The following is a 56,919-nucleotide window of genomic DNA, read 5'->3' on the forward strand; positions in this document are numbered from 1 at the left end:
CTCGCGTTGCCGGTCAACGCATCTGCCATCGGCCACTACCGGGTCACTCAGCCGCTGATCGAACTGGAAGCCGCCGGCAGGGCGCACGGGCGCATTCATTACAACCTGCCGACCATCATCGAAGTCGAGCGTCATTCGCCTGACGTGATCATCCTGCAGGGGCGCTATTCCGAAGGTCCGATCAACGAAATCCCGAGCCTGCAAAAATACTCCAGCGCGCGCCGCATCTATGAGCTGGATGACTTCGTGATCAACGTCCCGCACCGCAATGCGCATATCCGCAATATGCCGGGCAAGGATGAAATGGAAAAACTGGTGCGGCGCGCCATCGGCATGTGCGATCGCGTGGTGGTCTCCACCGAGCCGCTGGGTAATGCGCTGTCGGAAATGCATCACGACATTCGCGTGGTGCCCAACATGTTGGCCTCGCACTTGTGGACTGATCTGCGCAGCCAGCGCCGCACCTCGAAAAAGCCTCGGGTGGGTTGGGGCGGCGGCACCAGCCACCACGGTGACCTGGCGGTGATCGCCGATGTGGTCCGCGAGCTGGCCAATGAAGTCGACTGGGTGTTCTTCGGTATGTGCCCGGACGAATTGCGCCCGTACATGCATGAGTTTCACGGGGTGATCGGGCTGGATGTCTACCCGGCCAAACTGGCCAGCCTGAACCTGGATCTGGCATTGGCGCCATTGGAGTTCCACATCTTCAACGACTGCAAGAGCAACCTGCGTCTGCTGGAGTATGGCGCTTGCGGTTACCCGGTGATCTGCACCGAAACCCAAGCCTATCGCGGCTACCTGCCGTGCACCCGGATCAAGACCAACTCCACGGATGAATGGCTGCAAGCGATCCGCATGCACCTGGCCGAGCCGGACGCCAGCTATCGCATGGGCGATGAGTTGCGCGAGATCGTGCTGCGTGACTACGTGCTGCGCGGCGACAACCTGCGCTACTGGGAAAATGGCTGGCTGGCGGACTGATCCTTCAGGCTGTTCTGCGCAAAGGCAGGCGACGTCAAGTCGCCTGCCTTTTTTTTGGTTCTTCACCCAATCCCGGGAAACACCGTTAACGCATTCCCTGTAGGAGCCGGCTTGCCGGCGATGGTCGTTAACGATAACGCGTGTAAACCGGATAAACGCGGCGCACTTGAGTCCATCGCCGGCAAGCCGGCTCCTACAGTTGCCCGGTAGTGGATTGAAAGAGCTGGCGCGTTTCCTGCAAGTCCCCCTCATATCGCCATAAAACGAGCACTTCCGGTGAGCCCGGTCGTGCCCTGAACGGCGGCAGGTTTAACCCGGATGGCCCGCAAAAGCTTGATACAGCTTGGCTGAGCCCTGTGACGAACAAGAGGGGAAGGGATGAAGGCAGTTATTTTGGCGGGTGGCCTGGGTACGCGGATCAGCGAAGAGTCGCACCTCAAGCCCAAGCCAATGATCGAGGTCGGCGGCAAGCCAATTCTCTGGCACATCATGAAACAGTACTCCGCTCACGGGATCCACGATTTCGTGATCTGCCTTGGCTACAAGGGCTATGCGATCAAGGACTTTTTCGCCAACTACTTTCTGCACACCTCCGACGTCACGTTCGACATGTGCAACAACCGCATGGATGTTCACCAGAACTACAGTGAGCCATGGCGCGTCACGCTGATCGACACCGGGGAAGAGACCATGACCGGCGGCCGTTTGCGCCGCGCCCGACGCTACCTCGAAGACGAACAGGCGTTCTGCTTTACCTACGGCGACGGCGTGTCGGACCTCAACATTGGCGCGTTGGTGGATTTCCATCTCCAGCACGGAAAACTGGCGACCGTCACCGCGGTACAGCCACCCGGCCGCTACGGCGCGCTCAATCGCGATGGCGACAAGGTCCTGGGTTTCACCGAAAAGCCTCGCGGTGATGGTGGCTGGATCAATGGCGGGTTCTTTGTCCTGTCGCCCAAGGTGCTGCCGTTGATCGACGGCGACGACACCTCGTGGGAGTCCGGTCCGCTGGATGGCCTGGCCGAGCGCGGCGAGCTCATGGCGTTCCAGCACGACGGTTTCTGGCAACCGATGGACACCCTGCGTGACAAGAACCACCTCGAGGCGTTGTGGCAGAGCGGGGAGGCCCCATGGAAGCAATGGGACTGAGCCCGCAATTCTGGCGCGGCAAGCGGGTGCTGGTCACCGGCCACACCGGTTTCAAGGGCAGTTGGCTGACGTTGTGGCTGCAAAGCCTGGGTGCCGAAGTCAGCGGGTTTTCCCTCGACCCGTCCACCGAGCCGAGTCTGTTCGAACTGGCGCGGGTGCATGAAGGCATCAACGATCAGCGCGGCGACTTGCGTGACCTGGGCGCTTTACTGGAACTGATCGCCGAGACCCGGCCGGAAATCGTCCTGCACCTGGCGGCACAGCCGCTGGTGCGCGAAGGTTATCGCGACCCGTTGGGCACGTACTCCAGCAACGTCATGGGCACGCTCAACCTGCTCGAAGCGATCCGTCAGGTCGGTGGCGTGCGTGCCTGCGTGCTGGTGACCACCGACAAGGTCTACGCCAACCAGGAATGGCTGTGGCCGTACCGCGAAAACGAAGCGTTGGGCGGTCACGATCCCTACAGCAGCAGCAAGGCTTGCTGCGAGTTGTTGGCGCAATCCTATGCCGCCTCATTCTTTGCGCCTGAAAAGCATGCCGAGCATGGTTTGGCGTTGGCCACGGCCCGTGCCGGCAACGTACTCGGTGGTGGCGATTTTGCCCCGGAGCGGTTGATTCCCGACGTGCTGCGGGCATGGTCGGCGGATGAGCCGGTGACCTTGCGCTATCCGCAGGCGGTACGCCCATGGCAACACGCGCTGGAACCGCTGGCCGGCTATCTGCAACTGGCTGCCGGCCTGTATGAGCAAGGTCCGCAATTCGCCGGGGCGTGGAATTTCGGTCCCGGCGAAGCGGACATGTGCAGCGTCGGCGAGGTGGTCGAACTGCTCGCCAGCCGCTGGCCGCAAGCACGCGGGCTGCGCATCGAACCGAGCGATTTGCATGAGGCCGGCCTGCTGCGCCTGGACAGCAGCCGTGCCCGTCAACTGCTCGGCTGGCAACCGCGCTGGTCGTTGCAGCAATGCCTGACCCAAACCCTGGATTGGCATCTGGCGTGGCAGAACGGCGATGACATGCGCGCCATCAGCCTGGCGCAATTGAACCTGTACCGAGGCGCGCTGTGAGTGAATTTCTGCTGAAGGCGTTGCCGCTGAGCGGTTTGTTCAGCGTGCAGCACAAACGCTTCGAAGACGAGCGCGGGCACTTTTCCCGGTTGTTTTGCGAGGGCAGCCTCGGTGCGTTTGGCCAGGCGTTTCATATCCGCCAGATCAATCACTCCTGCACCCGCGAATGCGGCAGCGTGCGTGGCCTGCATTACCAGAATGCCCGCACGCCGGAAGCCAAGTTGATCACCTGCCTGCGCGGTGAAGTCTGGGATGTCGCGGTGGATCTGCGTCCCGACTCCGAGACCTTCCTGCACTGGCACGCCGAACACCTGCGTGCCGGTGATGGCCGCAGCCTGTTGATTCCGGCCGGGTTCGCCCACGGCTTCCAGACCCTGAGCGGCGACGCCGAGCTGCTTTACCTGCACAGCAACGACTACATGCCGGAACACGAAGGCGGTTTGTCGGTGCTCGATCCACGGCTGGCGATTGCCTGGCCGTTGCCTGTCAATAATCTGTCGGTGCGCGATGCAAGTCATCCGGCGCTCGATGAACACTTCGCCGGAGTGCGTCTATGAACTGCCGTGGTTGCGCCACTGCGCTGACCCTGCCGCTGATCGACCTGGGCACCTCCCCACCGTCCAATGCCTACGTGCGTGTCGACCAGCTGGAGCAGGCCGAACAATGGGTGCCGCTGAAGGTTGCCGTGTGCCAGCAATGCTGGCTGGTGCAAACCGAGGATTACACCAGCGCCGACAGCCTGTTCGATGCCGAGTACGCCTATTTCAGTTCGTTCTCCAGCACCTGGCTGGCCCATACCGAGCGTTATGTGGCCGAGATGGTCGAGCGCTTCGGCCTGAGCGCCGACAGCCGCGTGGTGGAAGTCGCCGCCAACGACGGTTACCTGTTGCAGTACGTGGCCGGGCGCGGCATCCCTTGCCTGGGCGTCGAGCCAACCCGCAGCACCGCGCAAGCGGCGCGGGAAAAAGGCCTGGAGATTCGTGAACTGTTTTTCGGTCGCGACACCGCCGCGCAGCTGAAAAGCGAAGGCTGGGGCGCCGACCTGATGGCCGCCAACAACGTGCTGGCGCATGTGCCGGACATCAACGATTTCCTCGGAGGTTTCGCGACCCTGCTCAAACCGACCGGCGTGGCGACTTTCGAATTCCCGCAGCTGCTGACCCTGATGGCCGGCCAGCAGTTCGACACGCTGTACCACGAGCATTATTCCTACCTGTCGCTGACCGCTGTGCAGACCTTGTGCGAGCGCAATGGCCTGCAAGTGTTCGACGTCAGCCAGCTCCCGACCCATGGCGGTTCGTTGCGGGTGTTCGTGCAGCGACTGGACGGCAAACGTCGCGAAGTACAACCGGCGGTCCGGCAACAGCTGCAGGACGAACTCGCCGCCGGGGTGAAAACCCCTGAGTTCTACTCCACCCTGGCGCCCGCCGCCGAGCGCATCAAGCATGACCTGCTGCGCTTCCTGTTACAGGCCAAGGCTGACGGCAAGCGTGTGGTCGGCTACGGCGCCGCCGCCAAGGGCAACACCCTGCTCAACTACGCCGGGGTCAAGCCGGACCTGCTGGCCTGGGTGGCCGATGCCAATCCGCACAAGCAAGGCAAGTACCTGCCCGGCAGCCGCATTCCGATCGTGTCGCCGGCGCGGATCGACATCGAGAAGCCGGACTACGTGCTGGTACTGCCGTGGAACCTGCTGGATGAGATCACCCAGGCCTTTGCCGGCATTCGTGCATGGGACGGTCGTTTTGTCATTGCCATTCCCGAGTTGATCATTCGATGAGCCGAATTCATTACACCAAACCCAGTGTCGGTGAGCTGGAAGCTGACTACGTACTCGATGCCGTCCGCCATGGTTGGGGAGAGCGCTGCTACGAGTACCTGACGCGCTTCGAAAAGTCCTTTGCCGAGCACGTGGGTGCGACGTACGCGATTGCCACGTCCAGTTGCACCGGTGCGCTGCACATGGGCATGGCGGCGCTGGGCATCGGTGCCGGCGATGAGGTGATCCTGGCCGATACCAACTGGATCGCCTCGGCCGCGCCCATCACCTATCTGGGCGCGACGCCGGTGTTCGTCGACGTGTTGGCCGACAGTTGGTGCCTCGACCCGCAGCAGGTTCGCCGGGCGATCACCCCACGAACCAAAGCGATTCTGGCGGTGCACCTCTACGGCAATCTCTGCGACATGGACGCGTTGCTGGCCATCGGTCGCGAGTTTGGCCTGCCGGTCATCGAAGACGCCGCCGAGGCGATTGGCTCGCAATGGCGCGGCCAGGCCGCCGGTTCGCTGGGCGCGTTCGGCGCGTTTTCCTTTCATGGCACCAAGACCATGACCACCGGCGAAGGCGGCATCTTCGTGACGTCGGACAAGGCTCTGTATGACCGTGTGCTGACCCTGTCCAACCATGGCCGCGTGGCCGGCAGCAGCAAACAGTTCTGGCCGGATTTCCTCGGTTTCAAATACAAGATGAGCAACCTGCAAGCCGCCGTCGGTTGCGCGCAGGTTGAGCGGATCGACGAGTTGATCGAACGCAAGCGAGCGATCTTCGCCCACTACGCCGAGGCGCTGGCGTCGTTGCCGGGCTTGTCCATGAACCCTGAACCGGAACATGCGCGCAACGGTTACTGGATGCCTACCGTGGTCTTTGACCGCGAGCTGGGGATCACGCGGGACATGTTGATCGCCGCCTTCCAGGCCGCCGATATCGATGCGCGGGTGTTCTTCTGGCCGCTGTCGTCCTTGCCGATGTTCAGCGAACTGACGGCTGACTCGCCCGTGGCGCATGCACTGCCGGAGCGCGCGATCAATCTGCCGAGTTACCACGACATGACCAATGACGATCAGCATCGGGTCATCGAGGTGCTGCGCGCGCTGGTACTCAAAAGGGCGCGGCTATGAAGGTTTACCTGTTGGGGGCGGCCAATCCTGAAGCGGTACGGATGATCCTCACCCTGCAACGCAGCCAGCCGGACGTGCAGTTCGCCTTTCTCGATAACGACCCGGCCAAGCAAGGCACGCTGTTTCATGGCGTGCCGGTGGTGGGTGGCACCGACAAGGTGGCCGAGCTGAAAGGCCCCGACACACGCTTTGTCAATTTGATCACTGGCAGCACGGCGCTGCGTTACCGGACCACCTGCGAGATCGTCGAGGCCGGCGGCACCCTGGGCAACTTCATCCACCCGGGCATCGATCTGACGATGATCACGGTGGGTGTCGGCACCTATCTGCAAGAGGGCGTGATCATGCAGGCGCAAGTCAGCCTGGGTGACAACACCAGTATCAGCGCCGGCAGCGTCGTCGGGCATGAAGGGCAGGTCGGCCATTCGGTGTTCATGGCGCCGGGGGTCTGCATTGCCGGTTGTGTCGAGATCGGTGACGGCACCTTTATCGGCACCAACGCCACGATACTGCCGCGATTGCGCATCGGTCGTTGGGTCACCATCGGTGCGGGTGCCGTGGTGACCAGAGACGTTCCAGACTATGCGGTTGTGGTGGGCAGCCCCGCCAGGACCATCAAGACCAATCCAGCTTCCTTTCAAGACGGTCGGGTTTTCAAGTAACCACCGCGACTAATTTCCGGAGAGTCTGTAATGAATCCTCATGAGCAGTTTCGTGAAGAAGTAAAAGAGAACATCGAAGGCCTGCAACAGGACAAAGCCTTGCAAGCCACGTCGCTGGATTGGGTTGGCACGACCGCCAGACATAAGTACACCTACAACTTCAGCTGGATGGGCCGCCCGATCATTCAGTTCCCCCAGGACATGGTCGCCATGCAGGAGATCATCTGGGCGCTGCGGCCGGACATCATCGTCGAGACCGGTATCGCCCACGGCGGCTCGCTGGTGTTTTACGCCTCGATGCTGGAGCTGATCGGCCACGGCGAAGTGCTGGGTGTCGACATCGATATCCGCCAGCACAACCGTGAGGCAATCGAAGCGCACCCGATGAGCAAGCGGATCCGGATGATCCAGGGTTCGAGTATCGATCCGGCGATCGTCGAGCAGGTCCGCCAGCGCGTCGAAGGCAAGACAGTGCTGGTGGTCTTGGATTCCAACCACACCCACGAGCACGTACTGGAAGAACTGCGGGCCTATGCACCGATGACCTCGGTGGGCAGCTACTGCGTGGTGATGGACACCGTGGTGGAAGACATGCCCGAAGACGCCTTCCCGGACCGCCCGTGGGGCAAGGGCGACAACCCGAAAACCGCGGTATGGGCCTACCTGGAAGAAAACCGCGATTTTGAAATCGACCCGGCCATTCACAGCAAGCTGCTGATCACCGTCGCGCCGGACGGCTATTTGCGTCGCGTGCGGTAATCGACAAGACATCGTTGGTTTTTTTCGGCGATACGCCGTTGTGGGGAAAGGTATGCAAGGCAAGAACAATTCTGGACACGGGTTGGCACTCAACGAACAGTTGACCGTGGTGCTGATGTCTCACGAGCGGCCGGCATTTTTGCGCCGGGCGGCACGTTTCTACAGCGGCTTGCCTTGCAGGATTCTGGTGCTGGACTCTTCGGCCGAAGGCCAGCCAAGCCTGGCCGGTCAGTATGAAAATGTGGATTACCAGCATGTCCCGCAGTTTGGCTACTGGGGCGTTCGCGCCAAGCTGGCCTTTGGCGTGGAGCAAGTGACCACGCCGTTCATGGTGTTCGCCGCCGACGATGACTTCCATGTGCACGACGCCCTGCGCGCAGCCGTGGCGTTCATGGAGGTCAATCCCGACTACGGCCTGTGCCACGGTTACAGCATGATGTACCTGACACAACCCAACAGCGTCAGCTACTTCCGGCGTGACAAGAAGGTCTGCGAAGACTATTCGTCCGAGCACGCCGAGGAGCGTGTGCTCGATTACATGCACCAGTACCTGCCGCCTTTTTATGCCGTACAGCGCACCGACCTGGTCCGTGACTGGTATCAGGTGATGGCGCAGGATACGTCCTTCCAATGGCAGGAAATCGGTCACACCTATTACATGCTGGCGCGGGGCAAGGCGCGGATTCTGCCGATCCCGTATGTCGTGCGGGAGATGAACTACGGGTACTCGGACCACAACACCGAGATCTTCCACACCCTGGCTCATGCCGATGCCAAGTCGGTGGCCGAACGCGAGGCCTTTGCCGCGTTCCTCTTCGGGCTGCCGACTCAAGTTCAAGGCGAGAACCCGGAGCAGGGCCAGCAGTTCGCGCTGCAAAGCTTTGAAGCCCTGGCCGATAGCTTGCGCACCGGTCGCGCACTGACCACCGAGCTGATTTTCGAGTCCGCCTGGACGAGCGTCGAGAAAGGCCCGGAGCGCCGTTTCGGCCCCAGGCAATACGTCGAAATGCCGTTCTACAATCAGCCGTTTTTCGATCAGCTGAGCCAGTTCGAATTCCTGTTGCATGCCATGCCGGCCGGTCGCGTTCAATTGGCTGGCCTGGAGGGTATCTGGACCCGTCAGCAGAGCCTGATGCTGGCGCGTAACAATGACACGCCGGAAAGTGTGGTCGACCGTTTGTGGCAGGCCCACGACAGCAACGTCTTCAACCGCACAGTGGTCAAGCGCCTGGTGGCTCAGCTGGAGCTGCTGGGCGAAGACGAAGAGGCGCAGACCCTGCGCGACTGGGCTGCGCGTCTCGAGGCCGTGTCGGTCGAGGGCAATGGTGCGACGTTCGACAAGATGCTCTCCGGTCGTTTGCTCAAGTGGCTTGCGCCCCGTCAGCCCGATGCCCATGAGGCCGAGTCGATCGCCCAACACCTGGCGGCCAACGACGGTGGCCCACAGTTCGGGATTTTCCTGCTGGACCTGGATAACGATATCGACAAGCTGCAGGTCAGCCTCGACAGCCTGCTCGAAGGTCACAGCAAGGCGTTCAAGATCGTGGTCTTCACCACCGGTGAAGCACCGGCGGCGACCACGGCGCAGAACACCCTGCACTTTGTCCGGGTGACCCAAAGCAATTACGTCGACAAGCTGAACCAGAGCGCGCGTCAGTCGACCTGCGATTGGTTGCTGCTGGCCGAGGCCGGCGATGAGTTCACCGCCGGTGGCCTGTTGCGCGCCAGCCTGGAACTGCTGTCTGCCGCGCAGTGCCGTGCCGTCGCCACCGACGAAATCCAGCGCACTGCAGAAGGCGCGCTGGTGGATGTGTTCCGTCCGGGCTTCAACCTTGATTTGCTGCAAAGCCTGCCGGCCTTGATGGCGCGTCACTGGTTGATCCGGCGGGAAGTGTTCATTGAAGTCGGCGGCTACCAGCCTGACTTCAGCAAGGCCCTGGAGTTCGACTTGCTGCTGCGCATCATCGAGCAAGGTGGCCTCAACGGGCTGGCCCACCTGGACGAACCGTTGCTGATCAGCCGGGCACCGGTGCTGGAAGAAAACGCCGATGAGCGCCTGGCGTTGCTGCGCCACTTGGGCAACCGTGGCTACAAGGCCAAGATCACGTCGGCAGTACCGGGCACCTGGCAGGTCGATTACCGCCACACCGAGCGCCCGCTGGTGTCGATCATATTGCCGGCCGGGGACGACCTGGCAGCGCTGCAACAGTGCCTGCAAGCTGTGTTGCTGCGTACCCGCTACATCCAGTACGAAGTGCTGATCGCACTCAACCCGAATCAGTCGGCCGAGGTCAATGACTGGCTGGGTACTTACCAGCATCCAAAAGTCAGCGTGCTGCGTGCCGACCAGACCCTGAGCGACGCGGCGTTGTACAACGCCGCCAGCCAGCAGGCGCAGGGCGAGTATCTGGTGCTGTTGGCCGCCGACAGTGAAGTGGTCAACCCGAACTGGCTTGAGTCGCTGCTCAATCACGCCCAGCGTCCGGAGGTCGGCGTGGTCGGTCCCAAGTTGATCGACCGTGATGGCAAGGTCACTCAGGCCGGCCTGATTCTCGGCATGAACGGTGGTGTGGGCTCAGCCTTTGTCGGTGAAAAGCACGACGCCGAAGGTTACTTGCACCGGTTGGCGCTGGAGCAGAACTACTCGGCGGTGTCGAAGGTGTGCCTGATGGTGCGTAAAGCGTTGTTCGACGAGCTGGACGGTCTGGACAGCGTGACCTTCGCCGACGGCTTGAGCGACGTCGACCTGTGCCTGCGGGCCGGACAGGCCGGTTACCTCACCGTGTGGACGCCACTGGTACAGGTCATTCATTCGGGGGAAGTGCCACAGGTGCCGCAGGCCCTCGATGCGCTGCGTGACAAGTGGGCGGCAGCCTTTGCCCAGGATCAGGCCTATAACGCCAATCTGGCCTTGAACGGCAAAGGCTTTGGCCTTGGCGAAAGTGCTTCGGTGAACTGGGCGCAGATGCTCGGGTAGGCCCGGCGAAAAGGTATAAGGGACTCAAGGCATGTTCAACGGTAATTCGATTTTCATCGCAGGCCGGACCGGTTCGTTCGGGCGTCAGATCATCCGGGACGCGCTGGTGCGTGTCTGGTTGCCAGCATGATTCCTTACGCTCGGCAAAGCCTCGATCAGGCGGACATCGACGCTGTGGTCGGCGTATTGCAGTCTGACTGGCTGACCCAGGGGCCGACCATCGAGCGCTTCGAGCGAGCCATGGCCGAACGCTGCGAGGCCGGTTTTGCCGTGGCGGTGTGCAATGCCACGGCGGCCCTGCACATCGCTTGCCTGGCGGCGGGGCTCGGCCCGGGCGATTGGCTGTGGACGACACCGAACACCTTTCTCGCCTCGGCAAACTGCGGTCGCTACTGCGGTGCCGAGGTGGATTTTGTCGATATCGACCCGCTGACCTGGAACCTCGATGCCGCTGCGCTGGCCATCAAGCTGGAACGGGCCGAGCGTGAAGGCCGACTGCCGAAAGTACTCGTGGCCGTGGCGTTCTCGGGGCAGAGCTGCGACATGCGCAGGATTGCCGCACTGGCCAGGCGCTATGGCGTTACGGTGATCGAAGACGCGGCCCATGCCGCCGGTGCGTCCTATGCCGGGCGCCCGGTGGGGTGTGGCGAATTTGCGGCGATGACTGTGTTCAGCTTTCATCCGGTGAAGATCATCACCAGTGCCGAGGGCGGCATGGTCATGACCAATAGCCCGGAACTCGCCGAGCGTTTGCAACGCTTGCGCAGCCACGGCATGACCCGGGATCCGCAGCAGATGACCGGACCCAGCCACGGCCCCTGGTACTACCAGCAGGTGGAGCTCGGTTTCAATTACCGCATTACCGACCTGCAGGCGGCCCTCGGTTTGTCGCAGTTGAATAAGCTCGATGAGTTTATCGAGCGTCGGCGTGAGCTGGCGGCGCGTTATGAGCGCTTGCTGGCGTATTTGCCGCTGACCCTGCCCAGCGCACAACCTGAGGCCGAGTCGTCATGGCATCTGTATGTAGTGCGCCTGCAACTCGATCAGATCAATCTCACGCATCGTGAGGTGTTCGAAGGCTTGCGAGCTGCCGGGGTCGGGGTGAACTTGCACTACATTCCCGTGCATTTGCAGCCTTACTATCGTGATCTCGGGTTCGCCGAAGGTGATTTTCCGCAGGCCGAACGTTACTACGCCGAAGCCATCAGCCTGCCGTTGTACCCGTTGCTCAGTGATGAGCAACAAGACTATGTGGTCGAGCAGATGCGGCAGCTGATCGAAATATTCCAGCCATTGCGGCGGGTGGGAAATGTGTGATGCGTGAACTGACCGAGCAGGAAACTTTCTGGCAGGGCGAATTCGGCGACCAGTACGTTGATCGCAATGTCGGACAGCCGCTGGTGGCAGCTAACCTGGCGTTGTTTGCCAAGGCGCTGACACGGGTCGGGTGCATCGACAGCCTGGTGGAGCTGGGCACCAATGCCGGCAACAACCTGCAGGCATTGCGGCGGCTGTTGCCGCGCTGCGAGTTGTTCGGCGTGGAGATCAATGCCAGCGCCTGTGCTGCTGCCCAGGCCTTGGGTATCGCACAGATCTGGCACGGCTCGCTGTTCGATTTTCCCCGCGAACGCACCTTCGACCTGACCCTGAGCAAAGGCGTGCTGATTCACCTGGAACCGCAGTTGCTGCCGGCCGCGTACGCGCAACTGTATGAGCTGAGCCAGCGCTACATACTGATCGCCGAGTACTACAACCCGGCGCCGGTCGAAGTCCCGTATCGCGGCAATAGCGGCAAGTTGTTCAAACGCGATTTTGCCGGTGAAATGCTCGATCGATACGACGACCTGCAACTGGTCGACTACGGTTTTGGCTACCACCGCGATCGGCAATTCCCGGTGGATGACATCACCTGGTTTGTCCTGGAAAAACGCCGTTGAACAACGTCGCCATCATCCCGGCCCGTGGTGGCAGCAAACGCATACCCCGCAAGAACCTCAAGCCGTTCGCCGGTGTGCCGATGATTGCCCGATCGATTCAGGTTGCCCTGGAGTCCGGGTTGTTTTCCCGGGTGGTGGTCAGCACCGACGACGAGGAAATCGCCGGGTTGGCGCGGGACTGTGGCGCCCAGGTGCCCTTTATGCGCCCGGCGGCACTGGCCGATGACTTCACGGGCACCGCCGCGGTGATCGCCCATGCCCTGCAGGCATTGCGTGAACAGGGTGACGAGTTTGCTCGCGCCTGTTGCATCTACGCGACCGCGCCGTTGTTGCAATCGCGATTTCTGGTCCAGGGACTGAGCCTGCTGGAACGGCATCCCGACAGATCTTTCGCCTTCTCGGTGTGCGACTTCGGCTTCCCGGTTCAGCGAGCCCTGACCCTTGATGATCACGGTGCATTGACGGCACTGTATCCGCAGTATCGAGACACCCGCTCCCAGGATTTGCCGAGCGCCTACCAGGATGCCGGGCAGTTCTACTGGGGCCGCAGCGACGCCTGGCTGCGTGGCGAGGTGTTGTATTCACCCAGCAGCCTGCCGGTCCTCCTGCCGCGTCATCTGGTGCAGGACATCGACACACCGCAGGACTGGACACGCGCGGAGTACCTGTATGCCGCGCTGAAAGCCGGAGGTGAACTGCAATGAGGGTGCTGATTCGCTCTGACGCCTCGCCGACCATCGGCAGCGGCCACATCGCGCGTTGCCTGTGTCTGGCCCGCGTATTGCGCCGGCAGGGCAGTCATGTGGCTTTCGCCTGTCGCCTGCTACCGGGGCATCGACTGGAGGCGCTGCGGGCCGAAGGTTTCGAAACCTTCGCGCTGCCCGAACGCTACAACGACGAAGACCCGCGGCAAGCCATCGAATCCATGCTGCCCTGGCAGGCGGACATCGCCGCGCTCGAGCCGTTGCTGGAGCTCCAGCCGGCGTTCGACTGGATCATTGTCGACCACTACGGCCTCGATCATCACTGGCAGACGGCCGCGCGGCGCTTTGCGCCATGGATTGCCGTGGTGGATGACCTCGCCACGCGGACCTACAGCGCCGACTTGCTGTTGAACCAGAATCTTTCGGGTACGCCAGAGGCTTATACCTCGCTGCTGGCGCCAGGCTGCCGCACATTGTTTGGCCCCCGGTTTGCCATGTTGCGCGACGAGTTCCGTTGCCCGGCCATCGAAATCAAGCCCCAGGCCCGGCGTGTGCTAGTGAACTTCGGTGGTTTTGACGCGGCCATGCAGACCCATCATGCAATGCTGGCGCTGGCGGACTTTGCCGAGCTGGAAGTCGATTTTGTCGCCGGTGCGGGTAATCCGGCCTGGGCGCAGATGCAGGCGTTGGCGGCCAGTCGCCCGCATTGGCGGCTGCACAGTTTTGTCAGCGACTTCTATCGATTGATGACCGAAGCCGACCTGTTTGTCGGGGCGGGTGGCGGCACCAGTTGGGAGCGGGCGGCCATGGGGCTGCCGACGATTTGCATTGCCGTATCGAACAACCAGCAGGCCAACGGCGAGGTCATGGCGGCCGCGGGCGCCCATGTGTTCATGGGGGCTCGCGAGCAGGTCAGTGTCGAGCAGCTGCGCCTGGCCATTGGCTTTGTCACGGGTAACCAGGGTTTGCGCCAGAGCCTGGCACAGCGGTCGCGACAACTTGTCGATGGCCGGGGTGCGCAGCGGGTAGCGGTGGCGCTGGCCGGCGCGGTGCTGAGGATGCGCCCGGCGACCCTGGGTGATGCGCAGTTGTTGTTCGACGGGCGCAACACCGAGGCCGTGCGCCGCTGGTCGCTGGAGACCGGCGTGATCGAATGGCCTGCGCATCAAAACTGGCTGGCCACGAGCCTGAACAATCCCCGGCGGCTGCTGTTGATTGCCGAGGCCGATGACGGTCCGGTCGGTGTGCTGCGTTATGACCTGCGTGGCATTACCGCCCAGGTGTCGATTTATCTGTTCGAAGGCCGGTTCGGCCTGGGCTGGGGCAGGGCGCTGCTGGCCCGCGGGGAAACCTTTGTGAAGGCCCACTGGCCGGAACTTCAGTCGCTCACCGCCCAGGTGTTGCCCGCTAACCAGCCGTCGCTGAAGGTTTTTCGCGAAGCCGGTTTTACCCAGAGTGCCTGCGCGTTCACGCGCGTATTGAAGGATCACGCAGATGACTAGCTTCAAGATTGGCGAGCGCCTGATCGGTGCCGATGCGCCGCCTTTCATCATTGCCGAGATGAGCGGCAACCATAACCAGTCCCTGGACATGGCACTGCAAATCGTCGAGGCCGCGGCCAAGGCCGGTGCCCATGCATTGAAGCTGCAGACCTACACCGCCGACACCATGACCCTGGACCTGGCCGAAGGCGAGTTTTTCATCAAGGACCCGAACAGCCTGTGGGCCGGTACTTCGTTGTACGCGTTGTACGAGAAGGCCCATACGCCCTGGGAATGGCATGCGCCGATTTTCGCTCGCGCCAGGGAACTGGGCCTGCTGGCGTTCTCCACGCCATTCGATGAGAGCGCCGTGGACTTTCTCGAAAGCCTCGACGTGCCGGCCTACAAGATCGCCAGTTTCGAAAACACCGATTTGCCGCTGATACGCCGGGTGGCTGCGACGGGCAAGCCGCTGATCATTTCCACCGGCATGGCCAGCATCGCCGAGCTCGATGAAACCGTGCGTGCCGCCCGCGAAGCCGGGTGCAAGGACCTGGTGCTGCTCAAATGCACCAGCACCTATCCGGCATCTCCCGCGAACAGCAATGTGCGCACGATCCCGCATTTACGGGAATTGTTCGATTGCCAGGTGGGGCTGTCCGACCACTCCATGGGCGTCGGTGTGTCCGTGGCGGCGGTGGCACTGGGCGCAACGGTGGTGGAAAAGCATTTCACCCTCGAGCGTGCGGCCGGTGGCGTCGACGCCAGTTTCTCGCTGGAGCCCTCGGAGCTGGCCAGCCTGGTGATCGAAACCGAACGCGCCTGGCAAGCCATGGGGCGCGTGCGTTACGGCGTCACCGAGGCGGAGCGCCAATCCCTGGTGTACCGTCGATCGTTATATGTCACCCAGGACATGGAGGCCGGCGAGCCCTTCAATGCGACAAATCTGCGAGCCATCCGTCCGGGTCTCGGGCTGGCGCCCAAGCATGCGCAAAGCCTCCTGGAACGCCGTGCCCGTCAGGCTATCAAGCGTGGAACACCACTGGACTGGTCGTTGGTCGAATGACCCATTGCCGGACTGATTCGGCAAAATAGCGTGACCTGCGAGTCATAACGGGCATCTTCACTGTATTGTATTGACCGGGAAGATGGCGCCTGACCCTTTATCGGGTTCAGTGATAGCCCTTCACGCTTCCCGGCCGTCGCCTTGGGGCGACAGAAATCCAGGTTTGTCGGCGCCCCTCGATTCCTGCGGGTGGTGGTATTGGGCTGTTTATTATTGGGAAGCCGTAATGATTGGCATAAAGAGCATTGCGAGCTACGTTCCTGTAGCCGGCGTGGACAATTACGCACAAGGTGCAAAATTCGAGAAGGATGAAGAATTCATCCTGGGCAAGATCGGTTCGGCTTTCCTGCCGCGCAAGGGCGTTGATCAGGAAACATCCGATCTGTGCGTTGAAGCGGCCAATGCGCTGTTTGCCGGCAACCCTGATCTGAAACGTGAATCCATCGACGCGTTGATTATCGTCACCCAGAACGGTGACGAAGAAGGCCTGCCGCATACCGCGGCCATCGTGCAGGACAAACTCGGCCTGTCGACCAACGTCGCCGCGTTCGATATTTCCCTGGGCTGTTCCGGTTACGTCTACGGCATCTATGCGATCAAGGGCTTCATGGAGGCCGCTGGCCTGAAGAACGGCCTGCTGATCACGGCCGACCCGTATTCGAAAATCGTCGACCCGGAAGATCGTAACACCACCATGTTGTTCGGCGATGCGGCCACCGCGACCTGGATGGGTGAAAACCCGACCTGGGCACTGGGCAAGGCCAAGTTCGGCACCGACGGTTCCGGCGCGCCACATTTGAAAGTCACCGACGGCGTGTTCTTCATGAATGGCCGCCAGGTGTTCAACTTCGCACTGCTCAAGGTGCCGGCGCATTTGCATGAGTTGCTTGGAGAGTCGCAACTGAGCGCCGACGACATCGACGCGTTCTGTATTCACCAGGGCAGCGCAGCGATTGTCGATGCGGTCGCGCGGCGTTTCGAAGAATGCCCGCAGAAGTTCATCAAGGACATGGTCGAGACTGGTAACACGGTGTCGTCGAGCATTCCGTTGCTGCTGGAAAAGCATATCCTCGATTCCGAATGGAAGCGCGTTGCGCTCAGCGGTTTCGGTGTGGGGCTGTCATGGGGTTCGGCGATCATCTATCGCCCTTGAGTGAAAGTTTTTTAATAAAAAGGCCGGTACAAAAAAGCGCTCAAGGGTTAACCTTGAGCGCTTTTTTGCTTGTAAGGAATGCGAGGTAGCATGAGCGAATGCTTTGAAGACAATGCTCAGGTTATCCAGCGGCGCTGGCCGTCGCTGTATGCGCGATTGAATACGGAAGATCGCCTGGTCGTCGATGTCGACCTGATCGAAGGGCGGGACTCTACGTTGTGTGTGGGTGGCATCCAGCTCACCAGCCGCCATGATCGCCTGCGCGAGGCCCGTTTGCAGGCCGCCAGCCTCCCGCTCGACAAGGCACAGCTGCACGTTTACGGCACCGGCTTCGGCGATTTGCCTTCGGTTTTGCTGGAGCGCGCCGGGCTTGAAAAGCTCTATGTCCATATCCTCAACGGCGCGCTTTTCGCGCTGGTGTTGCAGCTGATCGATCAGCGTCAGTGGCTGGGCGATCCGCGTGTGCAATTGCTGTATGCCGGCGATCTGTCGGACATCTGCACCCCGTTCTTTGCATTGCCTGCCGAGATGCTGCTGGCGGATGACTTCAGTGCGAAGATTCGTGATCGCCTGGTCAGCGAAGTGCACTTGAGTTTCAACAATCGTGAGTTCGACCCGCAGTCTCCCGTCATTCAGCAGCGCTTGCAGGACACCCTTGAAGTGCTGCTCGCCGATGATGATGTGGCACAGCTGTTTGGCACGTGTTCCGGGCGTGAAATCTATGTGATCGCCACAGGGCCCAGCCTTGAAGGGAATTTCGAGCGTTTGGCAGCGGTGCGCAATCAAACGCCGCGACCGCTGCTCATCAGTGTAGATACCGCTTACCGGCCCCTTCGCGAGCACGGAATCAAGCCTGACCTGGTCGTGAGCATCGATCAGCGCATCAGCGTGCTGCACTTGCCGGGCGAGGGCTCCGAAGGCATTCCGCTGGTGTACTTGCCTTTGAGCGATCCGCACATGCTGAAAGCCTGGAAAGGCAAACGTTATGGCGGTTATTCCGCCAGCCCGATCTACGCCGCGTTGCGTGAGCAACAGCCGCGTGCGCAGCTCTACGTCAGCGGCAGCGTGATCCATCCGGCGGTCGATCTGGCGGTGAAGATGGGCGCGCAGCGCATCACGCTTTTCGGTGCCGATTTTTCCTTTCCGATGAACCGGACCCATACCGGTTGGAACGATGGTGACCTGGGGCCGCCAGTGAACCAGGCCAGGCACTGGGTGCACGATGGACATGGGCAAAAGGTCAAGACACAGCTGAATTTCCGCAGTTACCTGTGTGAGCTCGAGCGTTACATTGCCAGGCATCCTGAGGTGCTTTTTTTCAACAGCAGCCGGGCTGGGGCAATGATTACCGGTACGCAGTTCAATCAGGATTTCGTGCAATGAAGCCGCCAGTGAAAGGCATCGATGAGTACCGGCAGTGCGCAGGGCTTTTTCGCCTGGGCCGTGATGTCGAAGCGGCATTGAACATGGTCGATCTGTTCGATGAGGCGCAGCGACTGTTTGCGCAGGCGCCCCGGGATGTTCAGCAAGCCTGGGCCTTGATGCTCAGACAGATGCTGGCCTGTCAGGAGCGCCAGGATTGGCTGGGGCTCGCCGACTTCATGGAATATGAGTTGGTCGAGCTGCTCGAAAACCTGCCGGACTGAGGGGCAGCGACAGCTTTGGTACGGGCGTTTGTGGGCTGGACAGTTTTATGGCGTCATTTTTTCGTGGTTGAGGGGCGCTGAGCCCTTGTTTTCTCGGGGGTGGCAGGGTGATGGCATTTTTTTTAAAAAAAGCCCTCAAGCAACCTGCCTACCCGACGATAACTATTACGAAGGTTCTCTAGGCCATACCCGGCGGTTGCCAGGGCCGGAAGCCGCAGTACCCAACCAACGAGGAATTCGTCATGGCTTTAACAGTAAACACCAACACCACGTCGTTGAACGTTCAGAAGAACCTGAACCGTGCTACCGACGCTCTGTCGACTTCGATGGCTCGCCTGTCTTCCGGCCTGAAAATCAACAGCGCCAAAGACGACGCCGCTGGCCTGCAGATCGCAACTCGCATGGCCGCACAGATTCGTGGTGGCAACCAGGCAGTGCAGAACGCCAACGACGGTATCTCCGTTGCCCAGACCGCTGAAGGCGCGCTGCAAGCTTCGACCGACATTCTGCAGCGTATGCGTGAACTGGCTGTTAAAGCACGTAACGGTACCAACAGCACTGCTGACCAGACCGCTACCAACTCCGAATTCGCTCAGATGTCTGACGAAATCACCCGTATCTCTGCCTCTACCAACCTGAACGGCAAAAACCTGCTGGACGGTTCGGCTGGCACCATGCAGCTGCAAGTTGGCGCCAACACGGGTTCGGCCAACCGCATCGACCTGGTATTGAGCTCCAAGTTCGACGCCGTATCCCTGTCCGTAGGCAGCGGTACTGTTGTTCTGACCGGTGCAACTTCCGCTACCCTGTCTGCCAACATCGACAACGCGATCACCGCAATCGACGCCGCTCTGGCATCGATCAACGCCACCCGCGCAAACCTGGGTGCTTCGCAGAACCGTCTGACCAGCACCATCTCCAACCTGCAGAACATCGTGGAAAACACCACTGCTGCACAAGGCCGTGTACAAGACACCGACTTCGCCGCAGAAACCGCGAACCTGACCAAGCAGCAAACCCTGCAACAGGCTTCTACCTCGGTTCTGGCTCAAGCCAACCAACTGCCTTCCGCTGTACTGAAGCTGCTTCAGTAATTTCGGAATGAGTTTGAGCGGGGGAGTGTGCTGGTCACGCTCTCTCGCTTTTTACGTTAAGAGGTGATGGGCATGGAGATGAGCGTAAAGCTTGGCGTGTCTTATCCGGCTCCCCAGCCAGCGAGCACCGTTTCGGATAAAGCGCCGGAAAAGCCTGAAACCGCCAGCGTCACTCCAGCGGCGGATAAGAAACCGGAGGCGGATGGCGTCCACCTGAAGCAGGCGGTGCAGCAGATCGAAAAGTTTGTACAGTCGATCAAGCGCAATCTGGAGTTCTCGATAGACGAGCAGTCCGGAAAGGTCGTCGTCAAAGTGATTGCAAGCGAAACGGGTGAGGTCGTGCGACAGATCCCCTCCGCAGAAGCCCTCAAGCTGGCAGAAAGCCTGAGCAATGCGAGCCACGTATTGTTCGACGCCAAGGTCTGATTAGCTGGCATGAATAGTGTCTGTACGTTCTTTGGGCGCAGGTAAAGGTCAAAAGAGTGGCAGCAACCTGAAGGGAGACGAAAAATGGCAAGTCCAATTTTACCGGGTACGGGCTTAGGCTCTGGCCTGGATATCGGTGCGATCGTCACTGCGCTGGTCAATGCCGACAAATCGGCGAAACAGACGCAGATCGATACTCAGACCAAAACCAACACGCTGAAGATTTCCGGTGTCGGTTCCCTGAAAAGCGCACTGACGGCCTTTCAGACGGCGCTGACCAATCTCGGTAGCAAGACCAATCCTGTGTTTGCAGGCTATAACGCCACTTCGGGTACCCCGTCGATTCTCGGTGCGACTTCCGACAACACCGCCGTTGCCGGTACCTACAGCGTTGTTGTGAATAACCTGGCCACCAGCTCGAAAGTCGCCAGTGCGTCTTTTGCCGGCGGTGCGGCCAGTGCCATTCCGAGTGGTACCTTGAAAATCAGTCAGAATGGCACTGATTACGATGTCACGATTCCAGCCAATGCGACCCTGCAGAGCACCCGGGATGCCATCAACTCCGCGCAGGCGAGTAACGGTATTTCTGCCAACATCGTGACCGACAGCAGCGGTGCGTCACGGCTGGTGATCAGTTCCAGCAAGACCGGCGCGGGTTCCGACCTTACGGTCAGCGGTATCGCCGGCCTTGATATCGACGGCACCCAACCGATGGGCGCTAACCCTTCGGCTACCAGTTCGGGGGCTGTCAACGGGGTTGCGGTGGATGCATCGCTGACCATCGATGGCCTGGCAGTGACCAGCAAGAGCAATACGGTGACCGGCGCAGTCAGCGGCCTGACCCTGAACCTGGCGTCCGCGAGCCCGGGTACGCCGCCGGCTGCGGCGACCGTCACCGTCGCGACCAACACCACCGGTTTGCAGACGTCGATCCAGTCGTTCGTTGACTCCTACAACACCCTGATGAACACCATCAACTCCCTGTCCAAGGCGACAGCGGATGCCGATGGCAACCTGACGGTTCAGGCTGCGTTTACCGGCGACTCGATGTCGCGCACACTGATTTCCGATATCCGCGGCGTGCTGACGGCTCCCGGGGCGGGCGGTCCATTGGCCGTGCTGTCGCAGATCGGCGTGTTGACGAACGAGAAAACCGGCAACCTGGCGTTCAACACCACGGCGTTCAACGAGAGGATGGCCATCAACGGCATGAGCGGCCAGATGCAGCAGTTGTTCAACGGTAGCAATGCTACCAACGGCCTGCTGGCGCGCATGGGCACTGCAATCAAGCCTTATGTGCAGACGGGCGGGTTGCTGGACCAGCGCAATACCAACCTGCAGAGCGTGAGCAAGAACCTTTCAACCCAGCAGACTGCGTTGGACTTTCGTGTCGCCAACATGACCAAGACGTTGACCGCCAAATACAACGCAATGGACCTTTTAGTCGGGCAAATGAAGGCGACGGCGACGAACATCACCTCGTTCTTCACTTCCTTGAACGCCCAGAAGTCCAACAGCTAGTTTTAAGCTGTCGACAAAACCCGGCTACGCATTTTCGCGTGTGCCGGGTTTTTGTCTTTTGATCTAAAGTTTCCCGGTGCGCGGACGATACACTGGCTATACGAGTCATTGTGGTAATGAGGTAGAACATGAATCCAATGTTAGCCCTTCGGCAGTATCAGAAAGTGGGGGCGCACGCCCAGACGTCCGAAGCAAGTCCGCATCGTTTGGTACAGATGCTCATGGAAGGTGGCCTGGACCGGATCGCTCAGGCCAAAGGCGCGCTGGAGCGCAAGGACATTCCTGGCAAGTGTGTATCGATCAGCAAGGCGATCGGCATCATTGGTGGCTTGCGTGAAGGCCTGGATCTTGAAAATTGCGCCGAAGCCGTGGGCGAACTCGACAGTCTTTACATCTACATGATGAAGCGTCTGGCCGAGGCGAACATCAGCAACGATCCGAAGATTCTCGATGAGGTCGCGGGGTTGCTGCGCACGGTGAAAGAAGGCTGGGACGGCATTGCTGAGCCAGGTCCGCAGTTCTAGGGAGATCGCCATGAGTCTTGTATTGCAGCGAATAGAACAAACTCGAGAAGCGCTGGTCGGTGCTCTGGCCGAGCGCAACTGGGAGGCTATCGGTCAATTGGACCTGGATTGCCGTTCCTGCATGGAAGACGTCTTGAGCGAGGCTTCGCTGGACGAAGAAGTTCTGCGTGGCAATCTTGAGGAGTTGCTGTATGTCTACAAGCAGCTACTTGAGGTAGCGATGGGGGAGAGGCAGGCGATAGTCGATGAAATGTCTCAGATCCAGCAAGCGCGGAACGCAGCAAAGGTTTACCATCTGTTTGGATAATTAACCCCAAGTTAATCCAGATATGTGCGCCATAAATTTGACTGTGCACGGTTTTTTGACTTAACTAGTGGCTGGTTCCAGATTTCAGTCGTCTTCAGGCATAACGTGTCTGCAAGCGTCTAGCTTGCCCCAGCATTTTGGGCATTGAGTTGACTAGGGAAGTTGCTATTGCATGTGGCGTGAAACCAAAATTCTGCTGATTGATGACGATAGCGTCCGCCGCCGCGACCTGGCGGTGATTTTAAATTTTCTCGGTGAAGAAAATTTACCCTGCGGTAGCCATGACTGGCAGCAGGCTGTCGGCTCTTTGTCATCAAGTCGTGAAGTAATCTGTGTCCTCATCGGGACGGTCAATGCTCCTGGTGCACTTCTGGGCTTGTTAAAGACACTCTCGACCTGGGATGAGTTCCTTCCGGTTTTGTTAATGGGCGATAATTCTTCCATTGACCTGCCGGAAGACCAGCGTCGTCGAGTGCTTTCAACCCTGGAAATGCCGCCCAGCTACAGCAAATTGCTCGATTCGCTGCACCGTGCCCAGGTCTATCGCGAGATGTACGACCAGGCCCGCGAGCGCGGTCGTCATCGCGAGCCCAATCTTTTCCGCAGTCTTGTCGGCACCAGCCGGGCGATTCAACACGTCCGCCAGATGATGCAGCAAGTCGCCGATACCGATGCCAGCGTGCTGATCCTCGGTGAGTCCGGAACGGGCAAGGAAGTGGTTGCGCGCAACCTGCATTACCATTCCAAGCGCCGCGAAGCGCCGTTCGTGCCGGTCAACTGCGGGGCGATCCCGGCCGAGTTGCTGGAAAGCGAACTGTTCGGTCATGAGAAGGGTGCCTTCACCGGGGCGATCACCAGCCGCGCCGGTCGATTCGAGCTGGCCAACGGCGGCACCCTGTTCCTCGATGAAATCGGCGACATGCCGCTGCCGATGCAGGTCAAGCTGCTGCGCGTGTTGCAGGAGCGTACCTTCGAGCGCGTGGGCAGCAACAAGACCCAGAGCGTCGACGTGCGCATCATTGCGGCGACCCACAAGAATCTCGAAAGCATGATCGAGATCGGCACCTTCCGCGAAGACTTGTACTACCGCTTGAATGTGTTCCCGATCGAGATGGCGCCGCTGCGTGAGCGCGTCGAAGACATTCCGCTGCTGATGAACGAGCTGATCTCGCGCATGGAGCACGAGAAGCGCGGGTCGATCCGGTTCAACTCGGCGGCGATCATGTCGCTGTGCCGGCATGCCTGGCCGGGCAACGTCCGCGAACTGGCCAACCTGGTGGAGCGCATGGCGATCATGCATCCCTACGGTGTGATTGGCGTGGTCGAGTTGCCGAAGAAATTCCGCTACGTCGATGATGAAGACGAGCAGATGGTCGACAGCCTGCGCAGTGATCTGGAAGAGCGTGTGGCCATCAACGGTCATACACCGGACTTCACGACCAACGCCATGTTGCCTCCGGAGGGCCTGGACCTTAAGGACTACCTCGGTGGTCTGGAGCAAGGCTTGATTCAGCAGGCGCTGGATGATGCCAACGGCATTGTGGCGCGCGCGGCCGAGCGGTTGCGTATCCGTCGCACCACGCTGGTGGAAAAGATGCGCAAGTACGGCATGAGCCGTCGTGATGGAGACGAACAGGCGGATGATTGACGCCTGTTTTTCAAATCATTCATTTATAAGAAGTTTTTTTTAGGCACGGGTATTGCTACGTCCCTCGCAACGTTCCGTTTCACTGACGGTCAGCCAAGCGAGAGAGCACAATGCCCCAAGCCGCCCAGATGTCTCCTGTCCTTGATGCTTCGCGGCAACCGTCGTCCGTAGAGCAGGCGAGTCGGCTGGGCCTTGAGCAGGCATTCGCACTGTTCAATCAGATGTCCACTCAATTGACTGATTCCTACAGCATGCTTGAAGCCCGGGTAACCGAGCTCAAGGGTGAGCTGGCGGTGGTCAGCGCCCAGCGCATGCAGGAGCTGGCGGAAAAGGAACGCCTGGCCAACCGCCTGCAAAACCTCCTTGATCTGTTACCCGGCGGTGTCATTGTCATTGACGCCCAGGGCATCGTGCGCGAAGCCAATCCGGCGGCGTGCGAGTTGCTGGGGCTGCCGCTGGAAGGTGAATTGTGGCGCCACGTCATTGCCCGCTGTTTTGCGCCGCGCGAAGACGATGGCCATGAAGTCTCCCTCAAGGATGGTCGGCGCCTGTCGATCGCCACGCGCTCGCTGGATGCCGAGCCCGGCCAGTTGGTGCTGCTCAATGACCTGACCGAAACCCGCCATTTGCAGGATCAACTGGCCCGTCATGAGCGTCTGTCGTCATTGGGGCGCATGGTCGCTTCATTGGCTCATCAGATACGCACGCCGTTGTCCGCTGCGTTGCTGTATGCCAGTCATTTGACCGAGCAAGAGCTGCCGGTCGCTACCCGGCAGCGCTTTGCCGGGCGCCTCAAGGAGCGCCTGCACGAGCTGGAGCACCAGGTGCGCGATATGCTGGTGTTCGCCCGGGGCGAGTTGCCGCTGACCGACCGCGTGACGCCAGGACAATTGATGCAATCATTGCAAGCGGCGGCGCTGACCCACGTACAGGATCTGCCGATCCGCTGGCAGTGCGACAGTCACTCGGGGGAGTTGCTGTGCAATCGCGACACCCTGGTCGGCGCGATCCTCAATCTGATCGAAAACGCCATTCAGGCCGGTGCCGGTCAATTGCGCCTCAAGATTCACCTCTACACCCGTGGCAACAGCCTGCGCCTGTGCGTCAGCGACAGTGGCAGCGGTATCGACGCCGCTGTTCTGGCGCGATTGGGCGAGCCCTTTTTTACCACCAGGGCCACCGGCACAGGCCTTGGCCTGACCGTGGTCAAGGCGGTGGCGCGTGCTCATCGGGGCGAATTGCAGCTGCGCTCGCGGCTCGGTCGCGGCACCTGCGCGCAGGTGATTCTGCCGTTGTTCAGCAGCGCTCAAGGAGCGGAGTGACGCAGATGGCTATCAAGGTACTGCTGGTCGAGGACGACCGCGCGTTGCGCGAGGCACTGGCTGATACGCTGCTGCTCGCGGGGCATGATTACAAGGCGGTGGGGTCGGCAGAGGAGGCGTTGCTTGCCGTCGGCGGCGAGGCCTTCAGCCTGGTGATCAGCGACGTCAATATGCCGGGCATGGATGGCCATCAGTTGCTGGGCATGCTGCGTGCACGGCAGCCGCAGTTGCCGGTGTTGCTGATGACGGCTCACGGTGCGGTCGAGCGTGCGGTCGATGCGATGCGCCAAGGGGCGGCGGACTATCTGGTCAAGCCATTCGAGCCCAAGGCGTTGCTCGATCTGGTGGGGCGGCATGCCTTGGGCAGTCTCGGCCTGACCGAGGGCGAAGGGCCGATAGCATTCGAACCAGCGAGCGCGCAGTTGCTCGAGTTGGCGGCACGGGTCGCACGCAGCGATTCCACGGTGTTGATCTCGGGTGAGTCGGGCACGGGCAAGGAAGTGCTGGCGCGTTATATCCATCAGCATTCTCATCGCGCCAATCAGCCGTTCATCGCGATCAACTGCGCAGCGATTCCGGACAACATGCTCGAAGCGACGTTGTTCGGTCACGAGAAGGGTTCCTTCACCGGCGCCATTGCCGCGCAAGCCGGCAAGTTCGAGCAGGCCGACGGCGGCACCATTTTGCTCGATGAAATTTCCGAAATGCCCCTGGGGCTCCAGGCCAAATTACTGCGTGTGTTGCAAGAGCGCGAGGTCGAAAGGGTTGGCGCGCGCGAACCGATCACGCTGGATATTCGCGTAGTCGCCACCACCAATCGCGACCTGGCGGGTGAAGTGGCGGCGGGGCGTTTCCGCGAGGACCTCTATTATCGCCTGTCGGTGTTTCCCCTGGCCTGGCGCCCGTTGCGCGAGCGCACTGCCGATATCCTGCCGCTGGCCGAGCGTCTGCTGGCCCGGCACGTCAATAAAATGAAGCATTCGCCTGCCAGGTTGTCGCCCGAAGCTCAAGCGTGCCTGATCGGTTATCCATGGCCGGGTAACGTTCGTGAGCTGGACAACGCGATTCAACGTGCGCTGATTCTGCAGCAGGGCGGCTTGATCCAGCCGCAGGATTTCTGCCTCGCCGGGCCGGTGGCTTGCGCGCCACTGCCTGGGTTGGCGCAGGCGCCGGTACGCCCCGTGGAGGTCGAGTCCGAGTCGGCCGGTGCGCTGGGCGATGACCTGCGTCGCCGTGAATTCCAGATGATCATCGATACCTTGCGCGCCGAGCGCGGTCGTCGCAAAGAGGCGGCCGAGCGCCTGGGCATCAGCCCGCGGACCCTGCGCTACAAGCTGGCGCAGATGCGCGATGCCGGCATGGATGTGGAAGCGTATCTGTTCGCCACCTGATTTTTACCGTGTAGGAGCGAGCTCTGCTCGCGATGGACTCATGAGCGCCGCGTTTATCCTGCGGCCCCGCGTTATCGTTAACGACCATCGCGAGCAGAGCTCGCTCCTACAAATGAAGCGCCGGGAAAGCTGGCACCCTTGTTGCTAACACCTCGTTACCCGCCGAGTGAGTGTCAAAAAATTGCGGGTCGTCAAAGAGAGAGACCATGAGCCAAGGTATTGAATTCAATCGGTTGATGCTCGACATGCGCGCCATGCAAATGGATGCCATGTCTGCGCCGAAATCGACTGCCGTCCCTGAAGTGGCGGGCAGCAGCTTTTCCGACATGCTCGGCCAGGCCGTCAATAAAGTGAACGACACGCAACAGGCTTCCTCTCAGTTGGCCAGTGCCTTCGAAATCGGCAAAAGCGGCGTCGACCTCACAGACGTGATGATTTCCTCGCAGAAGGCCAGCGTGTCGTTCCAGGCATTGACCCAGGTGCGCAACAAGCTGGTTCAGGCTTACCAAGACATCATGCAGATGCCGGTTTAAAGGACGAGATTGAGTCATGGCAGAAGCAGTCGCCGATAATGTTCCGGCCAAGGCCACTCCAATAGACGGCAAGCCGCCGCTGTTCGGGTTGTCCTTCCTGGAAAACCTCTCCGAGATGACCATGTTGCGTCAGGTGGGCCTGTTGGTCGGCCTGGCAGCGAGCGTGGCGATTGGTTTTGCCGTGGTGTTGTGGTCCCAGCAGCCGGACTACCGGCCTCTGTACGGCAGCCTTGCCGGCATGGACGCCAAGCAGGTCATGGATACCCTGGCCGCAGCCGACATTCCCTACACCGTCGAACCCAATTCCGGTGCCTTGCTGGTCAAGGCCGATGACCTGTCCCGTGCGCGGCTCAAGCTCGCGGGCGCTGGTGTCACTCCCAGCGACGGCAACATCGGTTTTGAAATCCTCGACAAGGAACAGGGACTGGGCACCAGCCAGTTCATGGAAGCGACCCGCTATCGTCGCGGCCTCGAAGGCGAACTGGCCCGGACCATTTCCAGCCTGAACAACGTCAAGGGTGCCCGCGTGCACCTGGCGATCCCGAAAAGTTCGGTGTTCGTGCGCGACGAGCGCAAGCCGAGCGCTTCGGTTCTGGTTGAACTCTATTCCGGTCGCTCCCTCGAACCTGGCCAGGTCGTGGCCATCATCAACCTGGTGGCGACCAGTGTTCCCGAACTCAGCAAGTCGCAGATCACCGTGGTCGACCAGAAGGGCAACCTGCTCTCGGATCAGGCGGAAAACTCCGAACTGACCATGGCCGGCAAGCAGTTCGACTACAGCCGTCGCATGGAAAGCATGCTCACCCAGCGCGTGCACAACATCCTGCAACCAGTGCTGGGCAACGACCGTTACAAAGCTGAAGTCTCGGCCGACGTGGACTTCAGTGCGGTCGAGTCGACTTCCGAGCAGTTCAACCCGGATCAACCGGCGTTGCGCAGCGAGCAGTCGGTCAACGAACAGCGTACCGCCAGCAACGGCCCGCAAGGTGTGCCGGGTGCCTTGAGCAACCAGCCGCCGTCGCCAGCCTCCGCGCCGCAGACCACCGGTGGCGCCACTGCGTCGGCCGGCATGGTGCAGCCAGGCCAGCCGCTGATCGATGCCAACGGCCAGCAGATCATGGACCCGGCCACCGGTCAGCCGATGCTCGCGCCGTACCCGGCGGACAAGCGTCAGCAATCGACCAGGAACTTCGAGCTCGACCGTTCCATCAGCCATACCAAGCAGCAGCAGGGCCGATTGAATCGCCTGTCGGTGTCGGTGGTGGTCGATGATCAGGTCAAGATCAACCCGGCCAGCGGCGAAACCACCCGTGCGCCATGGAGCGCTGATGAATTGGCGCGTTTCACGCGTCTGGTTCAGGACGCGGTCGGCTTCGATGCCAGCCGTGGTGACAGTGTCAGTGTGATCAACATGCCGTTCTCCGCCGAGCGCGGTGAAGCGATTGCCGAAATTCCGTTCTACTCCCAGCCGTGGTTCTGGGACATCGTCAAGCAAGTGCTGGGTGTGTTGTTCATTCTGGTGCTGGTGTTCGGTGTGCTGCGTCCGGTGCTCAACAACATCACCGGTGGCGGCAAGGGCAAGCAGCTTGTTGGCTTGGGTAGCGATGTCGAGTTGGGTGGTATGGGCGGTCTGGATGGCGAACTGGCCAACGACCGTGTCAGCCTCGGTGGTCCGACCAGCATCCTGCTGCCGAGCCCGAGCGAAGGCTATGACGCTCAGTTGAACGCAATCAAGAGTCTGGTGGCAGAAGATCCGGGTCGTGTGGCCCAGGTCGTGAAAGAGTGGATTAACGCAGATGAGTGATAACCGAGCCGTTGCCGCCAAACTGTCCAAGGTCGACAAAGCCGCAATCCTGTTGCTGTCCCTGGGCTCCACCGACGCTGCCCAGGTGCTGCGCCACATGGGCCCCAAAGAGGTTCAGCGCGTGGGCGTGGCCATGGCCCAGATGGGTAATGTGCACCGCGAGCAGGTCGAGCAGGTGATGAGCGAGTTCGTCGATATCGTCGGCGACCAGACCAGCCTGGGCGTCGGCTCCGACGACTATGTGCGCAAGATGCTCACCCAGGCCCTGGGCGAAGACAAAGCCAACGGCCTGATCGACCGCATCCTGCTCGGTGGCAACACCAGCGGCCTCGACAGCCTGAAGTGGATGGAGCCGCGCGCCGTCGCCGACGTGATCCGTTACGAGCACCCGCAGATCCAGGCAATCGTGGTGGCGTACCTCGATCCGGACCAGGCGGGCGAAGTGCTCGGCAACTTCGACCACAAGGTGCGGCTGGACATCATCCTGCGGGTTTCCTCGCTGAACACCGTGCAACCAGCGGCCCTGAAAGAGCTCAACCAGATTCTCGAGAAGCAGTTCTCCGGCAACTCGAACGCCTCGCGCACCACCCTGGGTGGCATCAAGCGTGCGGCGGACATCATGAACTTCCTCGACAGCTCCATCGAAGGCCAGCTCATGGACTCGATCCGCGAAGTCGACGAAGACCTGTCCGGTCAGATCGAAGACCTCATGTTCGTCTTCAACAACCTGGCCGATGTCGACGACCGCGGGATCCAGGCGCTGCTCCGCGAGGTGTCCTCGGACGTGCTGGTGCTGGCCCTCAAGGGGTCGGACGAAGGCGTCAAGGAGAAGATCTTCAAGAACATGTCCAAGCGTGCCGCCGAACTGCTGCGCGACGACCTGGAAGCCAAGGGCCCGGTGCGCGTCAGCGACGTGGAAACCGCACAGAAGGAAATCCTCACCATCGCCCGTCGTATGGCCGAAGCCGGAGAGATCGTTCTCGGCGGCAAGGGCGGCGAGGAAATGATCTAACACCATGGCCAAGCATGATGAAGCGCCTACTGACCTGATCCGGGCCAGGGATGTCAGTGGCTTCGAGTCCTGGGCGCTGCCCAGCTTCGACCCGCCGGAACCCGAGCCGGAACCTGAGCCTGAACCCGAGCCGCCGGAAATGGAGGAAGTGCCGCTGGAGGAAGTCCAGCCGCTGACCCTCGAAGAGCTCGAAAGCATTCGCCAGGAAGCCTACAACGAAGGCTTTGCCGTGGGCGAAAAAGAAGGTTTCCACAGCACCACGCTCAAGGTTCGTCAGGAAGCCGAAGTGGCACTTTCTGCGAAGATCGCGGGGCTGGAACAGCTGATGGCGCATCTTTTCGAGCCCATCGCCGAGCAGGACACCCGGATTGAAAAATCCCTGGTCGATCTCGTGCAGCACATCACCAAACAGGTCATTCAGCGCGAACTGGCCATCGACTCGACGCAGATCGAACACGTCATGCGCGAGGCTCTAAAGCTCTTGCCGCTGGGCGTGGGCAATGTGCGGCTGTACATCAATCCGCAGGATTTCGAACAGGTCAAAGCCCTGCGCGAACGCCATGAAGAGACCTGGCGCATCGTCGAGGACGAGTCGTTGTTGCCCGGCGGTTGCCGGGTCGAGACCGAACACAGCCGTATCGACGCCACAGTCGAAACCCGTGTCGCGCGGGTGATGGACAAGCTGCTCGACCAGTTGCACGAACAGTCCTTGCACCCGGCCGCACCGGACTTGAGCCTGGAACTGCCGGTCGACCGCAAGCCTGCTGCCGCGCCAGAAGCGGATGTGCCTGATGCGCCTTGAGCGCACCAGCTTCGCCAGGCGCCTGGGCAGTTACGCCGAGGCGACTACGCTTGCCGGCGCGCCGATCCTTGAGGGCCGCTTGCTGCGCATGGTCGGCCTGACCCTCGAAGCCGAAGGCCTGCGCGCTGCCATGGGCAGCCGCTGCATGGTCATCAACGACGACAGCTATCACCCGGTACAGGTTGAAGCCGAAGTGATGGGCTTCTCCGGCAGCAAGGTCTTTCTGATGCCGGTCGGCAGCGTCGCCGGCATTGCCCCCGGCGCGCGTGTCGTTCCCCTATCCGACACGGGGCGTCTGCCCATGGGCATGAGCATGCTCGGGCGGGTGCTCGATGGCGCCGGTCGTGCCCTGGACGGCAAGGGCGGGATGAAGGCCGAAGACTGGGTGCCGATGGATGGCCCGACCATCAACCCGCTCAAACGCGAACCGATCAGCGAACCGCTGGACGTGGGCATTCGTTGCATCAATGGCATGTTGACAGTCGGGCGCGGTCAACGGCTTGGGCTGTTCGCCGGTACCGGTGTCGGTAAATCTGTGCTGTTGGGCATGATGACGCGCTTTACCGAGGCCGACATCATCGTCGTCGGGCTGATCGGTGAGCGGGGTCGTGAAGTCAAAGAATTCATCGAGCACATCCTCGGTGAGGAAGGGCTCAAGCGTTCGGTGGTGGTGGCGTCCCCGGCGGACGATGCGCCGCTGATGCGTCTGCGCGCGGCGATGTATTGCACGCGCATCGCCGAGTATTTCCGCGACAAGGGCAAGAATGTCCTGTTGCTGATGGATTCGTTGACCCGTTTCGCCCAGGCCCAACGGGAAATCGCCCTGGCCATCGGTGAGCCGCCAGCGACCAAGGGCTATCCGCCGTCGGTCTTCGCCAAGCTGCCGAAACTGGTGGAGCGGGCTGGTAATGCGGAGAAGGGCGGTGGTTCGATTACCGCGTTCTACACCGTGCTGTCCGAAGGCGATGACCAGCAGGACCCGATTGCCGACTCGGCACGGGGCGTGCTCGACGGGCACATCGTGCTGTCCCGGCGCCTGGCCGAAGAGGGGCATTACCCGGCCATCGATATCGAGGCGTCCATCAGCCGGGTGATGCCGGCGGTGGTCTCGCCGGAACACATGGCCCGTGCGCAGTATTTCAAGCAGTTGTGGTCGCGTTATCAGCAGAGCCGCGATCTGATCAGTGTTGGCGCCTATGTCGCCGGCGGTGACCGCGAGACCGATCTGGCGATTTCCCTGCAACCGCAATTGGTCAAATACCTGCGCCAGGGCCTCGACGACAGCATCAGCCTGGGCGAAAGCGAGGCGTATCTCGCCTCGATCTTCGCGCCCGCGGCAGGCGGTTAAGCGGTCATGGCTCAGAGTCGGGCAGGAAGGCTGGCGCCGGTGGTGGAAATGGCCGAGAAGGCCGAGAAAACCGCGGTCCGGCGCCTGGGGCATTTCCAGGGGCAAGTGCGTTTGGCTGAAAGCAAACTCGCCGACCTCGAAGCCTTCCGTCTCGACTATCAGGAACAATGGATCGTTCGCGGCAGTGGCGGCGTCTCGGGCCAATGGTTGCTCGGCTATCAGGGCTTTCTCGCGCAACTGGGCACGGCTATCGACCAGCAGCGGCAAAGCCTGGCCTGGCATCAGAACAACCTGAACAAGGCGCGGGAAACCTGGCAGCAGGCGTTTGCCCGGGTCGAAGGCTTGCGCAAACTGGTTCAGCGCTATGCCGATGAGGCGCGGGCGCTTGAAGACCGGCGCGAACAGAAACTGCTGGATGAGTTGTCCCAGCGCTTGCCGCGTCAGGATGCGTACTGAAAAGGTCGCAGCCTGCGGCAGCTCCTACGCAGGCTGCGATCTTTTGCTCTTGCCGTGACGCCTTGCCCCAACCTCTAGCAAATGCTAAACCTTGTACCAGCAGGTTCACCAATGACAAGGAAGCCATGACATGTCAGTCGTTACAGAAGTTTCCAGTGATGGGCAAAAGTTGACGATATCGGTCAAAGGACGATTCGACTTCGCCAAGCATCAGGAATTTCGTCAGTCCTACGAAGATAAACAGCTATCGGCGGTTGTGGTTGACCTGAAAGACGCCACTTACCTCGACAGCTCGGCCCTGGGCATGCTGCTCTTGCTGCGCGATCACGCCGGTGGCGACGACTCCGATGTGCGCGTCGTGAACAGCAGCACCGACGTACGCAAAATCCTCGCCATCTCCAACTTCGACAAACTGTTCGACATCAGTTGATTGCCATGCAGCCACTGGAGCCGCTGACGATCCTGATTGCCGAGGACAGCACCGCCGATCGCCTGTTGCTGTCGAGCATCCTGCGCCGCCTGGGGCACGAAGTACTGACGGCGGCCAACGGCGCCGAAGCGGTCGACGCATTTCGCCAGCAACAACCGCAACTGGTGTTGATGGACGCGATGATGCCGGTGATGGACGGCTTCGAGGCGGCCCGGCAGATCAAGGAGCTGGCCGGGGAAACCCTGGTGCCGATCATCTTCCTCACTTCCTTGTCTGAAAGCGAAGCCCTGGCCCGTTGCCTGGAAGTCGGCGGTGACGACTTTCTGGCAAAGCCCTACAACCAGGTGATTCTCGCTGCCAAGATCAAGGCGATGGATCGCTTGCGGCGCTTGCAGGACACCGTGCTGCAGCAGCGTGACCAGATCGCCCGGCACCACGACTACCTGCTCAACGAACAGCGCGTGGCCAAGGCTGTATTCGACAAGGTGGCGCACTCCGGCTGCCTGAATGCCGCTGCGAATATCCGTTATCTGCAATCACCCTATGCGCTGTTCAACGGCGACCTGCTGCTGGCCGCGTTCACCCCGGCCGGAGACATGCACGTACTGCTGGGCGACTTCACCGGCCACGGTCTGCCGGCGGCGGTGGGTGCCATGCCCTTGGCCGAAGTCTTCTACGGAATGACCGCCAAGGGCTATGGCCTGGCGGAAACCCTGCGCGAGATGAATGCCAAGCTCAAGCGCATTCTGCCGGTGGACATGTTCTGCTGCGCCACGTTGCTGTGCCTGAGTTTTCAACGTCGTTCGGTGGAAGTCTGGAACGGCGGCATGCCCGACGGTTACCTGCATCGTGTTGCCAGTGGCGAGCGAACGCCTCTGGCGGCGCGGCACCTGCCTTTGGGGGTGCTGAGCCCTGAGTCCTTCGATGAGCGTACCGAGGTGTTTCCCATGGTGCTCGGGGATCGGGTGTTTCTCCTGTCCGATGGGGTGATAGACACTTGCGACGCCAATGAACAGTTGTTTGGTGTGCAGCGATTGCAGCAGGTGTTTGCCGCCAATCGCCAGCCGGATGCGCTGTTCGAAGAGATCGAGCATGCGCTGCGACAGTTCGGCGGTGAAGCGCGCGACGATGTCAGCATGGTCGAAATCAGCCTGCTGGAGCCGGCGCAGATCACGCCGCCGGCGTTGGTCTACTCCGACAGCGGCCAGTCCTGCCCGCTGGACTGGTCGGTGAGTTTCGAATTTCGCGCCGCCACGCTCAAGCGCTTCAATCCGTTGCCCTATCTGTTGCAGTTGCTGCTTGAGGTGCATGGTCTGCGGGGCCAGAGCGGTGCGCTCTACAGTGTGCTGGCGGAACTCTATTCCAATGCGCTGGAGCATGGAGTGCTGGGGCTGGACTCGAGCCTCAAGCGCGATGCATCGGGTTTTGCGCGTTATTATCAGCAGCGTAATACCCGTCTGGACGAACTTCAGGAAGGCTATGTACGGTTGCATTTGCAGGTGACGCCAACAGACGACGGCGGTTGCCTGGCCATTCACATCGAAGACAGCGGCAAGGGTTTCGATGTCGAGCGGGTGATGAAAAGACCTGTGGATGACATCCGCCTGTCGGGACGTGGGGTCAGTCTGATCCGTCAGTTGGGGCGTAATGCCCGCTGGACCGACGATGGTCGAGGTGCACGTGTGGAGTTTATCTGGAAGGCTGCGCAGTAATCCGCGCATTCTTGATCAAGGAGTGAGCAAATGAACGACAAAAACGACAAACATGTGGATCGCGACGTGCTGAGTACATTGCAGGAAGTGATGGAAGAGGGCTATGCGGATTTGCTGGGTATCTTTCTTGCGGACTCCGAGGAGCGCCTGAGCATCTTGCGAACGGCTGACAGTGTTGCACTGCTCGTTGCAACCGCTCATAGCTTCAAAGGCAGCAGCAGCAATATGGGTGCAGTCAAGCTGAGCGAACTTTGCCATCAGCTTGAACAGCAGGCCAGAAGTTCGCCATGGGCCGCCGTTCAGGAACTAGTCCGCGAAATCGACCACGAATTCGCCGGTATCCGGCCTCTTTACGAAGCTGAACGACAGCGTTGCACTGCGAAAATCTGAGTCTGCGCTTCATTTGGTCTCCTTCGAGTGAATCTGGCTCGACCTTTGCACTTAACTCGTCCAACTGTACTTACGAGCCCGTGCAGCGGAGACCGTTTCATGCCCGTTACCCCCAATATTCTGCTTCAGGCCTCCAGGCAGGCCAAGACTCAGGCCGCCTGCGCCAATCCCCCGGCGCTGACCGCTGAGCCCGGGGACAAGGCCGCAAGCTTCGCTCATGTCTATGCCAATCAGGCCCAGAGCAAGCCCAATGCGTCGGCGGATACCTCGGTCAAGCCGAGTCGCGAAAAAAGCGCCGATGTCGCCGGAGAAAAAGACGCTGGCGACGACCAGTCTGCCGCCGGGGAACCGGTGGTTGCCGATGGCGGCAAATCCTTGCCTTCCGACACGCCGGTGCAGGCTGATGGCAAAACTGCCGACGATGATGCGTCAGATGCCGACCAGACGCTGGTCGCCGATACCGCACCGCTCGATCCGGCGCTTGATCCTTCATGGCTGCCAGTCCTTCAGCCAGTCGTGCCGGCGCCGGTAGCACCCGCCGTGGCCGACACCGTGCAACCTGCCGTTGACGCGCCGGTTGCCGCCGCGGCTACGGCTGCAATCGTTCCTGCGCTGGCCACTACCGACGGCGATTTCGATCCCTCTACCGATCCACTCGATGCATTGCCGGCGGTGCGCCTGGCCATGGAGCAGAGCGGTCACGTATCGGCTTCCAAGACTGTACCGACACAGGCACAAGCCCAGGCTGACGGTGAGCTGACACCGGCGCAAAACTTTGCCGCCGGCATGGCGACCCTGCTGGATGTTCAGGGCGACAAGAGCAGCACCGGTCAGGGCGACGATAAGGCTTTCAGTGGCTTGATCGATGACGGCCTGAAGGACCTCAAGTCCGCCAGCAGCGACACCCGTGTCGATGATTTCGCCAACCGTCTGGCCGCGCTGACTCAGGCGGCCACGCCAAAGACCGCCAATGCCTTGCCGGTGAACCAGCCGATCGCCATGCATCAGAGCGGGTGGACCGAAGAGGTGGTGAACCGGGTCATGTACCTGTCCAGTGCCAATCTCAAGGCCGCGGACATCCAGTTGCAGCCCGCTGAACTCGGGCGGCTGGACATTCGGGTGAACATGGTTCCCGATCAACAGACCCAGGTCACGTTCATGAGCGCGCATCCGGGTGTCCGTGAGGCGCTGGATGGCCAGGTCCATCGCTTGCGCGATATGTTCGCGCAGCAGGGCATGGGACAGGTCGATGTCAACGTTTCGGACCAGTCCCGTGGTTCGCAGCAAGGGCAGGAACAGGCCCGGCACAGTCAGAGCGGGAAGACCAGCGTCAGCGGCGGTCGCCTCGATTCAATGGATGACGACATGACCCCGGGCGTCGCTGAAGTGGCTGCCAATACCATCAGCGTGATCGGCACCAGCGCGGTCGATTACTACGCCTGACCAAAGCCATCACTCCAATCGTTCCCTTCGCATGGGAACGATCCCTCTGTAGGAGCGAGCTTGCTCGCGAAAAACGTGAGAGCGCCGCGTTTATCCAGATGGCCCTCGTCATCGTTAACGTCCATCGCGAGCAATCGAGCGTCGACCGGCTGCTCCTACATGGCATAACACTTGCTCTTGCCTTGCCGTGCGACTGTGAAAACCCGATTAGTGACGGATTATTGGCATGGCGAAGAGCGACGCAGCAGTAAAAGACCCCGCAACCAAAGGCAAACTCAAGCTGATTATCGTGATCGTGGCGGCCCTGCTGCTGGCGATCGGTGTGTCCGTGGGGGCGACCTGGTACTTCATGCACAGCGCTCAGAGCAAGCCTGCCGCCGCCGAGGCGCAAATCGCTCCCGTCGGTAAACAGCCTGCGATTTTCGAGTCGATGGCGCCGGCCTTCGTGGCCAACTTCAACCAGAGCGGTCGTCAGCGCTACATGCAAGTGAGCATCACCATGCTCGGGCGCAATCAGGCGGATCTGGATGCCCTCAAGGTCCACATGCCGGTGATCCGCAATAACCTGGTCATGCTGTTCTCCGGGCAGGACTTCGCGACCCTCGCCTCGCCGGTCGGTCAGGAAATGCTGCGGCAGAAAGCCACCGCCAGCGTCCAGGAAGTGGCGCAGAAAGAGCTTGGCAAAGTGGTGATCGAACAGTTGCTTTTCACTAATTTCGTACTGCAGTAGGAACACGACATGGCCGTGCAGGACCTGCTGTCCCAGGATGAGATCGACGCGCTGTTGCATGGTGTCGACGATGGTCTGGTACAGACCGAAAACGCTGCCGAACCCGGCACCGTCAAAAGCTATGACTTGACCAGCCAGGATCGCATCGTCCGTGGACGCATGCCGACCCTGGAAATGATCAACGAGCGTTTCGCCCGCTACACCCGCATCAGCATGTTCAACATGCTGCGTCGCTCGGCGGACGTGGCGGTCGGCGGCGTGCAGGTGATGAAGTTCGGCGAATACGTGCACTCGCTGTACGTACCGACCAGTCTCAACCTGGTCAAGATCAAACCCCTGCGCGGCACTGCGCTGTTCATCCTCGACGCCAAACTGGTGTTCAAGCTGGTGGACAACTTCTTCGGCGGTGACGGCCGGCACGCCAAGATCGAAGGGCGTGAATTCACGCCGACCGAACTGCGTGTGGTGCGCATGGTGCTGGAGCAGGCGTTCGTCGATTTGAAGGAGGCCTGGCAGGCGATCATGGAAGTCAACTTCGAGTACATCAACTCGGAAGTGAACCCGGCCATGGCCAACATCGTCGGCCCGAGCGAAGCCATTGTGGTGTCGACCTTCCACATCGAACTCGATGGCGGTGGCGGCGACCTGCACGTGACCATGCCGTACTCGATGATCGAGCCGGTGCGCGAAATGCTCGACGCCGGCTTCCAGTCGGACCTCGACGACCAGGACGAGCGCTGGGTCAACGCCCTGCGCCAGGACGTGCTGGACGTCGACGTGCCGATCGGTGCGACCGTGGCTCGTCGTCAGTTGCGCCTGCGCGACATCCTGCACATGCAGCCGGGGGATGTGATCCCGGTCGACATGCCGGAAGAAATGATCATGCGCGCCAACGGCGTGCCGGCCTTCAAGGTCAAGATGGGCTCGCACAAGGGCAACCTGGCGTTGCAAGTGATCGAGCCGATCGAGCGCCGTTGACCGGCGCTCGAACCCATTCGCGATTAACCGAATTCTGAATTTTTGCTCGCCGAGGACACTGACAATATGAACACCCAGGACGATCAGGCACTGGCCGATGAATGGGCTGCGGCCCTGGAAGAAACCGGCGATGCCGGGCAGGCCGACATCGACGCTTTGCTGGCCGCTGATTCCGGCAGCTCCGCGTCCAACCGCCTGCCAATGGAAGAGTTCGGCAGCGTGCCGAAAAACAACGATCCGGTCAGCCTTGAAGGCCCGAACCTGGACGTGATCCTCGATATTCCGGTGTCGATTTCCATGGAAGTGGGCAGCACCGACATCAACATCCGCAACCTGCTGCAACTGAACCAGGGCTCGGTGATCGAGCTCGATCGCCTGGCTGGCGAGCCGCTGGACGTGCTGGTCAATGGCACGCTCATCGCCCATGGCGAAGTGGTGGTGGTCAACGAGAAGTTCGGCATCCGCCTGACGGACGTGATCAGCCCAAGCGAACGCATCAAGAAGCTGCGCTGAGTGAAAAAGGTTCTTGGATTTGTGCTGGCGATGCCGTTCAGCGTGCTGGCGGCCGAACCGGTCGCAACGGCGACCACGGCTGCTGCGCCGGCGGTGAGCAGTGGTGTGGCTGGGCAACTGACGCAGCTGGTGTTCGGCTTGCTGCTGGTGCTGGGGCTGATCTTTCTCCTCGCCTGGTTGCTGCGTCGGGTCCAGCAGGCCGGTCCGGCCGGCAAGGGGCAGGTGATCGAGATTGTCGGCACCCGCGCGCTGGGGCCGCGCGACCGGCTGATGCTGGTGCAGGTCGGCAACGAGCAGATTCTGTTGGGCCTGAGCCCCGGCAACATTGCTGCGCTGCACGTGCTCAAGGAGCCGGTGCAAGTGCCGAGTACCGAGAAGCCGACGCCGGAATTTGCCCAGCGCCTGTTGGAGATGCTGGGTAAAGATCAGAAGGATAAGAAGTAATGGGTGCGCTACGCATCGTCTTGACGCTGACCCTGATGCTGGCCGCGCCACTGGCATTCGGCGCCGATCCGCTGTCGATCCCGGCCATCACCCTGGGCACCAATGCACAGGGTGCGCAGGAGTACTCGGTCAGCCTGCAAATCCTGCTGATCATGACCGCGCTGAGTTTTATCCCGGCGTTTGTCATGCTGATGACCAGTTTCACCCGGATCATCATTGTCTTCTCGATCCTGCGCCAGGCCCTGGGCCTGCAGCAGACACCGTCGAACCAGATCCTCACTGGCATGGCGTTGTTCCTGACCCTGTTCATCATGGCGCCAGTGTTCGACCGGGTGAACCAGGACGCCTTGCAGCCGTATCTGGCGGAAAAACTGACCGCCCAGGATGCGGTCGTCAAGGCGCAGGTGCCGATCAAGAACTTCATGCTCGCCCAGACCCGCACCAGCGATCTGGAGCTGTTCATGCGCCTGTCCAAACGGACTGACATCGCGACGCCGGATCAGGCGCCGCTGACCATCCTGGTGCCGGCCTTCGTGACCTCCGAGCTGAAAACGGCGTTCCAGATCGGCTTCATGATCTTCATTCCGTTCCTGATCATCGACCTGGTCGTGGCCAGTATATTGATGGCCATGGGTATGATGATGCTCTCGCCACTGATCATTTCCCTGCCGTTCAAGATCATGTTGTTCGTGCTGGTGGATGGCTGGGCGCTGATTATTGGCACGCTGGCCAGCAGCTTCGGCGGTGTCTCGCCATGACGCCGGAAGTTGCGGTCGACATCTTTCGCGAAGCGCTGTGGCTGACCACCATGATGGTGGCGATCCTGGTGATTCCAAGTTTGCTGGTGGGCTTGCTGGTGGCGATGTTCCAGGCCGCCACCCAGATCAACGAACAGACCCTGAGCTTCCTGCCGCGCCTGCTGGTGATGCTGGTGACGCTGATCGTCGGCGGTCCATGGATGGTGCAGACCTTCATGGATTACATCCTGCAGTTGTACGGCAGCATTCCTCAGGTCATCGGCTAAACCATGTCACTGCTTGCGCTGACCGATACGCAGATCAGCACCTGGGTGGCGACGTTCATGTTGCCGCTGTTTCGCGTCGGCTCCTTGTTGATGGTCATGCCGGTGTTCGGCACGACCTTGCTGCCGCGGCGCATCCGCTTGTATTTCGCGCTGGCCATTACCGTGGTCATCGCGCCGGGCCTGCCGCCGATGCCGCCGGTGAATGCCCTGGATCTGAGCGGGCTGTTGCTGATTGCCGAGCAGATTCTCATCGGTGCGGTGATGGGCTTCTCCTTGCAGCTGTTCTTCCAGGCCTTTGTGGTGGCCGGGCAAATCGTCGCCATCCAGATGGGCATGGGCTTCGCTTCCATGATCGACCCGGCCAACGGCGTATCGACGGCGGTGATCGGGCAGTTTTTCACCATGCTGGTGACGCTGCTGTTCCTGTCCATGAACGGTCATCTGGTGGTGTTCGAGATCCTCACCGAAAGTTTCACCACGTTGCCGGTGGGCGGTGGCCTGATGGTCAATCACTACTGGGAACTGGCCGGCAAGCTCGGCTGGGTGCTCGGTTCGGCGTTGTTGCTGGTGCTGCCGGCAATCACCGCGCTGCTGGTGGTCAACATCGCGTTTGGCGTCATGACCCGGGCGGCGCCGCAACTGAACATTTTTTCTGTCGGCTTCCCGCTGATCCTGGTGCTTGGGCTGTTCATCGTCTGGGTCGGGCTGGCGGACATTCTCAACCAGTATCAACCGCTGGCCTCCGAGGCCTTGCAGTTACTACGCGAAATGGCACGGGCGAGCTGAGTCATGGCCGAAAGCGAAAGCGGTCAGGACAAAACGGAAGACCCCACGGAGAAGCGCAAGCAGGACTCCCGTGAAAAGGGTGAGGTAGCCCGGTCCAAGGAACTCAACACCCTGGCGATCATGCTGGTCGGTGCCTCGGCGTTGCTGATTTTTGGCGGTGCCCTGGCGCAGGACATGATGGAGCTGATGCGCATCAACTTCTCGCTGCCGCGGGAAGTGATCCTGGATCAGCGCTACATGGCCACTTACCTGATGCGCTCGGGGCAAATTGCCCTGTGGTCGATCCAGCCGGTGATGATCACTCTGGTGCTGGCCGCCATCATCGGTCCGATTTCCCTGGGTGGCTGGCTGTTCGCGGCGAGCTCCATGGCGCCCAAGTTCAGCCGCTTGAACCCAGGTCCCGGCCTCAAGCGCATGTTCTCGGCCAAGTCGCTGATCGAACTGCTCAAGGCCCTGGCCAAGTTCATCATCATTCTGTTCGTGGCGCTGGCGGTGTTGTCGTCGGACATCGATGACCTGCTGCGCATCGCCCATGAGCCCTTGGACATGGCGATCATTCACAGTCTGCAAGTGGTGGGCTGGAGCACCTTGTGGATGGCGTGCGGGCTGATCCTGATCGCTGTGGTGGATGTGCCGGTGCAACTCTGGGAAAGCCACAAGAAACTGCTGATGACCAAGCAGGAGGTGCGCGACGAGCATAAGGATCAGGAGGGGCGGCCGGAGGTCAAGCAGCGGATTCGACAGCTGCAGCGCGAGATGTCCCAGCGGCGGATGATGGCCGCCATTCCCGAGGCCGACGTGGTCATCACCAACCCGACGCACTACGCCGTGGCCCTCAAGTACGACCCGGAAAAAGGCAATGCGCCGGTATTGCTGGCCAAGGGTAGCGACTTCCTGGCTCTGAAGATCCGTGAGATCGCGGTAGCCAACGAGATCCTGCTGCTGGAGTCACCGGCGCTGGCGCGCTCGATCTACTACTCCACCGAGCTTGAGCAGGAAATTCCCGGCGGGCTGTATCTGGCGGTCGCGCAGGTGCTGGCTTACGTTTATCAGATTCGACAGTACCGGGCGGGCAAGGGCAAACGACCGGATCCGCTCAAGGATGACTTGCCGATTCCGCCGGATTTGCGCCGCGATTCCTGAGTTTCGCGCAGTCGCTGACGGCCTCTTCGCGGGCTTGCCCGCGAAGGCGTCAGTCCAGCAATACATATCCCCCTGAAAAAACTCTCTATTTCTCCCTCTGCAAAAGTTGGAAAGCTTCTTGCAGTAGCCGCTCTGCGCCCGCTTCAGGCGTCAAAAGATTGCTTTAAAGGAACGGGGAAAACCGGTGGATCGCTCTCAGTTAATCAACAGTGCCCGCAGCAACATTGCCGACCTCAGTCGAGGCAATCTGGGCGTGCCGCTGTTGCTGCTGGTCATGTTGGCGATGATGATGTTGCCGGTGCCGCCGTTCCTGCTCGACGTGTTCTTCACCTTCAACATTGCCCTGTCCATCGTCGTGCTGCTGGTGTGTGTCTACGCCTTGCGGCCGCTGGATTTCGCGGTATTCCCGACCATTCTGCTGGTGGCGACGCTGTTGCGCCTGGCGTTGAACGTGGCCTCCACGCGAGTGGTGATGCTGCACGGCCAGGACGGCCATGCGGCGGCCGGCAAGGTGATCCAGGCGTTCGGCGAGGTGGTGATCGGCGGTAACTACGTGGTCGGTATCGTGGTCTTCGCGATCTTGATGATCATCAACTTCGTCGTGGTGACCAAGGGTGCAGGGCGGATTTCCGAGGTGAGCGCGCGTTTCACTCTCGATGCGATGCCCGGCAAGCAAATGGCTATCGACGCCGACCTCAACGCCGGCCTGATCGATCAGGCCCAAGCCAAGGCCCGTCGTTCGGAAGTGGCCCAGGAAGCCGAGTTCTACGGCTCCATGGACGGTGCCAGCAAATTCGTCCGGGGTGACGCCATCGCCGGCCTGCTGATCCTGTTCATCAACCTGATTGGTGGCATGGCGGTCGGCATCTTCCAGCACAACATGACCTTTGCCGACGCCGGCAAGGTGTATGCGCTGTTGACCATCGGTGACGGTTTGGTGGCGCAATTGCCATCACTGTTGTTATCGACAGCCGCCGCGATCATGGTGACCCGTGCTTCCGGTTCGGAAGACATGGGCAAGCAAATCAATCGCCAGATGTTCGCCTCGCCCAAGGCGCTGGCGGTGGCCGCAGGCTTGATGGCGGTCATGGGCCTGGTGCCCGGCATGCCGCACTTCTCGTTCCTGAGCATGGCGGCCTTGGCGGCCGGCGGCGCTTACCTGTTCTGGAAAAAGCAGAACGTCGCCAAGGTGCAGGCCCTGCAAGAGGTCAAGCGCCAGCAGGAGCTGCTGCCGTCGCCGGCCCGCGCCCAGGAAACCAAGGAGCTTGGCTGGGATGACGTGACGCCCATCGACATGATCGGCCTGGAAGTGGGTTATCGCCTGATTCCGTTGGTGGACCGCAACCAGGGTGGCCAGTTGCTGGCGCGGATCAAGGGTGTGCGCAAGAAACTGTCCCAGGATCTGGGCTTCCTGATGCCGACCGTGCACATCCGCGACAACCTCGACCTGGCGCCGAGTGCCTATCGCCTGACCCTCATGGGGGTGATCCTGGCTGAAGCGGAGATTTACCCGGATCGGGAGCTGGCGATCAACCCGGGGCAGGTCTACGGCACGCTCAACGGCATTACCGCCAAAGATCCGGCTTTCGGCCTGGAGGCGGTCTGGATTGAAATCAGCCAGCGCGCCCAGGCGCAATCCCTCGGTTATACGGTGGTCGATGCCAGTACCGTAGTGGCTACCCACCTGAACCAGATACTTTACAAGCATTCCAGTGAACTGATCGGTCACGAAGAAGTGCAGCAGCTCATGCAATTGCTGGCCAAAAGCTCGCCGAAACTGGCCGAGGAACTGGTGCCGGGCGTGGTTTCGCTGTCGCAGCTGCTCAAGGTGCTGCAAGCGCTGTTGGCCGAGCAAGTGCCGGTACGCGACATCCGCAGTATTGCCGAGGCCATCGCCAACAATGCCGCCAAGAGTCAAGATACCGCCGCGCTGGTGGCTGCCGTGCGGGTTGGCGTATCCCGTGCAATCGTGCAAAGCATTGTAGGCACTGAGTCAGAGCTGCCAGTGATCACGCTGGAGCCAAGGTTGGAACAGATATTGCTCAATAGTCTGCAAAAGGCCGGGCAAGGCTCGGAAGAGGGCGTTCTGCTGGAGCCAGGCATGGCTGAGAAGCTGCAACGCTCGCTGATTGACGCGGCGCAGCGCCAGGAGATGCAAGGTCAGCCGGTGATTCTGCTGGTGGCCGGTCCGGTTCGCGCAATGCTCTCGCGATTTGGCCGGCTCGCAGTCCCGGGTTTGCACGTGTTGGCTTACCAGGAAATCCCTGACAACAAGCAAGTGACCATCGTTGCGACAGTAGGGCCCAACGGCTGAGGTAGTGGTTTATGCAAGTTAAGCGTTTTTTCGCCGCCGATATGCGTCAGGCCATGAAGCTGGTTCGCGATGAGCTGGGCGCTGATGCCGCCATCATTGGCAACCGTCGGATCGCCGGAGGCGTCGAGCTGACGGCTGCGCTGGATTACAAGTTGTCGGCGCTGGCGCCACGGGTTCCGAACATGGAGCTCGAAGACGAGTTGCGCAAGACGCAGTCGCGGATCGTCACCGCCCAGGCCGAATTGAGCCTGCGTAGCGATGGCGAGAGCGACCAGGGCACCAACCGTCAGTTGTTCGCCGGCTTGCCGTTGACCGCCGCCGAGCCGCTGATCGAGCCGACTTATGCCGAGCCCCGTCGCCCTGCACCAGCCGCTGCGCCAGCGTCCGGTGGCGTGGACCCGCGGGCGTTCGACTCGATGCGATTCGAGCTCAATAGCTTGCGCGAACTCATGGAAGTACAGCTCGGCTCCCTGGCCTGGAATCAGCTGCAAGGCAGCCGTCCGGACCAGGCCAACCTCTGGCGTCGCCTGCAACGCATCGGCCTGTCCGGCCCGCTGTCGCGCGACCTGCTGGCGATGATCACCGGGATCGAAGAGCCTCGTCAGGCCTGGCGCATGTTGCTGGCGCACCTTGCACGCATGATCGTTACCCCCGAAGTCGAGCCGCTGGAAGAGGGCGGTGTGATCGCCATGGTCGGCCCTGCCGGCATGGGCAAGACCACCACCCTGGCCAAGCTGGCGGCCCGTTACGTGCTCAAGTACGGCGCGCAGAACATTGCGCTGGTGAGCATGGACAGCTTCCGCATCGGTGCCCAGGAGCAGCTCAAGACCCTGGGGCGCATTCTCAACGTATCGGTGACCCACGTCGATCCGGGCCAGTCCCTGGTGCAGGCGCTGGAACCCTTGTTGCGCAAGCGCGTGGTGCTGATCGATACCGCCGGCCTGCAGGCCAGCGACCCAGCCCTGCGCATGCAGCTCGAAAGCCTGGCCGGTCGTGGCATTCGCTCAAAAAATTATCTGGTCCTGGCAACCACCAGCCAGAAACAGGTTCTAACCGCCGCTTATCACAGTTACAAGCGTTGTGGGCTCGCTGGCTGCATCCTGACTAAACTGGATGAGACGGCTAGTCTGGGCGAGGTGTTGAGCCTGGCCATCAGTCATGAGTTACCCGTGGCCTACCTGACCGATGGCCCGCGGATTCCGGATGATCTCCATCTGCCGCGCCGTCATCAGTTGGTCAGTCGCGCCGTCAGCGTGCAAATGCAGGAAGAACCCAGCGAAGAAGCCATGGCTGACATGTTCGCTGATATTTACCACAGCCAAACCAAGCAGGTTGGCTAAGGTAGTAATGAACAGTTTTTGTACCTACATCGATGGTCTGCCATGCATTGTTCCGATTGTGAACGCGCAGCCAGTAATGTGGCCTCCGTCTATGCAAGACAAGGTAAAGAAATAACATGGGCAGCATGCATCCCGTACAGGTGATCGCGGTGACCGGCGGCAAAGGTGGCGTCGGGAAAACTAACGTGTCAGTGAACTTGTCCCTGGCTTTGGCTGAGCTTGGCCGGCGCGTCATGCTGTTGGACGCCGACCTGGGACTGGCGAACGTTGACGTTCTGCTGGGCCTGACACCCAAACGTACCCTGGCCGACGTGATCGAGGGCCGCTGCGAACTGCGCGATGTACTGCTGCAGGGACCAGGCGGCATCCGTATCGTTCCGGCCGCATCCGGCACTCAGAGCATGGTGCATCTGAGCCCCGCGCAACACGCCGGCCTGATCCAGGCCTTCAGTGATATCGGCGACAACCTCGACGTATTGGTGATCGACACCGCGGCGGGCATTGGTGACTCGGTCGTCAGTTTCGTTCGCGCAGCCCAGGAAGTGCTGCTGGTGGTGTGCGACGAGCCGACCTCGATTACCGATGCCTACGCCTTGATCAAGTTGCTCAATCGCGACTACGGCATGAACCGCTTCCGCGTCCTGGCCAACATGGCCCAGAGCCCGCAGGAAGGACGCAACCTGTTCGCCAAGTTGACCAAGGTCACGGATCGCTTCCTCGACGTCGCCCTGCAATACGTCGGCGCGGTGCCCTACGACGAAAGCGTGCGCAAGGCCGTACAGAAACAGCGTGCCGTCTACGAGGCCTTCCCGCGTTCCAAGTGCTCGCTGGCGTTCAAGGCCATCGCGCAGAAGGTCGATACCTGGCCACTGCCTGCCAACCCCCGTGGGCACCTGGAATTTTTCGTCGAGCGCCTCGTGCAGCAGACAGCAGGACCGGTTCTATGACAGCAAGCGGTTACAACCTCTACAAACAATCGGCGCGTGATGCGCAGTACGAGCTGATCGAGCGTTACGCGCCGCTGGTTAAACGCATTGCCTACCACTTGCTGGCGCGCCTGCCGGCCAGCGTCCAGGTCGAGGACCTGATCCAGGCCGGGATGATCGGCCTGCTTGAAGTGTCGACCAAATATGACGCCAGCAAAGGCGCCAGTTTCGAGACGTACGCGGGCATTCGAATCCGCGGCGCCATGCTCGATGAAGTGCGCAAGGGGGATTGGGCGCCACGTTCGGTTCACCGCAATACGCGCATGGTCAGCGACGCCATCCGCTCGATTGAAGCGAAAACCGGTCGTGACGCTAAAGATCACGAAGTTGCGGCCGAACTCCAATTGAGTCTCGACGATTACTACGGGATTTTGAACGACACCCTGGGCAGTCGGTTATTCAGTTTCGACGATCTGTTGCAGGACGGCGAACACGAAGGGCTGCACGAGGATGGCGCGAGTGCTCATATCGAGCCGTCACGCGATCTGGAAGATGAACGCTTCCAGGCAGCGCTGGCGGAGGCGATTGCCAATTTGCCGGAGCGTGAGCGACTGGTGTTGGCGCTGTACTACGACGAAGAGTTGAACCTCAAGGAAATCGGTGAGGTCCTGGGGGTCAGCGAATCTCGGGTCAGCCAGTTACACAGCCAGTGCGCGGCCCGTTTGCGGGGGCGTTTGGGGGAGTGGCGAGCGCGCTGAAGGCAGTGTGGGGGACACTGCGAACGAGGCCGGTGTGGTGTTGAACTGCGTCGGTCGCGATCTGTTGTGCTCCAGACAGTCATTGAGTGCTTTGCCGGATTGATTGAAATGGCGCGTCCAGGTGCTGGGCGCGTTTAAGACTGCTTGGAGGTCGAATTGGACAAGAACATGAAAATCCTCATCGTTGATGACTTCTCAACGATGCGGCGGATCATCAAGAACCTGCTGCGTGACCTTGGGTTCACCAACACCGTCGAGGCCGACGATGGCACTACCGCCATTCCGGTGCTCAACAGCGGAAGCATCGACTTTCTGGTAACGGACTGGAACATGCCTGGCATGACCGGTATCGATCTGCTGCGCCACGTGCGTGCCGATGAAAAGCTCAAGCACCTGCCGGTGCTGATGGTGACCGCTGAAGCCAAGCGTGAGCAGATCATCGAAGCGGCCCAGGCCGGCGTTAACGGCTATGTGGTCAAACCCTTCACGGCCCAGGCGTTGAAAGAAAAAATCGAGAAGATTTTCGAACGCATCGGTTGATGAGTGCGCCACGGGGGAGCTATGGGCAATAACGAAACTTCATTGGGCGACTTTGAGTCGACCCTGAAAAAACACGCCGTCGAATTGGTCGAGAGCCTTGAAAAAGGCAAGTTCGGCGACGCGGTGCAATTGATCCATGAGCTCAACCAGACCCGTGACCGCGGCCTGTATCAGGAAGTGGGCAAGCTCACTCGCGAACTGCATAGCGCGATCGTCAATTTCCAGATTGACCCGCACATGCCGCAAGCCGAAGAAGTGTCCCAGATCACCGACGCCACCGAGCGTCTGGGCTATGTGGTCAAGCTGACCGAGGCCGCGGCCAACCGCACCATGGATCTGGTGGAAAATGCCACGCCGCTGGTCAATGGCCTGGCGGATGAAGCCCAGGCCTTGAGCGCGGACTGGGGACGGTTCATGCGTCGTGAAGTCGGCGCTGAAGAGTTCCGCGAACTGGCCCGCCGGGTCGACGGGTTCCTGGCGCGCAGCGGTACGGACAATCGCGCGGTGTCGGGCAACCTCAACGACATCCTGCTCGCCCAGGATTACCAGGACCTCACGGGACAAGTGATCAAGCGAGTGACCCAGTTGGTCACCGAAGTCGAAAGCAACCTGCTCAAGCTCGTGCTGATGGCCAGTCAGGTGGACCGCTTTGCGGGCATCGAACATGACCGTGAGGCGATGCTTGCTGAAAAAGATCCGCAAAAACATCTCTCTCAGGGTGAAGGTCCGCAGATTCATGCCGATAAAAGAGAAGACGTTGTGTCCGGTCAGGACGATGTGGACGATTTGCTATCCAGCCTGGGATTTTAGAATTTTAGGTTTTTTAGGTTTTTAGACCTGTAGGAGCACCCCCCTTAATGAGCTTCGGCGCCGATGAAGAGATCCTTCAGGATTTCCTGGTTGAGGCCGGCGAGATTCTAGAGCAACTGTCCGAGCAACTGGTCGAGCTGGAAAGCCGTCCGGATGATGCGGATCTGCTCAATGCAATTTTTCGCGGTTTTCACACTGTAAAAGGGGGCGCCGGCTTCCTCCAGCTCAACGAGCTGGTGGAGTGCTGCCACATCGCCGAGAACGTGTTCGACATCCTGCGCAAGGGTGAACGTCGCGTCGACTCGGAACTGATGGACGTGGTTCTCGAAGCGCTGGACGCGGTGAACAGCATGTTCAGCGAGGTCCGCGATCGCGGACCGATCACGCCCGCTACACCGGAACTGCTCGCGGCACTGGCCCGTCTGGCCGAGCCGCAATCGGCTGACGAGGTGGCTGCCGTACCTGTCGCCGCCGTGGTCGAAACGCCTGTGGCTGAAAGCGAGTCGGGCGACATCACCGACAATGAATTCGAACAACTGCTGGACTCGCTGAACGCCGTCAAGGCTCAGGCCGAGGCGCCGGCGGCGATGTCTGTGCCGGTCAGCAATGCGGCCGCCAGCGACGAAATCACCGATGCCGAGTTCGAGTCGTTGCTCGATCAACTGCACGGCAAGGGCCAGTTCGCCGTTGACGCGGTGGTCCCGACGCCGGCTGCGCCAGAGGCCCCGAAAGCGGCAGGCGACAGCTCCGATATTACTGACGACGAATTCGAAGCACTGCTCGACCAACTGCACGGCAAGGGTAACTTCGCTGTCGATGCGCTCGAATCGGCCATTGCTTCTGTGCCGACTCCTGGCGCACCAACCGCTGCAGTGGCCGGCAGCGATCTGATCAGCGATCACGAATTTGAATCGCTGCTCGACGAGTTGCACGGCAAGGGCAAGTTCAGCGAAGTCGGCAAGGCGACAGTTGCCAGCGGATCGAACACGTCCGTTGCCGCGCCGGCCGCGAAGGCGGCGGCACCGAAACCGGTGGCCAAGGCACCCGAGCCAAAAGCCGAAACGCCGGCTGCTGCCGCTGCACCTGCTATCGCCCGTACTCCGGCCGCGCCACCGGCGGAAAAACCGGCCAGCGAAGCCGAGACCACCGTGCGCGTCGATACCGCGCGTCTCGACGAGATCATGAACATGGTCGGCGAGTTGGTGCTGGTGCGTAACCGCCTGGTCCGCCTGGGCCTCAACAGCGGCGACGAAGCCATGTCCAAGGCCGTGTCGAACCTCGACGTGGTCACGGCCGACCTGCAAACCGCGGTCATGAAGACCCGGATGCAACCGATCAAGAAAGTCTTCGGGCGCTTTCCGCGCCTGGTTCGCGACCTGGCTCGCCAGCTCAAGAAAGAGATCAACCTGGAACTGGTCGGCGAAGAAACCGACCTCGACAAGAACCTCGTCGAAGCCCTGGCCGACCCGTTGGTCCACTTGGTGCGCAACGCAGTCGACCACGGCATCGAATCGCCGGAAGAACGCGAAGCCTCGGGCAAGGCCCGGGGCGGCAAGGTCATCCTGGCGGCCGAGCAGGAAGGCGACCACATCCTGCTGTCGATCTCCGATGACGGCAAAGGCATGGACCCGAACGTCCTGCGTTCCATCGCGGTCAAGCGCGGTGTGATGGACAAGGATGCGGCGGACCGCCTGAGCGACACCGAGTGCTACAACCTGATCTTCGCCCCGGGTTTCTCGACCAAGACCGAGATCTCCGACGTATCGGGTCGCGGTGTGGGCATGGACGTGGTGAAAACCAAGATTTCCCAGCTCAACGGCTCGATCAACATCTACTCGGCCAAGGGCCAGGGTTCGAAGATCGTCATCAAGGTGCCGCTGACCCTGGCGATCATGCCGACGCTGATGGTCATGCTCGGCAACCAGGCGTTTGCGTTCCCGCTGGTGAACGTCAACGAGATCTTCCACCTCGACCTGTCGACCACCAACGTCGTGGACGGCCAGGAAGTGGTGATCGTCCGGGACAAGGCACTGCCATTGTTCTATCTCAAACGCTGGCTGGTCAGCTCCGCCGCTCACGAAGAGCAGCGCGAAGGCCATGTGGTGATCCTTTCGGTGGGCACGCAGCGGATCGGCTTTGTCGTCGATCAACTGGTGGGCCAGGAAGAAGTGGTCATCAAGCCATTGGGCAAAATGCTTCAGGGAACGCCGGGGATGTCTGGCGCCACCATCACCGGTGACGGCCGCATCGCGCTGATTCTCGATGTTCCGAGCATGCTCAAGCGTTACGCCACACGGCGTATTTGATTCTGGTGGAGCGGGGCGCCTGGCCTCGCTCCATCTAATGGAGTGTTTATGGCAGTCAAAGTCCTGGTGGTGGACGATTCGGGGTTTTTCCGCCGCCGCGTTTCGGAAATTCTTTCAGCGGATTCCAATATCCAGGTCGTCGGCACGGCGACCAACGGCAAAGAGGCGATCGATCAGGCGCTGGCCCTCAAGCCCGACGTGATCACCATGGACTACGAGATGCCGATGATGGACGGCATCACTGCCGTACGGCACATCATGCAACGCTGCCCGACCCCGGTCCTGATGTTCTCCTCGCTGACCCATGAAGGCGCCCGCGTCACCCTCGATGCGCTGGATGCCGGCGCGGTGGACTTCCTGCCGAAAAACTTCGAAGACATCTCGCGCAACCCCGAGAAGGTCAAGCAACTGCTGTGCGAAAAGATCCTCAGCATTGCGCGCAGCAATCGTCGGGTCAGCACTTACAGCGCTCCGGCTCCTGTGGCCGCACCCGCTCCAACACCTGCGCCTTCGAGCGTCGGCAGTTACGGCAGCAGCGCGCCCGTGCGTCCGGCACCGGCACTGGCACCGATTCCGGCGCGTACACATGCGGCCACTGCGTCGTCGCCCGCGCCAAAACGCAAGGCCTACAAACTGGTGGCCATCGGTACGTCCACCGGCGGCCCGGTTGCCCTGCAGCGGGTGTTGACCCAATTGCCGGCCAGCTTCCCGGCCCCGATCGTGCTGGTTCAACACATGCCGGCCGCCTTCACCAAGGCTTTCGCCGAGCGCCTGGACAAGCTCTGCCGCATCAGCGTCAAGGAAGCCGAGGATGGCGACATCCTGCGACCGGGCCTGGCGCTGCTGGCGCCGGGTGGCAAGCAGATGATGGTCGACGGCCGCGGTGCGGTGAAAATCCTCCCGGGTGACGAGCGTCTGAATTACAAGCCGTGCGTGGACATCACCTTCGGTTCGGCAGCCAAGTCCTATGGCGACAAAGTTCTGGCGGTCGTGCTGACCGGCATGGGCGCCGACGGCCGTGAAGGCGCGCGTATGCTCAAGCAGGGCGGCAGTTCGATCTGGGCACAGGACGAAGCCAGTTGCGTGATCTACGGCATGCCGATGGCCATCGTCAAAGCCGAGCTCGCCGACGCGGTGTACAGCCTCGATGACATTGGCAAGCACCTGGTCGAGGCCTGTATCTGATGGATGTTCTAAGCCTGATCGGCATCATCATGGCCTTCGTCGCCATCATCGGCGGCAACTACCTCGAAGGCGGTCATCTCGGCGCCCTGGCCAACGGCCCGGCAGCGCTGATCGTGCTGGGCGGCACCATTGGCGCCGCGCTGTTGCAATCGCCGATGAGTGCCTTCAAGCGTGCGATGCAGATCCTTGCCTGGATCCTGTTCCCGCCTCGCGTTGACCTGGCCGGTGGCATCGACCGCGTGGTGAACTGGAGCCTGACCGCCCGCAAGGAAGGCCTGCTGGGCCTTGAAGGTATCGCCGACGCCGAGCCCGACAACTACGCGCGCAAAGGCCTGCAACTGCTGGTCGACGGTGCCGAGCCGGAAGCGATCCGCAGCATTCTGGAAGTGGATTTCTACACCCAGGAGAGCCGCGATGTCGAAGCGGCCAAGGTCTTCGAAAGCATGGGCGGTTACGCGCCGACCATCGGCATCATCGGTGCGGTGATGGGCCTGATTCACGTCATGGGCAACCTGGGTGATCCGTCGCAACTGGGTAACGGCATCGCCGTGGCCTTCGTCGCCACCATCTACGGCGTGGCCAGTGCCAACCTGGTGCTGCTGCCGATTGCCGCCAAACTCAAATCCATCGCGTTGCGTCAGTCGCGTTATCGCGAAATGCTGCTGGAGGGGCTGCTGTCGATTGCCGAAGGTGAAAACCCTCGTTCCATTGAGTTGAAGCTTCAGGGCTTCATGGATTAAGGGAAAAAACTAATGGCCCGTCGTCGCCAGCAAGAAGAGCATGTAAACCATGAACGCTGGCTGGTGTCCTACGCGGACTTCATCACCCTGCTGTTCGCCTTTTTCGTGGTGATGTACTCGATCTCGTCGATCAATGAAGGCAAGTACAAGGTCATTTCCGAAGCGCTGATCGGCGTCTTCACCGATTCCGATCGTTCGCTCAAGCCGATCCCCATCGGTGACGAGCGGCCGAAGACCGTGACCCCGGCCAAGCCGCTGGTCAAGGACAGTGACCAGGTCGATGCCGGTGTCGCCGGCGCCAGCGATCCGCTCAAAAGCATCGCCGACGACATCAGTGCGGCGTTCGGTGATCTGATCAGCTCCAACCAGATGACTGTGCGCGGCAACGAGCTGTGGGTCGAGATCGAGCTCAATTCCAGCCTGTTGTTCGGCAGCGGCGACGCCATGCCCAGCGACATCGCGTTCAACATCATCGACAAGGTTGCGGCGATCCTGAAGCCATTCGACAACCCGATTCATGTCGAAGGCTTCACCGACGACCAACCGATCCGCACGGCGCAGTACCCGACCAACTGGGAACTGTCTTCGGCCCGCTCGGCCAGCATCGTGCGCATGCTGGCGATGCAGGGCGTGAACCCTGGTCGCCTGGCGTCGGTGGGCTACGGCGAGTTTCAGCCGGTGGCCAACAATGCCACGGCTGAAGGCCGCGCACGCAACCGTCGCGTGGTGCTGGTGGTGTCGCGCAACCTCGATGTGCGTCGCAGCCTGACCGGCACCGGAACCGCCCATGCGCAACCGGATGCCGCATTGAAGCGTGCTGGCACACAAACTGCACCGACCCCGGTCAAGTCGCCGGTACGAGAGAGCGCCGTCAATTCTCCGTCGCCCGCATTAATACGTTGAGCTATTTCTCGGTCGATCCGTTCGGCCGGGAGGAACAATCCGAATGAGAGTCTGGGCAGTCGCCAATCAAAAGGGTGGTGTCGGTAAAACCACTTCCTCCATCGCTTTAGCCGGTTTACTGGCGGAGGCGGGCAAGCGTGTGGTCGTGGTCGATCTCGACCCCCACGGCTCGATGACCAGCTACTTCGGCTACGACCCCGACAGCCTGGAGCACAGCAACTACGACCTGTTCCTGCACAAGGGCAACGTGCCGCAAGGTCTGCCGGGTCAATTGCTACTGTCGACCAGTGACGAACGCATTTCCCTGTTGCCGTCCAGCACCGCGCTGGCCACCCTTGAACGCCAGTCGCCGGGGCAGAGCGGTCTGGGCCTGGTGATTGCCAAGAGCCTGGCGCAACTGTGGCAGGACTACGATTACGCCGTGATCGACAGCCCGCCATTGCTCGGTGTGCTGATGGTCAATGCCTTGGCGGCGAGCCAGCAACTGGTGATCCCGGTGCAGACCGAACACCTGGCGGTCAAAGGCCTTGAGCGTATGGTCAACACCCTGGCGATGATCAACCGCTCGCGCAAACAGGCGTTGCCCTTCACCATCGTGCCGACCCTGTTTGACCGCCGCACCCAGGCCTCCCTCGGAACCTTGCGCGTGCTGCGCGACAAATTCCCCGACGAAATCTGGCAAGGCTATATCCCGGTGGACACGCGCCTGCGCGATGCCAGCCGCGCCGGTCTGACGCCTTCGCAATTCGACGGCAAGAGCCGTGGCGTTCTCGCTTACCGCGCGTTGCTCAAGCATCTGCTGGCGGCACAACTCGTTCCGCAGGTGGCGTGAGATGAATTCAATCCCTGTAGGAGCTGCCGCAGGCTGCGATCTTTTGATCCCGCTTTGCGGCGTCTTTGAAAAGATCAAGATCAAAAGATCGCAGCCTTCGGCAGCTCCTACGATGGTGTGCGCATGAATCGGCCGGTGAAGGTCACCTCGCGCCCGCAATTGGCGCTGCAGTCGTATCTGGACGCCTTGCTGCAGGACGCAACCGAGGAGTTGCCGCCAGAAGTCGAGGCGCTGCCCGAGGTTGAAGCGGCGCTGGATGAGTTCCAGGCCGCCGTGCTCGAAGAGCAGGCTCGTGATGCGCAAAAACCAGCAGTGGCTGCTGCCCCCGTCGTTGTGCCAATGGCAAAAGCACCAGTGGCCGTGATCGAAGCGCCGGCACCGGTCCTGGCGCCGGTATCGACCATCGCGCCGTTGCTGCAAACACTGGTGGCGCCTGTCGCCGAAGTGCAGCCTGCACCAGAGCCTGTGGCGCTCGAGGTGCAGCCGACTCTGGTGGCGCCGGTGGTCGAAGTGCATCTGCCACCCGCAAACACGCCGCCACCGGTACAAACCGACGGTCGTCCGTCCTGGGCTGCCGAACCCTTCGAATGCCTGCTGTTCGATGTCGCCGGGTTGACCCTGGCGGTGCCGCTGGTGTGCCTGGGCTCGATTTACTCCCTGGCCGGTCACGAGCTGACGCCGTTGTTCGGCCAGCCGGAATGGTTCCTGGGCATCCTGCCGAGTCAGGCGGGCAACCTGAAAGTGCTGGATACCGCGCGTTGGGTCATGCCCGACCGTTACCGCGACGATTTCAAGCAGGGTCTGCAATACGTGATTTCGGTGCAAGGCTACGAGTGGGGGTTGGCGGTGCATCAGGTCAGCCGCTCGTTGCGCCTGGACCCGAATGAAATCAAATGGAGAAGTCACCGAGGCCAGCGGCCATGGCTCGCCGGCACGGTGATTGAACACATGTGCGCCTTGCTTGACGTTTCCGCGCTGGCCGAGTTGATCGCCAGCGGCGGGGCAAAGCACATGGGCGGCCACAAGCCGACCCACAAAACTACATAACAGAACAACACCGCCAAGGCGGTTTCTTGAGGGGATCAGGGTATGAATGACAAGGCGACGGCGGCAAAGGGTTCCGAAGATCCGATCCTGCAATGGGTCACCTTCAAGCTGGACAACGAGACCTACGGCATCAACGTGATGCGCGTCCAGGAAGTCCTGCGCTACACCGAAATCGCCCCGGTCCCTGGTGCCCCGAGTTACGTGCTGGGCATCATCAACCTGCGCGGCAACGTCGTCACCGTGATCGACACCCGCCAGCGCTTCGGCCTGATGAATGCCGAGATCAGCGACAACACCCGTATCGTCATCATCGAAGCCGACAAGCAGGTGGTCGGGATCATGGTCGACAGCGTGGCCGAAGTGGTTTACCTGCGTCAGTCGGAAATCGAAACCGCGCCGAACGTGGGTAACGAAGAGTCCGCCAAGTTCATTCAAGGCGTGTGCAACAAGAACAACGAATTGCTCATCCTGGTCGAGCTCGACAAGATGATGAGCGAAGAAGAATGGTCGGAACTGGAGAGTATCTGATTGATTCTCGAGGTTGCGGTCATTGTCCTGTTCCTGTTCTGGGCAGGCACGCTGGCAATGTTCCTGGCGTACATTCGCAGTCAAAAGCAGATCGCCGCGCAACAGGCCAAGGGTAATGCGCTGCGTGATCAGCGCATCAAGGACCTGGGCAAGCGTGTCGACGATTACCAGAACGCTAATGTGCGCATGGGCGAAGACCTGCATGAACTGCGCGCGGTGGTCGGGCCGTTGCCGGACAAACTCGCTCAGCTGGAACAACGCGACCCCTCAAGCCTGTCGTTCGCCCAAGCAGCGCGACTGGTCGGAATGGGCGCCAGCGTCAACGAACTGACCCAGTCCTGCGGCCTGACCCAGGCTGAGGCGGAGTTGATGAGCAAGTTGCACAAGAACTGACGGCCTGTAGGAGCAGCCGGTCGACGCTCGATTGCT

The 56,919-nt window shown here is 60.9% G+C and carries 57 protein-coding genes (1 of these 57 cut by a window edge); all 57 read left to right on the forward strand.

All coding sequences use genetic code 11. The annotated features are described in order from the left end of the window. Positions 1–981 carry the end of a glycosyltransferase gene (locus C8K63_RS22090; RefSeq protein ID WP_108218615.1) on the forward strand. Its footprint begins 2,613 nt before the window's first position, so 981 of the gene's 3,594 nt are visible here — the last part of the coding sequence; its start codon lies off the left edge, out of view; its stop codon occupies positions 979–981. A 378-nt stretch (positions 982–1,359) separates the two neighbouring features. Then, positions 1,360–2,133, forward strand: a complete 774-nt coding sequence (gene rfbF / locus C8K63_RS22095; protein WP_108218616.1) for a glucose-1-phosphate cytidylyltransferase — start codon at positions 1,360–1,362, stop codon at positions 2,131–2,133. After that, the gene (gene rfbG, locus C8K63_RS22100) at positions 2,115–3,197 is read left to right on the forward strand and encodes a CDP-glucose 4,6-dehydratase (RefSeq protein WP_108218617.1); all 1,083 of its coding nucleotides are present in this window, start codon (positions 2,115–2,117) and stop codon (positions 3,195–3,197) included. Before rfbF ends, rfbG begins: the two co-directional genes overlap by 19 nt. Further along, entirely contained in the window at positions 3,194–3,754 is a 561-nt protein-coding gene (locus C8K63_RS22105; protein WP_108218618.1) for a dTDP-4-dehydrorhamnose 3,5-epimerase family protein, read from the forward strand. The genes rfbG and C8K63_RS22105 overlap by 4 nt, the downstream gene beginning before the upstream one ends. Beyond that, a complete protein-coding gene (locus tag C8K63_RS22110; RefSeq protein ID WP_108218619.1) occupies positions 3,751–4,977 on the forward strand; it encodes a class I SAM-dependent methyltransferase in 1,227 nt (408 codons plus the stop codon). The genes C8K63_RS22105 and C8K63_RS22110 overlap by 4 nt, the downstream gene beginning before the upstream one ends. Further along, on the forward strand, positions 4,974–6,095 hold the full coding sequence (locus C8K63_RS22115) for a DegT/DnrJ/EryC1/StrS aminotransferase family protein (RefSeq protein ID WP_108218620.1): 1,122 nt from the start codon (positions 4,974–4,976) through the stop codon (positions 6,093–6,095). Before C8K63_RS22110 ends, C8K63_RS22115 begins: the two co-directional genes overlap by 4 nt. After that, complete coding sequence (locus C8K63_RS22120; RefSeq protein WP_108218621.1) at positions 6,092–6,757, forward strand: acetyltransferase; 666 nt, start codon at positions 6,092–6,094, stop codon at positions 6,755–6,757. The genes C8K63_RS22115 and C8K63_RS22120 overlap by 4 nt, the downstream gene beginning before the upstream one ends. A gap of 30 nt (positions 6,758–6,787) precedes the next feature. Beyond that, positions 6,788–7,516 carry a cephalosporin hydroxylase family protein gene (locus tag C8K63_RS22125; RefSeq protein WP_108218622.1) on the forward strand — a complete coding sequence of 243 codons (729 nt, stop codon included), beginning with the start codon at positions 6,788–6,790 and terminating at the stop codon, positions 7,514–7,516. Positions 7,517–7,568: 52 nt separating this feature from the next. Continuing rightward, entirely contained in the window at positions 7,569–10,493 is a 2,925-nt protein-coding gene (locus tag C8K63_RS22130) for a TIGR00180 family glycosyltransferase (protein WP_108218623.1), read from the forward strand. A gap of 126 nt (positions 10,494–10,619) precedes the next feature. Continuing rightward, complete coding sequence (pseC, locus tag C8K63_RS22135) at positions 10,620–11,810, forward strand: UDP-4-amino-4,6-dideoxy-N-acetyl-beta-L-altrosamine transaminase (RefSeq protein WP_108218624.1); 1,191 nt, start codon at positions 10,620–10,622, stop codon at positions 11,808–11,810. Beyond that, positions 11,810–12,430, forward strand: a complete 621-nt coding sequence (locus C8K63_RS22140; protein WP_108218625.1) for a pseudaminic acid biosynthesis-associated methylase — start codon at positions 11,810–11,812, stop codon at positions 12,428–12,430. Before pseC ends, C8K63_RS22140 begins: the two co-directional genes overlap by 1 nt. Further along, the gene (gene pseF, locus C8K63_RS22145) at positions 12,427–13,134 is read left to right on the forward strand and encodes a pseudaminic acid cytidylyltransferase (RefSeq protein WP_108218626.1); all 708 of its coding nucleotides are present in this window, start codon (positions 12,427–12,429) and stop codon (positions 13,132–13,134) included. Before C8K63_RS22140 ends, pseF begins: the two co-directional genes overlap by 4 nt. Further along, positions 13,131–14,636: a UDP-2,4-diacetamido-2,4,6-trideoxy-beta-L-altropyranose hydrolase gene (gene pseG / locus C8K63_RS22150; RefSeq protein ID WP_108218627.1), complete on the forward strand. Its 1,506-nt coding sequence runs from the start codon at positions 13,131–13,133 to the stop codon at positions 14,634–14,636. The genes pseF and pseG overlap by 4 nt, the downstream gene beginning before the upstream one ends. Beyond that, complete coding sequence (pseI, locus tag C8K63_RS22155; protein WP_108218628.1) at positions 14,629–15,681, forward strand: pseudaminic acid synthase; 1,053 nt, start codon at positions 14,629–14,631, stop codon at positions 15,679–15,681. The genes pseG and pseI overlap by 8 nt, the downstream gene beginning before the upstream one ends. A gap of 226 nt (positions 15,682–15,907) precedes the next feature. After that, positions 15,908–16,834 carry a ketoacyl-ACP synthase III gene (locus tag C8K63_RS22160; RefSeq protein ID WP_108218629.1) on the forward strand — a complete coding sequence of 309 codons (927 nt, stop codon included), beginning with the start codon at positions 15,908–15,910 and terminating at the stop codon, positions 16,832–16,834. A gap of 90 nt (positions 16,835–16,924) precedes the next feature. Continuing rightward, complete coding sequence (locus tag C8K63_RS22165; protein ID WP_108218630.1) at positions 16,925–18,217, forward strand: motility associated factor glycosyltransferase family protein; 1,293 nt, start codon at positions 16,925–16,927, stop codon at positions 18,215–18,217. Further along, complete coding sequence (locus C8K63_RS22170; RefSeq protein WP_108218631.1) at positions 18,214–18,480, forward strand: hypothetical protein; 267 nt, start codon at positions 18,214–18,216, stop codon at positions 18,478–18,480. Before C8K63_RS22165 ends, C8K63_RS22170 begins: the two co-directional genes overlap by 4 nt. Before the next feature lie 242 nt (positions 18,481–18,722). Then, complete coding sequence (locus C8K63_RS22175; RefSeq protein ID WP_108218632.1) at positions 18,723–19,574, forward strand: flagellin domain-containing protein; 852 nt, start codon at positions 18,723–18,725, stop codon at positions 19,572–19,574. Positions 19,575–19,646: 72 nt separating this feature from the next. Next, a complete protein-coding gene (locus C8K63_RS22180; RefSeq protein WP_108218633.1) occupies positions 19,647–20,000 on the forward strand; it encodes a flagellar protein FlaG in 354 nt (117 codons plus the stop codon). Between the two features lie 84 nt (positions 20,001–20,084). Further along, positions 20,085–21,521, forward strand: a complete 1,437-nt coding sequence (gene fliD / locus C8K63_RS22185; RefSeq protein ID WP_108218634.1) for a flagellar filament capping protein FliD — start codon at positions 20,085–20,087, stop codon at positions 21,519–21,521. A gap of 128 nt (positions 21,522–21,649) precedes the next feature. Beyond that, on the forward strand, positions 21,650–22,045 hold the full coding sequence (gene fliS, locus C8K63_RS22190; RefSeq protein WP_108218635.1) for a flagellar export chaperone FliS: 396 nt from the start codon (positions 21,650–21,652) through the stop codon (positions 22,043–22,045). 10 nt (positions 22,046–22,055) lie between these two features. Continuing rightward, positions 22,056–22,352, forward strand: a complete 297-nt coding sequence (locus C8K63_RS22195; RefSeq protein WP_108218636.1) for a flagellar protein FliT — start codon at positions 22,056–22,058, stop codon at positions 22,350–22,352. Positions 22,353–22,524: 172 nt separating this feature from the next. After that, the gene (locus C8K63_RS22200; protein ID WP_108218637.1) at positions 22,525–24,000 is read left to right on the forward strand and encodes a sigma-54 dependent transcriptional regulator; all 1,476 of its coding nucleotides are present in this window, start codon (positions 22,525–22,527) and stop codon (positions 23,998–24,000) included. A 128-nt stretch (positions 24,001–24,128) separates the two neighbouring features. After that, positions 24,129–25,322 (forward strand): PAS domain-containing sensor histidine kinase, encoded by a 1,194-nt coding sequence (locus tag C8K63_RS22205; RefSeq protein ID WP_177413298.1) that lies wholly within the window; start codon positions 24,129–24,131, stop codon positions 25,320–25,322. 5 nt (positions 25,323–25,327) lie between these two features. Further along, complete coding sequence (locus C8K63_RS22210) at positions 25,328–26,713, forward strand: sigma-54 dependent transcriptional regulator (RefSeq protein WP_108218639.1); 1,386 nt, start codon at positions 25,328–25,330, stop codon at positions 26,711–26,713. A 206-nt stretch (positions 26,714–26,919) separates the two neighbouring features. Next, positions 26,920–27,246: a flagellar hook-basal body complex protein FliE gene (gene fliE / locus C8K63_RS22220; protein ID WP_108218641.1), complete on the forward strand. Its 327-nt coding sequence runs from the start codon at positions 26,920–26,922 to the stop codon at positions 27,244–27,246. A gap of 16 nt (positions 27,247–27,262) precedes the next feature. Next, positions 27,263–29,050, forward strand: a complete 1,788-nt coding sequence (gene fliF / locus C8K63_RS22225) for a flagellar basal-body MS-ring/collar protein FliF (protein ID WP_108218642.1) — start codon at positions 27,263–27,265, stop codon at positions 29,048–29,050. Continuing rightward, entirely contained in the window at positions 29,043–30,062 is a 1,020-nt protein-coding gene (gene fliG, locus C8K63_RS22230; protein ID WP_007983391.1) for a flagellar motor switch protein FliG, read from the forward strand. The genes fliF and fliG overlap by 8 nt, the downstream gene beginning before the upstream one ends. Positions 30,063–30,066: 4 nt before the next feature. Beyond that, on the forward strand, positions 30,067–30,864 hold the full coding sequence (gene fliH / locus C8K63_RS22235) for a flagellar assembly protein FliH (RefSeq protein ID WP_108218643.1): 798 nt from the start codon (positions 30,067–30,069) through the stop codon (positions 30,862–30,864). Continuing rightward, positions 30,854–32,212, forward strand: coding sequence for a flagellar protein export ATPase FliI (fliI, locus tag C8K63_RS22240; RefSeq protein ID WP_108218644.1), 1,359 nt, complete (start codon positions 30,854–30,856; stop codon positions 32,210–32,212). The genes fliH and fliI overlap by 11 nt, the downstream gene beginning before the upstream one ends. A 6-nt stretch (positions 32,213–32,218) precedes the next feature. Beyond that, complete coding sequence (gene fliJ / locus C8K63_RS22245; protein WP_108218645.1) at positions 32,219–32,668, forward strand: flagellar export protein FliJ; 450 nt, start codon at positions 32,219–32,221, stop codon at positions 32,666–32,668. 130 nt (positions 32,669–32,798) lie between these two features. Further along, entirely contained in the window at positions 32,799–33,098 is a 300-nt protein-coding gene (locus C8K63_RS22250) for an STAS domain-containing protein (protein ID WP_108218646.1), read from the forward strand. A 5-nt stretch (positions 33,099–33,103) separates the two neighbouring features. Beyond that, entirely contained in the window at positions 33,104–34,810 is a 1,707-nt protein-coding gene (locus C8K63_RS22255; RefSeq protein ID WP_108218647.1) for a fused response regulator/phosphatase, read from the forward strand. A 30-nt stretch (positions 34,811–34,840) separates the two neighbouring features. Beyond that, the gene (locus C8K63_RS22260) at positions 34,841–35,200 is read left to right on the forward strand and encodes an Hpt domain-containing protein (RefSeq protein WP_108218648.1); all 360 of its coding nucleotides are present in this window, start codon (positions 34,841–34,843) and stop codon (positions 35,198–35,200) included. A 99-nt stretch (positions 35,201–35,299) separates the two neighbouring features. Further along, entirely contained in the window at positions 35,300–36,643 is a 1,344-nt protein-coding gene (locus C8K63_RS22265) for a flagellar hook-length control protein FliK (RefSeq protein WP_108218649.1), read from the forward strand. Between the two features lie 226 nt (positions 36,644–36,869). Then, a complete protein-coding gene (fliL, locus tag C8K63_RS22270) occupies positions 36,870–37,373 on the forward strand; it encodes a flagellar basal body-associated protein FliL (protein WP_108218650.1) in 504 nt (167 codons plus the stop codon). Positions 37,374–37,382: 9 nt separating this feature from the next. Further along, a complete protein-coding gene (gene fliM, locus C8K63_RS22275) occupies positions 37,383–38,351 on the forward strand; it encodes a flagellar motor switch protein FliM (RefSeq protein ID WP_103394738.1) in 969 nt (322 codons plus the stop codon). Between the two features lie 66 nt (positions 38,352–38,417). Beyond that, the gene (gene fliN, locus C8K63_RS22280) at positions 38,418–38,864 is read left to right on the forward strand and encodes a flagellar motor switch protein FliN (RefSeq protein WP_057398370.1); all 447 of its coding nucleotides are present in this window, start codon (positions 38,418–38,420) and stop codon (positions 38,862–38,864) included. A gap of 30 nt (positions 38,865–38,894) precedes the next feature. Beyond that, positions 38,895–39,308, forward strand: coding sequence for a flagellar biosynthetic protein FliO (gene fliO, locus C8K63_RS22285; protein ID WP_263292597.1), 414 nt, complete (start codon positions 38,895–38,897; stop codon positions 39,306–39,308). After that, complete coding sequence (fliP, locus tag C8K63_RS22290) at positions 39,308–40,066, forward strand: flagellar type III secretion system pore protein FliP (RefSeq protein ID WP_108218652.1); 759 nt, start codon at positions 39,308–39,310, stop codon at positions 40,064–40,066. Before fliO ends, fliP begins: the two co-directional genes overlap by 1 nt. Beyond that, a complete protein-coding gene (gene fliQ, locus C8K63_RS22295; RefSeq protein WP_007983364.1) occupies positions 40,063–40,332 on the forward strand; it encodes a flagellar biosynthesis protein FliQ in 270 nt (89 codons plus the stop codon). The genes fliP and fliQ overlap by 4 nt, the downstream gene beginning before the upstream one ends. A gap of 3 nt (positions 40,333–40,335) precedes the next feature. Beyond that, entirely contained in the window at positions 40,336–41,118 is a 783-nt protein-coding gene (fliR, locus tag C8K63_RS22300) for a flagellar biosynthetic protein FliR (RefSeq protein ID WP_108218653.1), read from the forward strand. Between the two features lie 3 nt (positions 41,119–41,121). Next, the gene (flhB, locus tag C8K63_RS22305; RefSeq protein ID WP_108218654.1) at positions 41,122–42,261 is read left to right on the forward strand and encodes a flagellar biosynthesis protein FlhB; all 1,140 of its coding nucleotides are present in this window, start codon (positions 41,122–41,124) and stop codon (positions 42,259–42,261) included. Between the two features lie 184 nt (positions 42,262–42,445). Next, the gene (gene flhA / locus C8K63_RS22310) at positions 42,446–44,575 is read left to right on the forward strand and encodes a flagellar biosynthesis protein FlhA (protein ID WP_108218655.1); all 2,130 of its coding nucleotides are present in this window, start codon (positions 42,446–42,448) and stop codon (positions 44,573–44,575) included. A gap of 11 nt (positions 44,576–44,586) precedes the next feature. After that, on the forward strand, positions 44,587–45,915 hold the full coding sequence (flhF, locus tag C8K63_RS22315) for a flagellar biosynthesis protein FlhF (protein WP_108218656.1): 1,329 nt from the start codon (positions 44,587–44,589) through the stop codon (positions 45,913–45,915). A 116-nt stretch (positions 45,916–46,031) separates the two neighbouring features. Further along, positions 46,032–46,862: a flagellar synthesis regulator FleN gene (fleN, locus tag C8K63_RS22320; RefSeq protein WP_008001746.1), complete on the forward strand. Its 831-nt coding sequence runs from the start codon at positions 46,032–46,034 to the stop codon at positions 46,860–46,862. Beyond that, positions 46,859–47,599, forward strand: coding sequence for an RNA polymerase sigma factor FliA (fliA, locus tag C8K63_RS22325; protein WP_108218657.1), 741 nt, complete (start codon positions 46,859–46,861; stop codon positions 47,597–47,599). Before fleN ends, fliA begins: the two co-directional genes overlap by 4 nt. A gap of 168 nt (positions 47,600–47,767) precedes the next feature. Then, on the forward strand, positions 47,768–48,139 hold the full coding sequence (locus tag C8K63_RS22330) for a chemotaxis response regulator CheY (RefSeq protein WP_003183998.1): 372 nt from the start codon (positions 47,768–47,770) through the stop codon (positions 48,137–48,139). A gap of 21 nt (positions 48,140–48,160) precedes the next feature. Then, on the forward strand, positions 48,161–48,949 hold the full coding sequence (locus C8K63_RS22335; RefSeq protein ID WP_108218658.1) for a protein phosphatase CheZ: 789 nt from the start codon (positions 48,161–48,163) through the stop codon (positions 48,947–48,949). Positions 48,950–48,996: 47 nt separating this feature from the next. Then, positions 48,997–51,255 (forward strand): chemotaxis protein CheA, encoded by a 2,259-nt coding sequence (locus tag C8K63_RS22340; protein ID WP_108218659.1) that lies wholly within the window; start codon positions 48,997–48,999, stop codon positions 51,253–51,255. A gap of 48 nt (positions 51,256–51,303) precedes the next feature. Next, positions 51,304–52,440, forward strand: coding sequence for a chemotaxis response regulator protein-glutamate methylesterase (locus tag C8K63_RS22345; protein ID WP_108218660.1), 1,137 nt, complete (start codon positions 51,304–51,306; stop codon positions 52,438–52,440). Continuing rightward, the gene (locus C8K63_RS22350) at positions 52,440–53,180 is read left to right on the forward strand and encodes a flagellar motor protein (protein WP_085716992.1); all 741 of its coding nucleotides are present in this window, start codon (positions 52,440–52,442) and stop codon (positions 53,178–53,180) included. Before C8K63_RS22345 ends, C8K63_RS22350 begins: the two co-directional genes overlap by 1 nt. Positions 53,181–53,192: 12 nt before the next feature. Further along, positions 53,193–54,083: a flagellar motor protein MotD gene (motD, locus tag C8K63_RS22355; RefSeq protein WP_108218661.1), complete on the forward strand. Its 891-nt coding sequence runs from the start codon at positions 53,193–53,195 to the stop codon at positions 54,081–54,083. A 43-nt stretch (positions 54,084–54,126) separates the two neighbouring features. After that, positions 54,127–54,915 carry a ParA family protein gene (locus C8K63_RS22360; protein WP_108218662.1) on the forward strand — a complete coding sequence of 263 codons (789 nt, stop codon included), beginning with the start codon at positions 54,127–54,129 and terminating at the stop codon, positions 54,913–54,915. 123 nt (positions 54,916–55,038) lie between these two features. Next, entirely contained in the window at positions 55,039–55,962 is a 924-nt protein-coding gene (locus C8K63_RS22365; RefSeq protein ID WP_108218663.1) for a CheW domain-containing protein, read from the forward strand. A gap of 42 nt (positions 55,963–56,004) precedes the next feature. Beyond that, a complete protein-coding gene (locus tag C8K63_RS22370) occupies positions 56,005–56,490 on the forward strand; it encodes a chemotaxis protein CheW (RefSeq protein ID WP_007980742.1) in 486 nt (161 codons plus the stop codon). Next, on the forward strand, positions 56,491–56,883 hold the full coding sequence (locus C8K63_RS22375) for a DUF2802 domain-containing protein (RefSeq protein WP_108218664.1): 393 nt from the start codon (positions 56,491–56,493) through the stop codon (positions 56,881–56,883). Positions 56,884–56,919 lie beyond the last annotated feature (36 nt).

It is taken from the genome of Pseudomonas sp. GV085 (assembly GCF_003050925.1).
In the GTDB taxonomy this organism is placed as follows: domain Bacteria; phylum Pseudomonadota; class Gammaproteobacteria; order Pseudomonadales; family Pseudomonadaceae; genus Aquipseudomonas.

What these genes read in the sequence shown, in the direction of transcription:
- rfbF (WP_108218616.1), top strand. Translation starts at nt 1,360, where the DNA reads ATGAAGGCAGTTATTTTGGCGGGTGGCCTGGGTACGCGGATCAGCGAA.
- rfbG (WP_108218617.1), top strand. Translation starts at nt 2,115, where the DNA reads ATGGAAGCAATGGGACTGAGCCCGCAATTCTGGCGCGGCAAGCGGGTG.
- C8K63_RS22110 (WP_108218619.1), top strand. Translation starts at nt 3,751, where the DNA reads ATGAACTGCCGTGGTTGCGCCACTGCGCTGACCCTGCCGCTGATCGAC.
- C8K63_RS22115 (WP_108218620.1), top strand. Translation starts at nt 4,974, where the DNA reads ATGAGCCGAATTCATTACACCAAACCCAGTGTCGGTGAGCTGGAAGCT.
- C8K63_RS22120 (WP_108218621.1), top strand. Translation starts at nt 6,092, where the DNA reads ATGAAGGTTTACCTGTTGGGGGCGGCCAATCCTGAAGCGGTACGGATG.
- C8K63_RS22125 (WP_108218622.1), top strand. Translation starts at nt 6,788, where the DNA reads ATGAATCCTCATGAGCAGTTTCGTGAAGAAGTAAAAGAGAACATCGAA.
- C8K63_RS22130 (WP_108218623.1), top strand. Translation starts at nt 7,569, where the DNA reads ATGCAAGGCAAGAACAATTCTGGACACGGGTTGGCACTCAACGAACAG.
- pseC (WP_108218624.1), top strand. Translation starts at nt 10,620, where the DNA reads ATGATTCCTTACGCTCGGCAAAGCCTCGATCAGGCGGACATCGACGCT.
- C8K63_RS22140 (WP_108218625.1), top strand. Translation starts at nt 11,810, where the DNA reads ATGCGTGAACTGACCGAGCAGGAAACTTTCTGGCAGGGCGAATTCGGC.
- pseG (WP_108218627.1), top strand. Translation starts at nt 13,131, where the DNA reads ATGAGGGTGCTGATTCGCTCTGACGCCTCGCCGACCATCGGCAGCGGC.
- pseI (WP_108218628.1), top strand. Translation starts at nt 14,629, where the DNA reads ATGACTAGCTTCAAGATTGGCGAGCGCCTGATCGGTGCCGATGCGCCG.
- C8K63_RS22160 (WP_108218629.1), top strand. Translation starts at nt 15,908, where the DNA reads ATGATTGGCATAAAGAGCATTGCGAGCTACGTTCCTGTAGCCGGCGTG.
- C8K63_RS22165 (WP_108218630.1), top strand. Translation starts at nt 16,925, where the DNA reads ATGAGCGAATGCTTTGAAGACAATGCTCAGGTTATCCAGCGGCGCTGG.
- C8K63_RS22170 (WP_108218631.1), top strand. Translation starts at nt 18,214, where the DNA reads ATGAAGCCGCCAGTGAAAGGCATCGATGAGTACCGGCAGTGCGCAGGG.
- C8K63_RS22175 (WP_108218632.1), top strand. Translation starts at nt 18,723, where the DNA reads ATGGCTTTAACAGTAAACACCAACACCACGTCGTTGAACGTTCAGAAG.
- C8K63_RS22180 (WP_108218633.1), top strand. Translation starts at nt 19,647, where the DNA reads ATGGAGATGAGCGTAAAGCTTGGCGTGTCTTATCCGGCTCCCCAGCCA.
- fliD (WP_108218634.1), top strand. Translation starts at nt 20,085, where the DNA reads ATGGCAAGTCCAATTTTACCGGGTACGGGCTTAGGCTCTGGCCTGGAT.
- fliS (WP_108218635.1), top strand. Translation starts at nt 21,650, where the DNA reads ATGAATCCAATGTTAGCCCTTCGGCAGTATCAGAAAGTGGGGGCGCAC.
- C8K63_RS22195 (WP_108218636.1), top strand. Translation starts at nt 22,056, where the DNA reads ATGAGTCTTGTATTGCAGCGAATAGAACAAACTCGAGAAGCGCTGGTC.
- C8K63_RS22200 (WP_108218637.1), top strand. Translation starts at nt 22,525, where the DNA reads ATGTGGCGTGAAACCAAAATTCTGCTGATTGATGACGATAGCGTCCGC.
- C8K63_RS22205 (WP_177413298.1), top strand. Translation starts at nt 24,129, where the DNA reads ATGTCTCCTGTCCTTGATGCTTCGCGGCAACCGTCGTCCGTAGAGCAG.
- C8K63_RS22210 (WP_108218639.1), top strand. Translation starts at nt 25,328, where the DNA reads ATGGCTATCAAGGTACTGCTGGTCGAGGACGACCGCGCGTTGCGCGAG.
- fliE (WP_108218641.1), top strand. Translation starts at nt 26,920, where the DNA reads ATGAGCCAAGGTATTGAATTCAATCGGTTGATGCTCGACATGCGCGCC.
- fliF (WP_108218642.1), top strand. Translation starts at nt 27,263, where the DNA reads ATGGCAGAAGCAGTCGCCGATAATGTTCCGGCCAAGGCCACTCCAATA.
- fliG (WP_007983391.1), top strand. Translation starts at nt 29,043, where the DNA reads ATGAGTGATAACCGAGCCGTTGCCGCCAAACTGTCCAAGGTCGACAAA.
- fliH (WP_108218643.1), top strand. Translation starts at nt 30,067, where the DNA reads ATGGCCAAGCATGATGAAGCGCCTACTGACCTGATCCGGGCCAGGGAT.
- fliI (WP_108218644.1), top strand. Translation starts at nt 30,854, where the DNA reads ATGCGCCTTGAGCGCACCAGCTTCGCCAGGCGCCTGGGCAGTTACGCC.
- fliJ (WP_108218645.1), top strand. Translation starts at nt 32,219, where the DNA reads ATGGCTCAGAGTCGGGCAGGAAGGCTGGCGCCGGTGGTGGAAATGGCC.
- C8K63_RS22250 (WP_108218646.1), top strand. Translation starts at nt 32,799, where the DNA reads ATGTCAGTCGTTACAGAAGTTTCCAGTGATGGGCAAAAGTTGACGATA.
- C8K63_RS22255 (WP_108218647.1), top strand. Translation starts at nt 33,104, where the DNA reads ATGCAGCCACTGGAGCCGCTGACGATCCTGATTGCCGAGGACAGCACC.
- C8K63_RS22260 (WP_108218648.1), top strand. Translation starts at nt 34,841, where the DNA reads ATGAACGACAAAAACGACAAACATGTGGATCGCGACGTGCTGAGTACA.
- C8K63_RS22265 (WP_108218649.1), top strand. Translation starts at nt 35,300, where the DNA reads ATGCCCGTTACCCCCAATATTCTGCTTCAGGCCTCCAGGCAGGCCAAG.
- fliL (WP_108218650.1), top strand. Translation starts at nt 36,870, where the DNA reads ATGGCGAAGAGCGACGCAGCAGTAAAAGACCCCGCAACCAAAGGCAAA.
- fliM (WP_103394738.1), top strand. Translation starts at nt 37,383, where the DNA reads ATGGCCGTGCAGGACCTGCTGTCCCAGGATGAGATCGACGCGCTGTTG.
- fliN (WP_057398370.1), top strand. Translation starts at nt 38,418, where the DNA reads ATGAACACCCAGGACGATCAGGCACTGGCCGATGAATGGGCTGCGGCC.
- fliO (WP_263292597.1), top strand. Translation starts at nt 38,895, where the DNA reads ATGCCGTTCAGCGTGCTGGCGGCCGAACCGGTCGCAACGGCGACCACG.
- fliP (WP_108218652.1), top strand. Translation starts at nt 39,308, where the DNA reads ATGGGTGCGCTACGCATCGTCTTGACGCTGACCCTGATGCTGGCCGCG.
- fliQ (WP_007983364.1), top strand. Translation starts at nt 40,063, where the DNA reads ATGACGCCGGAAGTTGCGGTCGACATCTTTCGCGAAGCGCTGTGGCTG.
- fliR (WP_108218653.1), top strand. Translation starts at nt 40,336, where the DNA reads ATGTCACTGCTTGCGCTGACCGATACGCAGATCAGCACCTGGGTGGCG.
- flhB (WP_108218654.1), top strand. Translation starts at nt 41,122, where the DNA reads ATGGCCGAAAGCGAAAGCGGTCAGGACAAAACGGAAGACCCCACGGAG.
- flhF (WP_108218656.1), top strand. Translation starts at nt 44,587, where the DNA reads ATGCAAGTTAAGCGTTTTTTCGCCGCCGATATGCGTCAGGCCATGAAG.
- fleN (WP_008001746.1), top strand. Translation starts at nt 46,032, where the DNA reads ATGGGCAGCATGCATCCCGTACAGGTGATCGCGGTGACCGGCGGCAAA.
- fliA (WP_108218657.1), top strand. Translation starts at nt 46,859, where the DNA reads ATGACAGCAAGCGGTTACAACCTCTACAAACAATCGGCGCGTGATGCG.
- C8K63_RS22330 (WP_003183998.1), top strand. Translation starts at nt 47,768, where the DNA reads ATGAAAATCCTCATCGTTGATGACTTCTCAACGATGCGGCGGATCATC.
- C8K63_RS22335 (WP_108218658.1), top strand. Translation starts at nt 48,161, where the DNA reads ATGGGCAATAACGAAACTTCATTGGGCGACTTTGAGTCGACCCTGAAA.
- C8K63_RS22340 (WP_108218659.1), top strand. Translation starts at nt 48,997, where the DNA reads ATGAGCTTCGGCGCCGATGAAGAGATCCTTCAGGATTTCCTGGTTGAG.
- C8K63_RS22345 (WP_108218660.1), top strand. Translation starts at nt 51,304, where the DNA reads ATGGCAGTCAAAGTCCTGGTGGTGGACGATTCGGGGTTTTTCCGCCGC.
- C8K63_RS22350 (WP_085716992.1), top strand. Translation starts at nt 52,440, where the DNA reads ATGGATGTTCTAAGCCTGATCGGCATCATCATGGCCTTCGTCGCCATC.
- motD (WP_108218661.1), top strand. Translation starts at nt 53,193, where the DNA reads ATGGCCCGTCGTCGCCAGCAAGAAGAGCATGTAAACCATGAACGCTGG.
- C8K63_RS22360 (WP_108218662.1), top strand. Translation starts at nt 54,127, where the DNA reads ATGAGAGTCTGGGCAGTCGCCAATCAAAAGGGTGGTGTCGGTAAAACC.
- C8K63_RS22365 (WP_108218663.1), top strand. Translation starts at nt 55,039, where the DNA reads ATGAATCGGCCGGTGAAGGTCACCTCGCGCCCGCAATTGGCGCTGCAG.
- C8K63_RS22370 (WP_007980742.1), top strand. Translation starts at nt 56,005, where the DNA reads ATGAATGACAAGGCGACGGCGGCAAAGGGTTCCGAAGATCCGATCCTG.